The 56,928-nt window shown below is 70.3% G+C and carries 49 protein-coding genes, 1 tRNA gene and 1 riboswitch (2 of these 51 running past the window's edge); of the genes, 32 read left to right on the top strand and 18 right to left on the bottom strand.

Going from position 1 to position 56,928, the window contains the following annotated elements; genetic code table 11:
* Both nhaA and acs read right to left on the bottom strand, forming a co-directional pair.
* A protein-coding gene (gene nhaA, locus ACFYWJ_RS03845; RefSeq protein WP_355280905.1) for a Na+/H+ antiporter NhaA crosses the window boundary here: on the bottom strand, positions 1-170 show its start. Its footprint begins 1,096 nt before the window's first position; 170 of the gene's 1,266 nt are visible here — the first part of the coding sequence; the start codon lies at positions 168-170; its stop codon lies beyond the left edge, outside the window.
* 137 nt (positions 171-307) lie between these two features.
* Positions 308-2,266, bottom strand: a complete 1,959-nt coding sequence (acs, locus tag ACFYWJ_RS03840; protein ID WP_355280903.1) for an acetate--CoA ligase — start codon at positions 2,264-2,266, stop codon at positions 308-310.
* 359 nt (positions 2,267-2,625) lie between these two features.
* Here acs and ACFYWJ_RS03835 point away from each other — a divergent pair, with 359 nt between their 5' ends.
* From ACFYWJ_RS03835 to ACFYWJ_RS03810, 6 genes are all read left to right on the top strand, one after another.
* Entirely contained in the window at positions 2,626-4,254 is a 1,629-nt protein-coding gene (locus tag ACFYWJ_RS03835) for an ABC transporter substrate-binding protein (protein WP_355280902.1), read from the top strand.
* 60 nt (positions 4,255-4,314) lie between these two features.
* Positions 4,315-5,241 carry an ABC transporter permease gene (locus ACFYWJ_RS03830; RefSeq protein ID WP_355280901.1) on the top strand — a complete coding sequence of 309 codons (927 nt, stop codon included), beginning with the start codon at positions 4,315-4,317 and terminating at the stop codon, positions 5,239-5,241.
* Complete coding sequence (locus ACFYWJ_RS03825) at positions 5,234-6,163, top strand: ABC transporter permease (protein WP_355280900.1); 930 nt, start codon at positions 5,234-5,236, stop codon at positions 6,161-6,163. Before ACFYWJ_RS03830 ends, ACFYWJ_RS03825 begins: the two co-directional genes overlap by 8 nt.
* Complete coding sequence (locus tag ACFYWJ_RS03820) at positions 6,160-7,833, top strand: ABC transporter ATP-binding protein (protein ID WP_355280898.1); 1,674 nt, start codon at positions 6,160-6,162, stop codon at positions 7,831-7,833. Before ACFYWJ_RS03825 ends, ACFYWJ_RS03820 begins: the two co-directional genes overlap by 4 nt.
* A 104-nt stretch (positions 7,834-7,937) precedes the next feature.
* Entirely contained in the window at positions 7,938-8,102 is a 165-nt protein-coding gene (locus ACFYWJ_RS03815; RefSeq protein WP_355280897.1) for a hypothetical protein, read from the top strand.
* 11 nt (positions 8,103-8,113) lie between these two features.
* Entirely contained in the window at positions 8,114-8,860 is a 747-nt protein-coding gene (locus ACFYWJ_RS03810; RefSeq protein ID WP_355280896.1) for an oxidoreductase, read from the top strand.
* A gap of 424 nt (positions 8,861-9,284) precedes the next feature.
* Here ACFYWJ_RS03810 and ACFYWJ_RS03805 read toward each other — a convergent pair whose 3' ends face one another.
* Complete coding sequence (locus tag ACFYWJ_RS03805; RefSeq protein ID WP_355281017.1) at positions 9,285-10,079, bottom strand: HAD-IB family hydrolase; 795 nt, start codon at positions 10,077-10,079, stop codon at positions 9,285-9,287.
* Between the two features lie 414 nt (positions 10,080-10,493).
* On the opposite strand from ACFYWJ_RS03805, the gene ssd reads away from it, so the two are divergent.
* The 7 genes from ssd (at position 10,494) to ACFYWJ_RS03770 (ending at position 17,554) form a co-directional block, all read left to right on the top strand.
* Positions 10,494-11,594 (top strand): septum site-determining protein Ssd, encoded by a 1,101-nt coding sequence (gene ssd / locus ACFYWJ_RS03800; RefSeq protein WP_355280894.1) that lies wholly within the window; start codon positions 10,494-10,496, stop codon positions 11,592-11,594.
* Positions 11,591-12,772 (top strand): TadA family conjugal transfer-associated ATPase, encoded by a 1,182-nt coding sequence (locus ACFYWJ_RS03795; protein ID WP_355280892.1) that lies wholly within the window; start codon positions 11,591-11,593, stop codon positions 12,770-12,772. Before ssd ends, ACFYWJ_RS03795 begins: the two co-directional genes overlap by 4 nt.
* Before the next feature lie 1,512 nt (positions 12,773-14,284).
* The gene (locus tag ACFYWJ_RS03790) at positions 14,285-15,073 is read left to right on the top strand and encodes a type II secretion system F family protein (protein ID WP_355280891.1); all 789 of its coding nucleotides are present in this window, start codon (positions 14,285-14,287) and stop codon (positions 15,071-15,073) included.
* Between the two features lie 890 nt (positions 15,074-15,963).
* Positions 15,964-16,542, top strand: coding sequence for a type II secretion system F family protein (locus tag ACFYWJ_RS03785; protein WP_355281016.1), 579 nt, complete (start codon positions 15,964-15,966; stop codon positions 16,540-16,542).
* 72 nt (positions 16,543-16,614) lie between these two features.
* Entirely contained in the window at positions 16,615-16,824 is a 210-nt protein-coding gene (locus tag ACFYWJ_RS03780) for a DUF4244 domain-containing protein (protein ID WP_355280889.1), read from the top strand.
* Between the two features lie 41 nt (positions 16,825-16,865).
* Positions 16,866-17,180, top strand: a complete 315-nt coding sequence (locus tag ACFYWJ_RS03775) for a TadE family type IV pilus minor pilin (RefSeq protein WP_355280888.1) — start codon at positions 16,866-16,868, stop codon at positions 17,178-17,180.
* Positions 17,177-17,554, top strand: coding sequence for an Rv3654c family TadE-like protein (locus ACFYWJ_RS03770; RefSeq protein ID WP_355280887.1), 378 nt, complete (start codon positions 17,177-17,179; stop codon positions 17,552-17,554). Before ACFYWJ_RS03775 ends, ACFYWJ_RS03770 begins: the two co-directional genes overlap by 4 nt.
* Before the next feature lie 299 nt (positions 17,555-17,853).
* Here the strand turns inward: ACFYWJ_RS03770 and ACFYWJ_RS03765 are convergent, their stop codons facing one another.
* Positions 17,854-20,244, bottom strand: a complete 2,391-nt coding sequence (locus tag ACFYWJ_RS03765; RefSeq protein WP_355280885.1) for a DEAD/DEAH box helicase — start codon at positions 20,242-20,244, stop codon at positions 17,854-17,856.
* 434 nt (positions 20,245-20,678) lie between these two features.
* On the opposite strand from ACFYWJ_RS03765, the gene ACFYWJ_RS03760 reads away from it, so the two are divergent.
* The 4 genes from ACFYWJ_RS03760 to ACFYWJ_RS03745 all read left to right on the top strand — a co-directional run bounded on the left by ACFYWJ_RS03760 (position 20,679) and on the right by ACFYWJ_RS03745 (position 25,659).
* Positions 20,679-20,885: a cold-shock protein gene (locus ACFYWJ_RS03760; RefSeq protein ID WP_019044597.1), complete on the top strand. Its 207-nt coding sequence runs from the start codon at positions 20,679-20,681 to the stop codon at positions 20,883-20,885.
* Between the two features lie 312 nt (positions 20,886-21,197).
* Positions 21,198-24,083, top strand: coding sequence for a type I DNA topoisomerase (topA, locus tag ACFYWJ_RS03755; protein ID WP_355281015.1), 2,886 nt, complete (start codon positions 21,198-21,200; stop codon positions 24,081-24,083).
* Between the two features lie 243 nt (positions 24,084-24,326).
* Complete coding sequence (locus ACFYWJ_RS03750) at positions 24,327-25,526, top strand: DNA polymerase III subunit delta' (protein ID WP_355280883.1); 1,200 nt, start codon at positions 24,327-24,329, stop codon at positions 25,524-25,526.
* A 57-nt stretch (positions 25,527-25,583) separates the two neighbouring features.
* Positions 25,584-25,659, top strand: a tRNA-Thr gene (locus tag ACFYWJ_RS03745).
* A 48-nt stretch (positions 25,660-25,707) separates the two neighbouring features.
* Here ACFYWJ_RS03745 and ACFYWJ_RS03740 read toward each other — a convergent pair.
* Positions 25,708-27,072 carry a DUF1214 domain-containing protein gene (locus ACFYWJ_RS03740; RefSeq protein WP_355280881.1) on the bottom strand — a complete coding sequence of 455 codons (1,365 nt, stop codon included), beginning with the start codon at positions 27,070-27,072 and terminating at the stop codon, positions 25,708-25,710.
* Positions 27,073-27,299: 227 nt separating this feature from the next.
* On the opposite strand from ACFYWJ_RS03740, the gene ACFYWJ_RS03735 reads away from it, so the two are divergent.
* Positions 27,300-27,881: a helix-turn-helix domain-containing protein gene (locus ACFYWJ_RS03735; RefSeq protein WP_355280880.1), complete on the top strand. Its 582-nt coding sequence runs from the start codon at positions 27,300-27,302 to the stop codon at positions 27,879-27,881.
* 9 nt (positions 27,882-27,890) lie between these two features.
* Complete coding sequence (locus ACFYWJ_RS03730) at positions 27,891-29,255, top strand: prolyl oligopeptidase family serine peptidase (RefSeq protein ID WP_355280878.1); 1,365 nt, start codon at positions 27,891-27,893, stop codon at positions 29,253-29,255.
* 48 nt (positions 29,256-29,303) lie between these two features.
* Here the strand turns inward: ACFYWJ_RS03730 and ACFYWJ_RS03725 are convergent, their stop codons facing one another.
* The 5 genes from ACFYWJ_RS03725 to ACFYWJ_RS03705 form a co-directional block, all read right to left on the bottom strand.
* Positions 29,304-29,666, bottom strand: coding sequence for a DUF1036 domain-containing protein (locus tag ACFYWJ_RS03725; RefSeq protein ID WP_355280876.1), 363 nt, complete (start codon positions 29,664-29,666; stop codon positions 29,304-29,306).
* A 4-nt stretch (positions 29,667-29,670) separates the two neighbouring features.
* Complete coding sequence (locus ACFYWJ_RS03720; RefSeq protein WP_355280875.1) at positions 29,671-29,856, bottom strand: hypothetical protein; 186 nt, start codon at positions 29,854-29,856, stop codon at positions 29,671-29,673.
* 43 nt (positions 29,857-29,899) lie between these two features.
* Positions 29,900-30,160 (bottom strand): hypothetical protein, encoded by a 261-nt coding sequence (locus ACFYWJ_RS03715; RefSeq protein WP_355280873.1) that lies wholly within the window; start codon positions 30,158-30,160, stop codon positions 29,900-29,902.
* 28 nt (positions 30,161-30,188) lie between these two features.
* A complete protein-coding gene (locus ACFYWJ_RS03710; protein ID WP_355280872.1) occupies positions 30,189-31,094 on the bottom strand; it encodes a peptidase M12 in 906 nt (301 codons plus the stop codon).
* Between the two features lie 185 nt (positions 31,095-31,279).
* On the bottom strand, positions 31,280-32,332 hold the full coding sequence (locus ACFYWJ_RS03705) for an alpha/beta fold hydrolase (protein ID WP_355280871.1): 1,053 nt from the start codon (positions 32,330-32,332) through the stop codon (positions 31,280-31,282).
* Positions 32,333-32,540: 208 nt separating this feature from the next.
* Between ACFYWJ_RS03705 and ACFYWJ_RS03700 the strand changes: the two genes are divergently transcribed.
* Positions 32,541-33,002 carry a DUF2752 domain-containing protein gene (locus tag ACFYWJ_RS03700; protein ID WP_355280870.1) on the top strand — a complete coding sequence of 154 codons (462 nt, stop codon included), beginning with the start codon at positions 32,541-32,543 and terminating at the stop codon, positions 33,000-33,002.
* A gap of 38 nt (positions 33,003-33,040) precedes the next feature.
* Complete coding sequence (locus ACFYWJ_RS03695; RefSeq protein ID WP_355280869.1) at positions 33,041-33,226, top strand: hypothetical protein; 186 nt, start codon at positions 33,041-33,043, stop codon at positions 33,224-33,226.
* Here ACFYWJ_RS03695 and ACFYWJ_RS03690 read toward each other — a convergent pair.
* The 3 genes from ACFYWJ_RS03690 to ACFYWJ_RS03680 form a co-directional block, all read right to left on the bottom strand.
* A complete protein-coding gene (locus ACFYWJ_RS03690; RefSeq protein WP_355280868.1) occupies positions 33,211-34,566 on the bottom strand; it encodes a M1 family metallopeptidase in 1,356 nt (451 codons plus the stop codon). The two genes, ACFYWJ_RS03695 and ACFYWJ_RS03690, sit on opposite strands and share 16 nt — an antisense overlap.
* Positions 34,566-38,492 (bottom strand): Pls/PosA family non-ribosomal peptide synthetase, encoded by a 3,927-nt coding sequence (locus ACFYWJ_RS03685; protein ID WP_355281013.1) that lies wholly within the window; start codon positions 38,490-38,492, stop codon positions 34,566-34,568. The genes ACFYWJ_RS03690 and ACFYWJ_RS03685 overlap by 1 nt, the downstream gene beginning before the upstream one ends.
* A gap of 156 nt (positions 38,493-38,648) precedes the next feature.
* Positions 38,649-39,083, bottom strand: coding sequence for a MarR family transcriptional regulator (locus ACFYWJ_RS03680; protein ID WP_355280866.1), 435 nt, complete (start codon positions 39,081-39,083; stop codon positions 38,649-38,651).
* Positions 39,084-39,310: 227 nt separating this feature from the next.
* Positions 39,311-39,425: riboswitch (SAM riboswitch) on the top strand.
* 47 nt (positions 39,426-39,472) lie between these two features.
* On the opposite strand from ACFYWJ_RS03680, the gene ACFYWJ_RS03675 reads away from it, so the two are divergent.
* A complete protein-coding gene (locus tag ACFYWJ_RS03675; protein ID WP_355280864.1) occupies positions 39,473-40,789 on the top strand; it encodes an aminotransferase class V-fold PLP-dependent enzyme in 1,317 nt (438 codons plus the stop codon).
* A 58-nt stretch (positions 40,790-40,847) separates the two neighbouring features.
* On the opposite strand, the gene ACFYWJ_RS03670 is transcribed toward ACFYWJ_RS03675, so the two are convergent.
* Both ACFYWJ_RS03670 and ACFYWJ_RS03665 read right to left on the bottom strand, forming a co-directional pair.
* On the bottom strand, positions 40,848-41,315 hold the full coding sequence (locus tag ACFYWJ_RS03670) for a flavin reductase family protein (protein WP_378825706.1): 468 nt from the start codon (positions 41,313-41,315) through the stop codon (positions 40,848-40,850).
* Between the two features lie 163 nt (positions 41,316-41,478).
* Positions 41,479-41,955: a YbaK/EbsC family protein gene (locus ACFYWJ_RS03665; RefSeq protein WP_355280861.1), complete on the bottom strand. Its 477-nt coding sequence runs from the start codon at positions 41,953-41,955 to the stop codon at positions 41,479-41,481.
* 107 nt (positions 41,956-42,062) lie between these two features.
* Here ACFYWJ_RS03665 and ACFYWJ_RS03660 point away from each other — a divergent pair, with 107 nt between their 5' ends.
* The 5 genes from ACFYWJ_RS03660 (at position 42,063) to ACFYWJ_RS03640 (ending at position 47,143) form a co-directional block, all read left to right on the top strand.
* Complete coding sequence (locus ACFYWJ_RS03660) at positions 42,063-42,884, top strand: crotonase/enoyl-CoA hydratase family protein (protein ID WP_355280860.1); 822 nt, start codon at positions 42,063-42,065, stop codon at positions 42,882-42,884.
* Between the two features lie 90 nt (positions 42,885-42,974).
* Positions 42,975-43,472 (top strand): MarR family transcriptional regulator, encoded by a 498-nt coding sequence (locus tag ACFYWJ_RS03655; RefSeq protein ID WP_355280858.1) that lies wholly within the window; start codon positions 42,975-42,977, stop codon positions 43,470-43,472.
* Complete coding sequence (locus tag ACFYWJ_RS03650) at positions 43,469-45,238, top strand: DHA2 family efflux MFS transporter permease subunit (protein WP_355280857.1); 1,770 nt, start codon at positions 43,469-43,471, stop codon at positions 45,236-45,238. The genes ACFYWJ_RS03655 and ACFYWJ_RS03650 overlap by 4 nt, the downstream gene beginning before the upstream one ends.
* Positions 45,239-45,245: 7 nt before the next feature.
* Entirely contained in the window at positions 45,246-46,496 is a 1,251-nt protein-coding gene (locus ACFYWJ_RS03645) for a sensor domain-containing protein (RefSeq protein WP_355280855.1), read from the top strand.
* Positions 46,484-47,143, top strand: a complete 660-nt coding sequence (locus ACFYWJ_RS03640) for a response regulator transcription factor (RefSeq protein WP_355280854.1) — start codon at positions 46,484-46,486, stop codon at positions 47,141-47,143. The genes ACFYWJ_RS03645 and ACFYWJ_RS03640 overlap by 13 nt, the downstream gene beginning before the upstream one ends.
* A gap of 4 nt (positions 47,144-47,147) precedes the next feature.
* On the opposite strand, the gene ACFYWJ_RS03635 is transcribed toward ACFYWJ_RS03640, so the two are convergent.
* The gene (locus ACFYWJ_RS03635; protein ID WP_355280853.1) at positions 47,148-48,653 is read right to left on the bottom strand and encodes an alpha/beta hydrolase; all 1,506 of its coding nucleotides are present in this window, start codon (positions 48,651-48,653) and stop codon (positions 47,148-47,150) included.
* Positions 48,650-49,822, bottom strand: coding sequence for a serine hydrolase domain-containing protein (locus ACFYWJ_RS03630; RefSeq protein WP_355280851.1), 1,173 nt, complete (start codon positions 49,820-49,822; stop codon positions 48,650-48,652). Before ACFYWJ_RS03630 ends, ACFYWJ_RS03635 begins: the two co-directional genes overlap by 4 nt.
* 243 nt (positions 49,823-50,065) lie before the next feature.
* Between ACFYWJ_RS03630 and ACFYWJ_RS03625 the strand changes: the two genes are divergently transcribed.
* Both ACFYWJ_RS03625 and ACFYWJ_RS03620 read left to right on the top strand, forming a co-directional pair.
* Positions 50,066-50,293 carry a hypothetical protein gene (locus ACFYWJ_RS03625; protein WP_218720726.1) on the top strand — a complete coding sequence of 76 codons (228 nt, stop codon included), beginning with the start codon at positions 50,066-50,068 and terminating at the stop codon, positions 50,291-50,293.
* Positions 50,294-50,401: 108 nt separating this feature from the next.
* Entirely contained in the window at positions 50,402-53,371 is a 2,970-nt protein-coding gene (locus ACFYWJ_RS03620; protein WP_355280849.1) for a BTAD domain-containing putative transcriptional regulator, read from the top strand.
* 192 nt (positions 53,372-53,563) lie between these two features.
* On the opposite strand, the gene ACFYWJ_RS03615 is transcribed toward ACFYWJ_RS03620, so the two are convergent.
* On the bottom strand, positions 53,564-54,052 hold the full coding sequence (locus ACFYWJ_RS03615; RefSeq protein WP_355280848.1) for an inorganic diphosphatase: 489 nt from the start codon (positions 54,050-54,052) through the stop codon (positions 53,564-53,566).
* A gap of 205 nt (positions 54,053-54,257) precedes the next feature.
* Here ACFYWJ_RS03615 and dacB point away from each other — a divergent pair, with 205 nt between their 5' ends.
* The 3 genes from dacB to tilS all read left to right on the top strand — a co-directional run.
* Positions 54,258-55,784 (top strand): D-alanyl-D-alanine carboxypeptidase/D-alanyl-D-alanine-endopeptidase, encoded by a 1,527-nt coding sequence (gene dacB, locus ACFYWJ_RS03610; protein WP_355280846.1) that lies wholly within the window; start codon positions 54,258-54,260, stop codon positions 55,782-55,784.
* Between the two features lie 12 nt (positions 55,785-55,796).
* On the top strand, positions 55,797-56,861 hold the full coding sequence (locus ACFYWJ_RS03605) for a zinc-dependent metalloprotease (RefSeq protein WP_355280845.1): 1,065 nt from the start codon (positions 55,797-55,799) through the stop codon (positions 56,859-56,861).
* 61 nt (positions 56,862-56,922) lie between these two features.
* On the top strand, positions 56,923-56,928 hold the start of the coding sequence (gene tilS, locus ACFYWJ_RS03600; RefSeq protein ID WP_355280843.1) for a tRNA lysidine(34) synthetase TilS. Its footprint extends 1,014 nt past the window's final position; only the first 6 of its 1,020 coding nucleotides appear in the window; its start codon is at positions 56,923-56,925; its stop codon lies beyond the right edge, outside the window.

Genomic DNA, 56,928 nt, shown 5'->3' with positions numbered 1-56,928 from the left:
TGATAGCTCGCGCCCCAGGGCGAATTCACCCAGATCAGCGCGACGGCGGCGGCGATGAGCAGCAGCGCGCCACCGACGGTCTCGGTGCGGAGATAGCGGGTGAGCTCGGAGCGAACACGGGTGATCACAGGGGGCCTTCCGGCGGGGTCGACGGCGCTGCGGGCGCTCATCCACCCGGCGGTACCTGGAGATTCACGACCGCATGCCGACCAGTCTTCCCGGCACACCTGAACGCAATTCTAACGGACACGGCCGGTGACATCCGATGCCACCGGCCGTATCCTGCGCGTTCGCGGCGCGCCCCGCCTCAGTTGCCGCCGGCGCGAATCGCCTCGAAAACGCCCGGATCGACCAGGGTCGAGGTGTCGCCGAGTTCGCGGCCCTCGGCCACGTCACGCAGCAGTCGTCGCATGATCTTGCCGCTGCGGGTCTTGGGCAGCTCGGGCACGATGTGGATCTCGCGCGGCTTGGCGATCGGGCTGATCTCCTTGGCCACCTCGGCCTTCAGCTCGTCGACCAGGCCGTCGCCCGCCCGGCCCGCCGAGTCACCGGTGAGGATGACGAAGGCGACGATCCCCTGCCCGGTGGTCGCGTCGCTGGCGCCGACGACGGCGGCCTCGGCCACGGCCGGGTGCCCCACGAGCGCGGACTCGACCTCGGCGGTGGAGATGCGGTGGCCGGACACGTTCATCACGTCGTCGACCCGGCCGAGCACCCACAGGTCACCGTCGGAGTCGAGCTTGGCGCCGTCGCCCGCGAAGTACCAGCCCTGCTCGGCGTAGCGCTCCCAGTAGGTGGCCCGGTGCCGCTCCATGTCGCCCCAGATGCCGCGCAGCATCGACGGCCACGGCTTGTCCAGCACCAGGTAGCCGTTGGCCTCGGTCTCGCCGAGCTGGACCGGCTTGCCCTCCTCGTCGACCACCGTCGCCGAGATGCCGGGCAGCGCGCGCATGGCCGCGCCGGGCTTGGCCGCGGTGACGCCGGGCAGAGGGGAGATCATGATGGCGCCGGTTTCGGTTTGCCACCAGGTGTCGACGATGGGGGTTTTGTTCGCGCCGATGACGTCGCGGTACCAGCGCCAGGCTTCGGGGTTGATGGGTTCGCCGACGGAGCCGAGCAGGCGCAGGGTGGTCAGGTTGTGGGCGTCGGGGATCTCACGGCCCCACTTCATGAAGGTGCGGATCAGGGTGGGGGCGGTGTAGTAGATGGTGACGCCGTACTTCTCGATGATCTCGAAGTGGCGGTGCTCGGTGGGGGAGTTGGGGGTGCCTTCGTAGACGACCTGGGTGGCGCGGTTGGCCAGTGGTCCGTAGACGATGTAGCTGTGTCCGGTGACCCAGCCGATGTCGGCGGTGCACCAGTAGACGTCGGTGCCTGCTTTGTGGTCGAAGACGTTGTGGTGGGTGTAGGCGGCTTGGGTGAGGTAGCCGCCGGTGGTGTGCAGGATGCCCTTGGGTTTTCCGGTGGTGCCGGAGGTGTAGAGGATGAAGAGGGGGTGTTCGGCGGGGAAGGCCTGCGCCTCATGGGACGGCGAAGCGTTGCCGACGGTTTCGTGCCACCACAGGTCGCGCCCATCGGTCCACGGCACCTCGGTGCCGACCCGGCGCACGACGAGCACGTGCTCCACCGAGGACGGCACATCGCCCTTGGCCGCGAGCGCCTCGTCGACGGCCTCCTTGAGCGGGGCGGGCTTGCCGCGCCGCCACTGTCCGTCGGTGGTGATGATCAGCCGGGCCTCGGCGTCGTCGACGCGCTGCCGCAGGGCCGTCGGGGAGAAACCGGCGAACACCACCGAATGGGTGAGTCCCAGTCGCGCGCAGGCCAGCATCGACACGATCGCCTCGGGCACCATCGGCATGTAGATCGCCACGCGATCACCCGCCTCGAGGCCGAGCTCGGTCAGGTAGTTCGCGGCGCGGGAGACCTCTTCGAGCAGTTCGCGATAGGTGATGTCGCGTGAGTCGCCGGGTTCGCCTTCCCAGTGGATGGCGACCTGGTCGCCGTGTCCGTCGATGACGTGGCGGTCGACGCAGTTGTAGGCGACATTGAGCTCGCCGTCGGCGAACCAGCGCGCGACCGGGGCGTCGCTCCAGTCCAGTACCTGGGTGAAGGGCGTGTGCCAGTGCAGGCGGTGCGCCTGCTCGGCCCAGAAGCCGTCACGGTCGGTCTCGCCGCGCTCGTAGAGGTCGGCGCCCGCGTTGGCGGAGGCGGCGAACTCCGCGCTCGGGGGATACGAATCCTGGTGTCCTGCAGCGGTTTCGGTCATGTCGAATCAGCCTCACATGCCTGGTGCGGTCGGGTCGGTCGCGCGGGGCTCACCCCTGCTCCCTCGAGCGTAGTCAACCCGGTCGCGCTGTCGTCGGCGTTGTGTCGGCCAGGTTTCGGCATGGTCAATCGGGGCCGGTTCATCCGATGACTTCGCGGACAGACCGGCCGGTCGCGGGCTATCGTTTTAAATCAACCGTTCAGCTGATGGTTCCGAGAATTGTTCATTTTTTTCTGCCGAGCATGAGGGGCTCGGCATTTTTTCCTGCGTTTCCGTCGAGTAACCGTACTGATACATGTGAAGCGAAAAAGGCTCGGTTCACTGAAAAACCGGGCCGAAGTGGCTAACCTCCGAGCGTTATGCCACGGGAATCGAACCGGGAGAGAGCGTTGAGATTCATCAGAGCGACCGCGCTGATCGCAGCGGGCCTGGCGGCCACAAGCCTCGGCCTGACCGCGTGCTCGTCCGACGACAGTGCCGACGCGAGCATTGTCACCACCAACGCGGGGGAACCGCAGAATCCGTTGGTACCGACCAACACCAACGAGAACATGGGCGGTCGCGTCGTCGACCGTTTGTTCGCCGGGCTGAAGTACTACGACGCCACCGGTGAGGCGCACGACGAGATGGCGGAGAAGATCGAGACCGTCGATCGCAAGTCGTACCGGATCACCATCAAGCCGAACTGGAAGTTCACCGACGGCACCACGGTGACCGCCAAGTCCTTCGTCGACGCGTGGAACTACGGCGCGCTCGCCTCCAATGCCCAGCTGCAGAGTTACGTGTTCACCCCCATTGTCGGATTCGACGAGGTGAATGCCGAACAGCCCAAGGCGCAGACGATGTCGGGCCTGAAGGTGGTCGACGACCGCACTTTCACCGTCGAACTCAAATCCCCCTCGATCGATTTCGAGAGCGCGCTGGGCTACGCGCCGTTCTATCCGCTGCCCGACGCCGCCTTCAAAGACATGAAGGCCTTCGGCGAGAAGCCGATCGGCAACGGCCCCTACGCCTTCGGCTCGTGGGAGCACAACGTCAAGATCGACTTGACCCCCAACCCGGATTACCCCGGCGGCCGCCCGGCCAAGAACAAGGGCCTGCGGTTCGTCATGTACCAGTCCTTCGACACCGCCTACGCCGATCTGCAGGCGGGCAATCTCGACACCCTCGACACCATTCCCGACAGCGCGCTGACCTCCTACAAGAGCGACCTGGGCGACCGCGCGATCACCAAGCCGACCGCGCAGAACCAGCACATCGGCATCCAGACCAGCGTGCCGCACTTCGCCGGCGAGGAAGGCGTGCTGCGCCGCAAGGCGATCTCGATGGCGATCAACCGCCCGCAGATCATCGACAAGATCTTCAACGGATTGCGCATTCCCGCGCGCGATTTCACCGCATCGACGCTGCCTGGCTTCGACGGCAACCTGCCGGGCTCGGAAGTGTTCGACTACAACCCCGACCAGGCCAAGAAGCTGTGGGCGCAGGCCGACGCGATCTCGCCGTGGTCGGGCAAGTACACGATCACCTACAACTCCGACGGCGGTCACCAGGCCTGGATCGAGGCCGTGGCCAACAGTGTGAAGAACACCCTCGGGATCGACGCGGTGGCCAACCCGGTGCCCACGTTCAAGAACGTGCGTGACGCGGTGAACGCCAAGACCATCGGCACCGCCTTCCGCTACGGCTGGCAGGGCGACTACCCGACGATGATGCAGTTCCTGTCCTCGCAGTACTACAGCTACTCCGACACCAACAATGTCGATTACAACAACCCGGAGGTGGACCGCCTCTTCGACGCCGCCATGGCCGCGCCGACCCAGCAGGAGTCCTACAAGCTGATCGCCCAGGCACAGACGATCATGATCAAGGACATGGCCGACATCCCGGTGTTCGACTATGTCGCCGCCGCGGGCCGATCCGACCGGGTGACCAAGGCCGAGCTGGCCTGGAACGGTCTGTTCGACTTCGAGAACATCGAGAAATAACACTCGGAACTGGGCCGGGCCACGGTAAGTGGCTCGGCCCCAGTCGTTTTCGGAGGAAAGATGGCTTGGTACATACTTCGGCGCCTGCTCCAGATGATCCCGGTGTTCCTCGGCGCGACGCTGCTGATCTACGCGATGGTGTTCCTGATCCCCGGTGACCCGATCAAGGCGCTGGCCGGGGAGAAACCGCTGACCCCGGCGGCCGAGGCGGCACTGCGCGCCCGGTATCACCTCGATCAGCCGTTCATCGTGCAATACCTGCACTATCTGAAGGGGATTCTCACCCTCGATTTCGGCACCTCGTTCTCGGGCAGGCCGGTGCGCGAGGAACTCCAGCGCGCCTTCCCGATCACGATCAAACTCGCGTTTCTCGCGGTGCTCATCGAGGGCCTGTTCGGCATCGTGTTCGGCCTGATCGCGGGCCTGCGCAAGGGCAAGCTCTTCGATTCGACCATGCTGATCGCCAGCCTGGTGATCATCGCGGTGCCGGTGTTCGTCGTCGGCTATCTGGCGCAGTTCTTCCTCGGGGTGAAATGGGGGATCGCGCCGGTCACCGTCACCGGCAACGCGAGCCTGGGGGAATTGCTCGTCCCGGCGTTCGTGCTCGGGTCGTTGTCGTTCGCCTACGTGCTGCGGTTGACCCGTAACTCGGTGGCGGAGAACAAGACCGCCGACTACGTGCGCACCGCGACGGCGAAGGGGCTGGGCCGCAGGCGGGTGGTCACCGTGCACATCCTGCGGAATTCGATGATCCCCGTGGTCACCTTTCTCGGGGCCGATTTCGGCGCGCTGATGGCGGGCGCGATCGTCACCGAGGGCATCTTCAACATCCCCGGCGTCGGCGGCACCATGTACCAGGCGATCACCCGCGGCGAGCCACCGACGGTGGTGTCGTTCGTGACGGTGCTCGTCGTGGTGTTCCTGCTGACCAACCTGTTCATCGACCTGCTCTACGCCGCGCTGGACCCGAGGATCCGTTATGCATGAGAGCCAACAGCATTACGTGGCCCCCGCCGACGAGGTGGAGGTGCTGGCCACCGACCGGGTGGTCGACACGGGCACGCCGACCAGCATCTGGGGTGACGCGTGGCGGCGGTTGCGCCGCAATCCGGTGTTCCTGGTCGCGGTCGTGCTGATCGTGCTGGTTCTGCTGGTCGTGGTGTGGCCGTCGCTGTTCACCAGCCAGGACCCGAAGCTGTGCCTCGGCGAGTTCGGCATGGACGGCCCCCGCCCCGGTCACCCGTTCGGGTTCGACAAGCAGGGCTGCGACGTCTACGCGCGCACGATCTACGGCGCGCGGGCCTCGGTCAGTGTCGGGATCGGAGCGGCGATGCTGTTCCTGCTGGTCGGCGGGATCCTCGGCGCGCTGTCGGGGTTCTTCGGCGGCTTCCTCGACACCGTGGTCTCGCGGATCGCCGAGGTCTTCTACGCCATCCCGATGGTGCTGGCGGCGATCGTGCTGCTGCAGCTGCTGCGGCCGACCACGGTGCTGACGGTGATCCTGATCCTCGTCGCGTTCACCTGGCCGCAGGCGGCGCGCATCGCCCGCGGCGCGGTGATCGAGGCCAAGAACAGCGAGTACGTCACCGCGGCCAAGGCGCTGGGCGTGTCGCGGCTGGGGACCCTGATGCGGCACGTGCTGCCGAACGCGGCGGGTCCGCTGATCGTGGTCGCCACGCTGTGGCTCGGCGTCTTCATCGTCACCGAGGCCACCCTGTCGTTCCTCGGTGTCGGCCTGCCACCCGACATCGTCGCCTGGGGCGCCGATATCGCCCGCGCGAAGTACGAGATCCGTACCTCGCCGATCCTGTTCTACCCGGCCGCCGCGCTGGCCATCACGGTGCTGAGCTTCATCCTGCTCGGTGACGCGGTACGCGACGCGCTCGATCCGAAGGAGCGCACCCGATGAGCGAGGCCACCCCACTGCTCGAGATCCGCGATCTCGACGTGTGTTTCACCACCGACGGCAAGCAGGTACCCGCCGTTCGCGGCGTGAATCTCACCGTCTTCCCCGGCCAGACCGTCGCCATCGTCGGTGAGTCGGGCTCGGGCAAGTCGACGACCGCGCACGCGATCATCGATCTGCTGCCCGGCACCGGCAAGGTCACCAGCGGGCAGATCCTGTTCGACGGCACCGACCTCACCCAGGCGTCGGAGAAGGAGATCGTCGCGATCCGCGGCAACGGCATCGGCCTGGTCCCGCAGGACCCGATGTCGAACCTGAACCCGGTGTGGAAGATCGGCTTCCAGATCCGGGAGACGCTGGCGGCCAACGGCATCGCCACCGGCGACGCCGCCCGCAAGCGCGCGGTGGAACTGCTCGCCGAGGCGGGGATGTCGGACGCCGAGCGGCGGGTGAACCAGTATCCGCACGAGTTCTCCGGCGGTATGCGCCAGCGCGCGCTGATCGCGATCGGGCTGTCCTGCCGGCCCAAGCTGCTCATCGCCGACGAGCCGACCTCGGCGCTGGACGTCACCGTACAGCGGCAGATCCTCGGTCATCTCGAACAGCTGACCGCCGAGCTCGGCACCGCGGTCCTGCTGATCACCCACGACCTCGGCCTGGCCGCGGAACGGGCCGAGCACCTGGTGGTGATGTATCGCGGCCGGGTCGTGGAATCCGGTCCGGCGCTGCAGATCCTGCGTGATCCGCAGCACGCGTACACCAGGAAACTGGTCAACTCGGCGCCGTCGCTGGCCGCGCAGCGGATGTCGTCGTCGCGGCAGCGGGCCGCCGTGCGGGCACAGGCCGTCGAGGTGGCCGAGGCCGGGGACAATGTCGGCGACACCGTGCTCGAGGTGCGGAACCTGTCCAAGGCGTTCAAGATCCGTGGCAAGCGGCCGTGGCAGTCCACGGATTTCGTGGCGGTCGACGACGTGAGCTTCAGCGTCGACCGGGGGACGACCACCGCGATCGTCGGCGAATCCGGTTCCGGCAAGTCGACCATCGCGCAGATGGTGCTCGGCCTGCTCGAACCGACCGCAGGCAGCGTGTCCTTCGACGGCAAGGACGTCGCCACGCTGGATCCCAAGGGCGCGTTCGCCTTCCGGCGTCGCGTGCAGCCGATCTTCCAGAACCCCTACGGCTCGCTCGACCCGATGTACTCCATCTTCCGCACCATCGAGGAGCCGCTGCGGGTGCACAAGATCGGCACCCCGGCCGAGCGGGAGGCGGTGGTGCGCGATCTGCTCGACAAGGTGTCGCTGCCGTCGTCGGTGCTGCGCCGGTATCCGAACGAGCTCTCGGGTGGGCAGCGTCAGCGGGTGGCGATCGCGCGGGCGCTGGCGCTCTCGCCCGAGCTGGTGGTCTGCGACGAGGCGGTCTCGGCGCTCGACGTGCTGGTCCAGGCCCAGATCCTCACCCTGCTCAACGATCTGCAGGCCGAGCTCGGCCTGACCTACCTGTTCATCACGCACGACCTGGCCGTCGTCCGGCAGATCGCCGACCACGTCCTGGTCATGCGGGCGGGCAAGGTCGTCGAGTCCGCGACCACCGACGAGGTGTTCGCGGCGCCGGAACAGGACTACACGCGGGCGCTGCTCGACGCGATCCCGGGCCGGGAGCTGCTCGCCGGGTGAGGCCCGGCTCCGCCGCGCGAAACGCCTCGTCCTCGCAGCTCACCGGCGTACCGTGAGCCGGGTCCGAGGTGGTGCGTGGTGGATCGCAGGGGTAGGAGACGCCGATGGATCGCATTCAGGCCGAACGGCAGGCCGAGCTGGAAGCGCGCAGGCGCCGGGCGCTGACCCCGGCCGCCAAGCGGTTGGCCGAGGAGCTGTGGCCGGACCGCACCTGGCCGGGGGTGCGCGGTCTGCACGTGGTCGTCGGGGGCGCGGTGGTCGGACGGTAGCCTCGTATGCCGTGACTGATCCGCTGCAGCCCCTGGTCGACCTGCCCGGCGTGCGTGAAGCCGCCGACAAGGCCCGCGACGCGCTCGCCGCGGTGCATCGGCACAAGTCGAACCGGCGTGGCTGGGCCACGACCGCCGCCGAGGCGGCCGTGCGGGCCGCGCGGTCCTCGGCCGCCATCGAGGGCGCGAGCACCGACCTGCCCGCCGACGGCAAGGTCAGCGATCCGGTGCTGGCCGGCGCGCTGCGGGTCGGGCAGGCGCTCGACGGTGACGCGCTGACGAATCTGGTCGGCACCTGGCAGCGCGCGCCGCTGCAGGCGCTGGCCCGGCTGCACCTGCTCGCCGCCGCCGACCTGGTCGCCGATGAGCAGGAACTCGGCAGGCCGCGCTCGACTCCCGGCGTCGCCGAGCGGCTGGACCTGCTGGTGCAGACCGTCCAGGCGAGCAGGGCGCCCGCGCCCGTCCTCGCGGCGGTCGTGCACGGCGAGCTGTTGTCGCTGCGACCCTTCGGCAGCGCCGACGGTGTCGTCGCGCGGGCGGCGTCGCGCCTGGTCACGGTCTCGAGCGGGCTCGACCCGCGCAGCCTCGGCGTGCCGGAGGTGTTCTGGCTGCGGCGCCGCCAGGCCTACTTCGACGCGGCCGCCGGGTTCGGCATGGGCACCCCGGAGGGGGTCGGCGGCTGGGCGCTGTTCTGCGCGGGCGCGCTCGAAGACGGTGCCAGAGAGGCGAACTCGATCGCCGACGCCGCCGCGGGCTGAGACCCACCCCCGAACATCGAAACGGGCGGCGTGCCGATTACTCGGCCTCACCGCCCGCTAGCACGGACAACCCGGTTACCAAGCGTGCTCGGTGGGTTGTGTTCGGTGGCCTCGGCGATCATCCGAACCCCGCCGGTTCATCCCCGCAACCTGTGCGAGGCGTTCGCCGACGACTGCCCGAATTTCGCAGGCCCACAACTCTGCTGCCCTTGTCGCGGCGCGCTCCGCGTGGGTGCCTGGCGTCCGTGCTGGGAAGGGTGGGATGGGAGGCGAAACCTTCTCTTCCGGCTCCGTCTTGGCCTTCCGTCCTTCCGTGACTCCATTCTTACACTGTGATGGCACTCACAGCAAGCGTATCGATGGCATCACCGGATACGACTGTTTTCGGCGTGTCGCCGGGCGATTCGTGCTGGGGCGTCGCAGGTCAGCGACGTTTCCGCAGCAGTCGGTAACTGATCGCGCCGGCGATGATCGCGCTCACTCCGAGGGCCGCGGTGGCCGCCACGGTGGTGCTCGACGGCGCCTGGAAGCGCGACCACAGCGACACCGGATTGGAGAAGGTGAGCACCGGCCAGCCCCGGGCGACGGCCTCCTTGCGCAGCGCCCGGTCGGGGTTCACCGCCGTCGGGTGGCCGACCGCGCTCAGCATCGGCAGGTCGGTCACCGAATCGGAGTAGGCGTAGCACCGGGACAGGTCGTAACCCTCTGTCGCCGCCAGCTTTTCGATCGCGGCGACCTTGCCCTCGCCGTAGCAGTAGAACTCGATGTCGCCGGTGTACTTGCCGTCCTCGACGACCATCCTGGTCGCCTCGGTGTGCGAGGCGCCGAGCACCTCGGCTATCGGCGTGACGATCTCCTCGCCGGAGGCCGAGACGATCACCACGTCGTGTCCGCGGATCTTGTGATCGGCGATCAGATCGGCCGCCTCGGCGTAGATCAGTGGGTCGACCAGATCGTGAAGCGTTTCGGCCACAATCGATTTCACCTGCTCGACATCCCAGCCCGCGCACATGTTGGCGAGGTTTGCCCGCATTCGTTCCATCTGGTCGTGATCGGCACCGGAAAGCAGGAACAAAAAGTGCGCGTAGCTGCTCTCCAGCACGGCTCGGCGATTGAGCAAACCCTGTGCGTAGAACGGTTTGCTGAACACGAACGCGCTCGACTTCGCGATCACTGTTTTGTCGAGATCGAAGAAGGCGGCGACGCGTCCGCCCGGCACCGGCGCTCGGCCCGAAGGGGCGAGTCTTGTGTCCGGAAGCGGAGTCTGGTCGCGTTCGGCCGTCACGACAACAGAATAGGCACGCCGCGCGCGGCGCGCAGGAACCGCCCTTCCGGGGCCCGTCGAGAGTTTGCCCCGGGGACGCCGGAGGCTGCGAATCGCCGAAAGATGGTGGCGAACGCTACTTGCGCCTGCGCCGGGGGATAGGTGTAGTATTGCTGGCACCTGGACATGGTCCAGGCGCGTTCAGCCCGACCCCCCGGGGCTGAACCCGACGGCCCCAGCCTCCTCCCCCCCGGCTGGGGCCGTCCTCTATTTCCGGGTAGGTCGAATAAGTTCTCCACACCCCCGAGTTATCCACAATCGCGCTCTGACCGCTGTTGGGAAATTCCGCGCTCGGCCACGCTGAGCTGCATGAACCTCCTCGCCGCACCCTCCGCCACCGGACTCGCCCCCGCCCTGGTGCTCGTGCGCGATCCCCGGTTGCGCGCCGAAGTGCGCCGGGTCGCGGCGGCCGCCGAACGCGTCACCGACGAACGCGGCCTGCCCGTCGGGCGGCACGCGTGGTCGGGGGCGGGGCTGGTGATCCTCGACACCGCCGCCGCCACCGCGGCCGCCGCGGCGGGGTACCCGCGACGGCCGGGGATCGTCCTCGTCACCGAGGGCGAACCCGCGGTACCCGACTGGCAGGCCGCCACCGCGGTCGGCGCGGAGCGGGTCGTCGCGCTGCCCTCGGGCGCGGTCGCGCTGGTCGAGCAGTTCGCCGAGCACGCCGAGTCGAGAACCGGGGAAGGCGCGGTCGTCGCGGTCGCCGGGGCCGGCGGCGGCGCGGGTGCGTCGACGCTCGCGGCCGCCATCGCCCTGCGCGCCGCGGCGCGGAAGTTACGGCCGGACACGGTGCTGATCGACGGCGCTCCACTCGACGGCGGCATCGACCTGGTGCTGGGGATGGAGAACGTCGCGGGCTTGCGCTGGCCGGATCTGGTCATCGAGGACGGCCGGGTCTCCGCGGCCGCGCTGCACAGCGCGCTGCCTGCCGCGACCGCCGGGCTGGCGGTGCTGTCGTGCGGGCGGCACGGTGCCGGGCGGCCACCGACCGAGCTCACCCCGGCCGCCGTGCGCGCGGTGATCGAATCCGGCAGGGCAGCAGGGGATCTGGTCGTCTGCGATGTGTCCGGCGAGCGAGGCCCGGCGGCGGACACGATGGTCGATGCCGCCGATCTGGTGGTTCTCGTCGTCCCCGCACGGCTGCGCGCTGTCGCCGCCGCCGAAGTGGTGGCGGCCTACCTGGGCGCGCGAAATCCCAATCGGGGCTTGGTCGTTCGTGGGCCGGCGCCGGGTGGACTGCGTGGCGCCGAAGTCGCCGAGGTGCTCGGCCTGCCGCTGCTGGCCGCGGTGCGCGGGCAGGCGGGCCTTGCCGCGCGCTTGGAACGGGGTGGGCTCAGTGTGCGCAGGCGCGGTCCACTGCGCGACGCGGCCGATGCCGTGCTGTCGATGGTGGGTGCGGCGCGATGACCACCTTCGTCACCGTCGAGCTGCTCGAGCGGGTGCGCGAACGGCTCGCCGAGCACCCGGGTGTCCCCGACGCGGCGCAGCTGGCCGCCGCGATCCGTGCCGAGGCGGGCGGCGTGCTCGCCGACACCGACCTGCTGCGGGCGCTGCGCCTGCTGCAGACCGAGATGACCGGGGCGGGCCTGCTCGAGCCGCTGCTGCACGATCCCCGGGTCGCCGATGTGCTCGTCACCGGACCCGACTCGGTGTGGATCGACCGTGGTCACGGACTCGAGCGAACCGATGTCCAGTTCGCCGACGAGGCCGCGGTCCGCCGTCTCGCCCAGCGCCTCGCCCTCGCCGCGGGCCGCAGGCTCGACGACGCGCAACCCTGGGTCGACGGCAAGCTCACCGGCACCGAGGCGACCCTCGGCGACGCGTTCGGGGTCCGCCTGCACGCCGTGCTCGCACCCGTCGCGCACGACGGCACGTGCCTGTCCCTGCGCGTCCTGCGTCCCGCCACCCAGGGACTGCGCGCCCTGTCCGCCGCCGGCTCGGTGCCACCGGCCGCGCTCCAGCTGCTCACCGACATCGTTCGCGCCCGGCTGGCCTTCCTCGTCGTCGGCGGTACCGGCGCGGGCAAGACCACCCTCCTCTCCGCACTCCTGGCCGCGGTCGATCCGGCCGAGCGGATCATCTGCGTCGAGGACGCCGCCGAGCTGGCACCCGTCCATCCTCACGTGGTGCGGTTGGTCGCCCGCACCGCCAATGTCGAGGGCGTCGGCGCGGTGACGGTGCGCGACCTGGTCCGCCAGTCGCTGCGCATGCGCCCCGACCGCATCGTCGTCGGTGAGGTGCGCGGCGCCGAGGTCGTCGACCTGCTCACCGCCCTCAACACCGGCCACGACGGCGGCGCGGGCACCGTCCACGCCAACTCGCCGCAGGAAGTCCCCGCCCGCCTGGAAGCGCTCGCCGCCCTAGGCGGCATGGACCGCGCGGCCCTGCACAGCCAGCTCGCCGCCGCCGTCCAGGTCATCCTGCACGTTCACCGCCGCGCCGACGGCACCCGCGGCCTCCGCGAAATCGGTGTCCTCGAACGAGCAGGCACCGGCATCCGCATCACCCCCGCCTGGCGCTCCGACGACGCCCCCACCCCCGCCGCCGCCGAACTCGCCCGCCTGATCGAGGGGAGACTCGGATGAGAACCACGGGCGCAGGGGCCTGGCCGGTCCGCCGCAACGGCGGTTCTTCGCACGCAAGTGGCTCGGGATCGGCTCGCAGTCAGCGGGAGTGTGCGTCCGATGGTGCGCGGGCCGACGGTCGGCCGGTTCGTGAGAAGGGTCCGTTCCCGCAGGTCGGCGCTGATTCGGGCCGGGATCGTGGTGGTGCGTTGATGCCGAGTACCGGTGTCGGCATGTGGCCGGTCCGCATCGATGCGGGGTCTTCGTGGGAAGTGGACCGAAGCTCGGTGACCAGCGACCAGGGTGATGAGTCTGCTGCCGTGCGGTCCGGGATTCGGCCGGTCTGCGAGAACGACGCGCGTCTGAATATCGATGAACCTCCTGCTCAGGACTGTGATCCTGAGCAGGAGGGCGGCGGGCCCGAGACGTCGAATGGGAGTGCCTGCTTGTGGACGATCTGCGACAACACTGCGATCGCGCATGTCAACGATCGGGTTGCGCTGCGTACCAGCGCGATTGGTGAACCCGCTGGCACGAGCACCGACGGTCGGTCGGATCGCGAGGGGGACGTATCGCCGATGACCGGTGGTGCGTCGCACGGTTCGGGTGCCGGGGCGAGCCTGGTCTCGACGCGAACCCGAAGGGGCAGCGGGACTGCCTGTACGGGCGCCGGCGTGTGGCCGGTCCGCGAGATCGACGCATTCCCGCAGGTCGGAGGTCATCACTTCCGGGATCGGGATCGGGATCGGGATCGCGGCGGTGCCTGGTCTCGCCGTGAGCCTGGATTGTCGGCTACGACTACGGGCGTGTGGCCGATTCGTACCGATACCGCCTTCGCGGTGGATGGCAAGCGAAGTCGGGTGCGGGCCAGGAAGGGGCGGGCTAGTGGCGCAGGCGGTACACATCGGTCGAGGCGATCGGTTCACCTGAGCGGTGCGGTGACGCTTGGGGTGCGGACGTTGAGAGTGTCTCTGCAGGAATTGTTTTCGAGTCGCGGGCGACAGGGCGGCGGGGAATCCGCTGTCGGGGTACCCGTCGATGATGCGTGCGCGCCGCCGGCGGTGCCGAGCGTAGAACCGTGTGCCACGCCGTTGGCTCGGGCAATGCGATCAGACCCAGGTGATACGCCGCGGCGGTATCGCACCGCGGCGCACACGTTCCCCGTCGCTGCGGACTCGCGCTCTCGCAACCGCGGGCGCCGCTGCGTCGGCCTCCGAGCCCTTCGTGGCGCAGGGGCGAGGTCGCCGATCGAAGCTGGACCGGATCCCTTAGGGGAGTTGGCTTTCGATGTCGCGTTCGCGGTGGCGGAAGCGGTGCGGTCCGGCGGGCCTGCGCCGGGGAGGCTCCCGGCGCGGACAACCCCACTCGCTCCGCCCCCGACCGGGATGCTTGCCGGTTCGGCTGGTTCGGCCGAGCTGCTGTCGACGACCGGACCCCTGCCCGTGGCGTTGCGCGATTCACCGCCCTCGTCGGCGGGAGAGGTGACTTCGGTACCGGACGAGGAATCGACGACAGAACGGCACGGAGGTGGCGATGGCGGTCGGACTGCTCTGTTGCGCGGTGGCGGTGCTGCTGCTTCCCGCCGCGGGCGATCGACGGCGTTTTCAACGATTGTTCGGTGCGGGCGGGACGCGCGCGATACGACGGATACCGGTGGCGTTGGGTGCGGGAATCGGCCTGGGGTGCACGGCATTCGCGCTGGGGATCGGGACGGGGCTGGCGGTGCTCATGGTGGGCGTCACCGTCGCGGTGCGGAATCGGCGCGGTCATGGTGAGCGTGTGCGCCGGACGGAGTGCGGTCATCTCCTGGCCGGTCTCGAGGCGGTCGTCGGTGAACTGCGGGTCGGCGCGCATCCGAGCGCTGCCGCCGAAGCCGCGGCCGCGGAGTCCCGCGGGGAAGCGGCCCGGGTGCTCGCGATCAGCGCGGGCCGCAGCAGGCTCGGCGGTTCCGGGGCCGACGGCTGGCTGCACCCGGAGTCGCCGGTCGCCGAGGAACTGTCGCGGGTCGCCACCGCCTGGCGGGTCGCCGAAGAACACGGCCTCGCCCTGGCGGAACTGCTGTCCGCCGCCAGGACCGACCTGCTCGGCCGCATCCGCTTCCGCGACCGCACCGAAGCCGCCCTCGCCGGCGCCCGCGCCTCCGCCACGGTCCTCGCCGGCCTACCCCTGGTCGGCATCGGCCTCGGCCAGCTCATGGGCGCCGCACCACTGTCGGTGCTCTTCGGTTCCGCCGCAGGCGAACTGCTCCTGCCACTAGGCGCAGGCCTGGCCTGCTGTGGATTGCTGTGGACAGATGCCATCACCCGCCGAGGAACAGCGTGATGCCCCTGGCCCGGGCTCCCGGTCAGACGTATCGACGCAGGCCCCACTTCGCGAGAGGTCGCGATGTCAGGAGGAGGACAGGCGACGATCAGCAACCACGGTGACCTGGTCCCGGCTCCCAGCCTCCGGCGCTATCGCTGACGCCGCGCCCTGGTGTGCGAGCCGGGTGCGCGTGAGCGAGGTGCGTGAGCCGGGTACTCGCGTAGGCCAAGTGCGCGTGAGTGAGGTGCGTGGGCCAGGTGCGCGTGAGCGAGGCGGGTAGGCCGGGTGCGCGTGAGTGAGATGCGTGGGCCGGGTGCGTGCGTGGGCCGGGTGCGCTTGAGCCGGGTGCTTGCGTAGGCCAAGTGCGTGTGAGCGAGGTGCGTGGGCCAGGTGCGCGTGAGCGAGGCGCGCGTGGGCCGGGTGCGTGGGCCGGGTGCGTGCGTAGGTCGGGTGCGCGTGAGCGAGGCGGGTAGGCCGGGTGCGCGTGAGTGAGGCGCGTGGGCCGGGTGCGTGCGTGGGCCGGGTGCGTGGGCTGGGTGCGCGTGGGCTGGGTGCGCGTGAGCGGGGTGCGTGGGCTGGGTGCGCGTGAGCGGGGTGCGTGGGCTGGGTGCGCGTGAGCGAGGTGCTTGGGCGGAAGACCGGCGATCACCAGGTGACCAGGCGATCCGGGACTACAGCGGGCGTCTTCTAGCTCCGGCGCGCGGGACTTGCCCGCACCGACCACTGGTGTGCCGCAGGCGTGTTGAGCGCCGCGTCCGCGCTTTCGACCGTCTCCGCCCTCGCGTAATGCGTTGACGGAAAGAGGGTTCGGAGTGCTCGGCCCTGGGTTGGTTCGGAACATCGAGGGGAGGACTGCTGTGCACTACTTGGAAGGGCCGCCACCGCCTGCCGCGCTGCTGGTGGCCGCGATGGCGGTGGCCTTGCTGCCGGCGCGGGTGGCGGTCAGTCGGCGGGTGCGGGCGCTCGGGTCTGCACCGGCGGAGGTGCCGGAGGTGGGTCGGGGGAAGGCGAAAGTGGATCCGCTGGGGTCGGCGTCGGCATTCGATCTGCTGGCGGCGTGTCTGCGGGCGGGATTGCCGATGGCCGCGGCCGCGCGGGCCAGTGCGGGGACGGCGCCGCCGGTGTTGCGGGCCGCGCTGCTCCGAGCGGCCGATCTGCTGGCGCTCGGTGCGGATGCGGCGACGGCCTGGGAGCGAGCTGCGGCGGACGCGGCCGGGTCGGCCGGTGCGGACGAGGTGGAATCACTCGCGAGGTTGGCGCGGCGCTCCGCGCGCTCCGGTTCCTCGCTGGCGGCTGCCGTCGGTGAACTGGCGGACCAGCGGCGTGAGGCGGTGGAGGACGCCGCGGTCGCGCGGGCGGAGCGGGCGGGCGTGCTGATCGGTGGGCCGCTCGGGCTGTGCTTCCTGCCCGCCTTCGTCTGCCTCGGCATCGTTCCCGTCGTGATCGGCCTGGCGGACCGGGTCCTCGGCGATGGCGGCCTGCTGTGACCGGCCTCGCCGAGGCCGGCGAAACGTCACCACGCGGATCGGCCGGGTGGTGTGGAAGGAGAGGGGATCACGATGACGTTCGTACGCGCCGTATATATAGGAGCGCGGGCACGGATCATGCGCCTGCTGATCGACGACGACGGCATGTCCACCGCGGAGTACGCGATCGGCACCATCGCGGCGGCCGCGTTCGGTGCGGTGCTCTACGGGGTGGTGACGGGGGACAGCATCGTCAACGCGTTGACCCAGATCATCGACAAGGCGCTCAACACGAGTGTGTAAATCGTTGCGGCACAGGTAGTCTCAGTGATGACGCGGGTGCGGTGACGGTCGAGGCCGCCATCGCCCTCGCCGCGCTGGTGTCGGCGGTGGTGCTGTGCGTCGGAGCTCTGCTGGCCGCGTCGACCCAGGTGCGTTGTGTCGACGCGGCCCGCGAGGCGGCGAGATTGACTGCCCGTGGCGACGCGACGAACGCTGTCGCGGCGGCTCGGACGGTCGCACCGCCCGGGGCGACGGTCGAGATCCGCCATGAGGGCGACCGTGTGGTGGCGGTCGTCGGCGCGGGCACCACACTCCTTCCCGGTCTGCGATTGCGCGCGGAGGCGGTCGCGGTCACCGAGCCGGGAGCCGGTCGATGACCGGGGCGCGAGCGCGGTGGCTCGCCGGGGATGCCGGCGGGGCGACGGTGTTCGCGTGCGTGGCGCTCGCCGGGCTGATCGCGCTGACCCTGGTGATCGGTCAGGTCGGTGTGGTGGTGGTCGCCCGGCATCGGGCGCAGGCGGCGGCCGACCTCGGTGCGCTGGGTGCGGCGAGTGTGCTGGCCGAGGGCGCCGAGGCGGCGTGTGCCGAGGCCGCTGAGGTCGGCCGACGGATGGGTGCGCGGGTGGCGCGGTGTGTGGTCGAGCAGTGGGATGTGGTGGTCGTGGTGGAAGCGAATGCGACATTCGGAGTGTTCGGCGTGCACGTGATCGCGGCCGCCGCGCGGGCGGGTCCGGTGGATGAGAGTGTGTGACACGGAAGTGTTATCACTGGTCGGTGGTTGTTCCGCACCGAACTAATCCGTAATTCCGTCGAGGGCTATTCCCGGAATTCCATGCACATTCTTTTATGAGGAGAGAACTAAACGAAAATAATGATGTGGCCTACTCGCGGGCGCCCGTCGGCAATGCGTCAGTTAACAGAAGAGTCGTCCTTTTTATTCGGAGGCGACCGACCCGGGGTGGCGTCGCCGCTGGTCAACGGAAAAATGGTCGAGCGACCAGCATTCTCGCAGTGGGGTGTAGCGCCGGTCACGCCGCCGGCGTGTCGGTATTACGAATCCGCTGTCGTGCCGGGGTGTGCCCGCAACTCGCCCAGCACGGCCACCAGGAGCCGTTCCGCCGCGTCCTTGTCCAGCGGGTTGTTCCCGTTGCCGCACTTGGGTGACTGCACGCACGACGGGCACCCGTCCTGGCAGCCGCAGCTGCGGATGACGCTGAGCGTGGCGGCCAACCAGGCGTCCAGCTGGGCGAATCCTCGCTCGGCGAAGCCCGCGCCGCCGGGTTGCCCGTCGTAGACGAACACGGTCGGTGCGCCGGTGTCGGGATGCTCGGCGATCGAGACCCCGCCGATGTCCCAGCGGTCGCAGCCGGCAACCAGCGGCAGCATGCCGATCGCGGCGTGCTCGGCGGCGTGGAGCGCCCCGGGGAGCTCGTCGTCGGTGATTCCGGCGGCGGCGAGCAGCGTGGGCGTGACGGTATAGAGGACGGCCTTGGTGTGCAGGGTCTGGGCGGGAAGATCGAGCTCGACCTGGTCGAGCACCTCGCCGGTGACCAGCGTGCGGAGGTAGCCGACGACCTGATGGGTGACCGCGACCTGCGCGGATGCGGTGGTGACGGCACCGAACACGCGCTCTTCGGCCATCGCTTCGATGGTGATCGAGGTGACCTGCCGTGCGCTGGTGGTGAAGCCGGGGTCCACCTCGTTGACGAAGGCGACGCCGCCGTCGAGGTCGAGTTCGTCGACCAGGTAGGTCTCGCCCTGGTGCAGGTGGACGGCGCCGTTGTGCAGCGTGGCGGGCGCCCGGCCCGCGTCGGCGGTGCCGAGCAGACGCCCGGATTCGGCGTCGACGATGGCCACCGGCGTGCCGAGGCCACCGCGCACATCCACCGCGTCGTGTGGATGGGTGTGTGCGGTGACGTGCCACCGGCCCGGTGCGCCGCGGGGGCCGGGGCGATGCCGGATCAAGCCCTCGCCGGCCAGGTCGGCGAGCACGGCGTCGGCCCTGAGCTCGGTCACCTCGGCGTCGGTGAGCGGCAGTTCCATGGCCGCGCACAGCAGTTGGGGTCCGAGGACGTAGGGGTTGTACGGGTCGGTGATGGTGGCCTCGATCGGCCGGGCGAGCAGGGCGTCCGGATGGTGGACGAGGTAGGTGTCGAGCGGATCGTCGGTGGCGACCAGCACGACGAGCGAGCCCTGCAGTCGCCTGCCCGCGCGCCCCGCCTGCTGCCAGAACGAGGCGACGGTGCCGGGAAAACCCGCGATGACCACGGCGTCCAGACCGGCAATATCGACACCGAGCTCGAGCGCGTTGGTGCTGGCCGCGCCGAGCAGCGTGCCCTCCGAGAGCGATCGTTCCAGCTCCCTGCGATCCTCGGCCAGATAGCCAGCGCGATAGGCCGCGACCCGTTCCTGCAGTTCAGGAGCTCGTTCGGCGAGGACACGCCGGGCGTCGAGCGCGATCAGCTCGGCGCCCCGGCGCGAGCGGACGAAGGTGAGCGTCCTCGCGCCCTCGGCCACCAGGCTCGCCATGATCTTGGCGGCCTCGCCGGTCGCGGTCCGGCGCACGGGTGCGCCGTTCTCGCCGGTCACGGCTGTGCTCAACGGCGGCTCCCAGAGCGCGACGGTTCTGGCACCGTGCGGCGAGGCGTCCTCGGTGATGGCGGTGACCGGCGCCCCGATCAGCCTGCTCGCCGACGCGCCGGGGTCGGCGCTGGTGGCCGAGCACAGGATGAACACCGGGTCGGCACCGTAGAACGCGGCGAGCCGGCGCAGCCTGCGCAGCACCAGGGCGACGTGCGAACCGAACACGCCCCGGTAGGAGTGGCATTCGTCGACCACCACATAGCGAAGATTGCGCAGCACGCGCGCCCAGCGCTGATGCGAACGCAGCAGCCCGACGTGCAGCATGTCGGGATTGGTGAAGATCCACCGGGCATTGGCCCGGACCCACTGCCTGATCTCGGCGGGTGTGTCGCCGTCGTAGCTCGCCGGATGGGCCTCACGCAGGGGATTGTCGTGGATCAGCGCACCGACCGCGCGCAGCTGATCGGCGCCGAGCGCCTTGGTGGGGGACAGGTACAGCGCGGTCGCGCGCGGGTCGTCGTGCAGCGCGGTGAGTACCGGCAGGAGATAGCCGAGAGATTTCCCGGAGGCGGTCCCGGTGCTGACGACGACGTGCTTTCCGGCCGCCGCCAGCTCGGCGGTCCGGGTCTGGTGGTCCCACGGGCGCTCGATCCCGGCCGCGTCCAACGCTGTGACCAGCGCGGATGGCACCCAGTCCGGCCAATCGGTGGTGCGCGCGGGCCGGGCGGGCAGCTCGGCGACATGGGTCAGCGGGTTGCCGCCGGACGCCGCCTCGACCAGGACACGATTCAGCAACGATCGCCCGTAGCTCTCGCCGATAGCTGTCGGCTGGACCTCGGTCCGCTCTGCCGGATTCATCCCATAGCCCTCTCGCGCCACGCCGGAAGTGTGAAACGTGTGTGTGCGGCGAGCGCTACCTGCGATTTCGTAACCCAATAGCGACCTGGGTCACAGCAGGTTTGCTGGAAGCTCACCCGGTTATCGTGAAGCAAACAGACTGGAAGTACGGATTCACCCAATCTCTCCCTCACCTGCGCATTCGCAAGATCAAGAATTTTGCAAATTGTCGGTAACTCGACTGTTGAATTGCTCGTGGACATGGTTCACTGGGTCTCGGTCGCAAGCTTCTGTGTTCGAGGGACGGATCGAAAGTCCAAACCATCAGCAGGATCGATGTTGCGAACGCCGTGCTCAGGCTTTCCTTGCAGGGGGACCAACAGTACAGCGGTCGGAACGGACCCGGTGGACGAACCCAGTTGTCCGCCGTTCCGGTAAGAAAGAGAAGGAACAGAATGGCACAGGGAACTGTGAAGTGGTTCAACGCGGAGAAGGGGTTCGGCTTCATCGCGCCCGAGGACGGCTCCGCTGACGTCTTCGTCCACTACTCGGAGATCCAGGGCACGGGCTTCCGTACCCTCGAGGAGAACCAGAAGGTCGAGTTCGAGGTCGGCCAGGGCACCAAGGGCCCGCAGGCCACCGGCGTTCGCGCGCTCTCCTGAGCTGCGAATCGAATCAACGCCCGTCCCCCACCTCCTGTGCGGAGGTGGGGGACGAGCCATTTCAGGGGTAAGGTCGCCCAGAAGTTCTCCAGGCCGAGGAGGCCGGAAACCCGCGGCGCCAGCCGCCGTGGACGCAGCTACCCAAGTGCGCAAGGTATAAACGTCACTGGTGGCGATGTCCGAACGTCGCGCCGTCTGCCCCAGCCGCGCACCGAGCGGACCTCCCGACGCGCGGATATAGAAGGAAGGTGTTCGCCGGTGGCAACACGAGACCGCAGTTCAGCCGACCAGGGGCGTCCCCTGCGTCGTCTCGTGATCGTCGAGTCCCCGACGAAGGCCCGCAAGATCGCGCCTTACCTGGGTCGCAACTACACGGTCGAGGCTTCGGTGGGCCACATCCGTGACTTGCCGCGCGGCGCGGCCGACGTGCCCGCCAAATACAAGGGGCAGTCCTGGGCGCGCCTCGGCGTCGACGTCGATCACGACTTCGAGCCGATCTATGTCGTCAGCCCGGACAAGAAGGCCAAGGTCTCCGAGCTCAAGAGCCTGCTGGCCGACGCCGACGAGCTCTACCTCGCCACCGACCCCGACCGCGAGGGCGAGGCGATCGCCTGGCACCTGCTCGAGACGCTCAAGCCGAAGGTCCCGGTCCGCCGGATGGTCTTCCACGAGATCACCGAGCCGGCCATCCTCGCGGCCGCCGCCGATACCCGCGAACTCGACAACGACCTGGTCGACGCGCAGGAAACCCGCCGCATCCTGGACCGCCTCTACGGCTACGAAGTCAGTCCGGTGCTGTGGAAGAAGGTCATGCCGCGCCTGTCAGCGGGTCGCGTGCAGTCCGTCGCCACCCGCGTCATCGTGCAGCGTGAGCGGGAGCGCATGGCGTTCCGCTCCGCCGAGTACTGGGATATCGCCGCCAAGCTCGACGCGGGCGTCGACGAGAACTCCGATTCGACCAATCCGCGGACCTTCGGCGCGCGGCTGGTCCAGGTCGAGGGCGACCGGGTCGCCTCCGGTCGCGACTTCGGCTCCGATGGTCAGCTCAAGTCGGCCTCCGGCGTGGTCGTGCTGGACGAGGCGTACGCGCGTCGGCTGGCCGAGGCGCTCGACGGGGCCGACCTGGTGGTCTCCTCCGCCGAGGCCAAGCCGTACTCGCGCAAGCCGTACCCGCCGTTCATGACCTCGACGCTGCAGCAGGAAGCGGGGCGCAAGCTGCGCTTCACCTCCGAGCGCACGATGCGGGTGGCGCAGCGGCTGTACGAGAACGGCTACATCACCTACATGCGAACCGACTCGACCACGCTGTCGGAGTCGGCCATCGCCGCCGCGCGGTCGCAGGCCACCCAGCTCTACGGCGCGGAATACGTCTCGCCGACGCCGCGCCAGTACACCCGCAAGGTCAAGAACGCGCAGGAAGCGCACGAGGCGATCCGCCCGTCCGGCGACACGTTCATGACCCCGGGCCAGCTGGCCGCCAAGGTCGACCAGGACGAGTTCCGGCTCTACGAGCTGATCTGGCAGCGCACCGTCGCCTCACAGATGGCCGACGCGCGCGGCACCACGCTGACCCTGCGCATCACCGGCACCGCCCGGACCGGCGAGGAGTGCGTGTTCTCCTCCTCGGGTCGCACGATCACCTTCCCCGGCTTCCTCAAGGCCTACGTCGAGAGTGTGGACGAGGAAGCGGGCGGCCAGTCCGACGACGCCGAATCCCGTTTGCCCGCACTGGAAGAGGGCCAGGGCGTCACCGCCGTCGAGCTCACCCCGGACGGCCACAGCACCAATCCGCCCGCGCGCTACACCGAAGCGTCGCTGATCAAGACGCTCGAAGAGCTCGGCATCGGCCGCCCGTCGACGTACTCCTCGATCATCAAGACGATCCTCGATCGCGGCTATGTCTACAAGCGCGGCAGCGCGCTGGTGCCGTCGTGGGTGGCGTTCGCGGTGGTCGGCCTGCTGGAGGCGTACTTCGGACGACTGGTCGACTTCGACTTCACCGCCGCGATGGAGGACGACCTCGACGCGATCGCCGGTGGCCGCGAACAGCGCGGAAACTGGTTGTCCAGCTTCTACTTCGGTGGCGATCACGGCGCCGAGGGATCGGTGGCGCGCTCGGGCGGCCTGAAGAAGATGGTCGGCGAGCAACTCGACGACATCGACGCCCGCGAAGTGAACTCGATCAAGATGTTCGTCGACGAGGAGGGCCGCGATGTCGTGGTCCGCGTCGGCCGGTTCGGTCCGTACCTGGAGCGGATGGTCGTCAATCCCGATGACCCGGACGGCGATCCGGTGTCGCAGCGGGCGAACCTGCCCGACGATCTGCCGCCGGACGAGCTGACGCCCGAGGTCGCCGAGAAGCTGTTCTCGACGCCGCAGGAGGGCCGTTCGCTCGGCGTCGACCCGGTGTCGGGGCACGAGATCGTCGCCAAGGAGGGCCGTTTCGGCCCGTACGTCACCGAGATCCTGCCCGAGCCGCCCGCGCCGGACCCGGCCGCGACGCCGGCGAAGAAGACCACCAAGAAGGCGGCCGAGGTCAAGCCGCGCACCGGCTCGCTGTTCAAGTCGATGGATCTGGCGACGATCACCCTCGACGACGCGCTCAAGCTGCTCTCGCTGCCCCGCGTGGTCGGCAACGACCCGGCCTCGGGCGAGGAGATCACCGCGCAGAACGGCCGGTACGGGCCCTACCTGAAGAAGGGCACCGATTCGCGGTCGCTGGCGACCGAGGACCAGCTGTTCTCCGTCACCCTCGACGAGGCGCTGAAGCTCTACGCCGAGCCGAAGCGGCGCGGTCGGCAGGCGGCGAGCGCTGCCCCGCTGCGCGAACTGGGCAACGACTCGGCGACGAACAAGCCGATGGTGATCAAGGACGGCCGGTTCGGCCCGTACGTCACCGACGGCGAGACCAATGCCAGCCTGCGCAAGGGCGACGAGGTCGAGTCGATCACCGACGAGCGCGCGTCCGAGCTGCTCGCCGATCGCCGGGCCCGCGGTCCGGTGAAGAAGGCGGCCAAGAAGACGACCGCGAAGAAGGCGGCCAAGAAGGCGCCTGCCAAGAAGACGGCGGCCAAGTCGACCGCGACGAAGACGGCGACGAAGACGGTCGCCAAGAAGACCGCGGCGAAGAAGACCGCGGCCAAGAAGGCTCCGGCGAAGAAGGCGGCGGCGAAAACCGCTGGTACCGAAGCGGACTGACACCGAGCGGTGCGGGGCGGCACTCAGCCGGCGGAGGCTGGTCGATTCGCTGCCGCCCGGTGCGCGTCGGTCGTACAGCCGCTTGCCCTCTGTACGGCAGTGATGGATTGCGGCGCCAGAGGCTCACGACTGGGTGACGATGCGGCGGCGCCGCCGGCAGTCCTGGTGCCGAATCCGCGTGTCCGGCTGCGGGCGGTCCGGCCGTTCGGATCGGTGTCGGACCGCGCGGCTAGGGTGTAGCGCGTGGCAGGAGTCTTCGATCGACTGGTCGGCCAGGACGTGGTCGAGGCCGAGCTGACGGCTGCCGCGACGGCGGCCCGCGCGGGCGTCGTGACCGGGGCGATGACGCATTCGTGGCTGTTCACGGGTCCGCCCGGGTCCGGTCGGTCGGTCGCGGCGCTGTGCTTCGCCGCCGCGCTGCAATGCACCGACCCCGACGCCGTCGGATGCGGTCGGTGCCACGCGTGCACGACGACGATGGCGGGCACGCACGGTGACGTGCGGCGCGTCGTCCCCGAGGGGCTGAGCATCAGCACCAAGGAGATGCGCGAGATCGTGCAGGTCGCGTCCCGGCGGCCGAGCACCGGACGCTGGCAGGTCGTGGTGGTCGAGGACGCGGATCGCCTCACCGAGGCGGCGGGCAATGTGCTGCTGAAGGTCGTCGAGGAGCCGCCGGACCGGACCGTGTTCCTGCTCTGCGCGCCGTCGGTCGATCCCGAGGACATCTCCGTCACCCTGCGCTCGCGGTGCAGGCACGTGCACCTGGTGACGCCGTCGGTCCCCGCCATCGCCCAGGTCCTGCGCGAGCGGGATCAGCTCGACGGCAAGACCGCCGACTGGGCGGCCGCGGTGAGCGGTGGGCACGTCGGCCGGGCGCGTCGGCTCGCCACCGACGAGGACGCGCGCAAGCGACGTCAGCGGGCACTGGCCCTGGTCGGCGCGACCGAGCGGCCGGGCGCGGCCTACGCCGCCGCCGACGAGCTGGTAAAATCGGCCGACGACGAAGCCAAACAGATGAGCGCCGAACGCGACGACCGCGAACGCGACGAACTCGCCACCGCCCTCGGCGCGGGCGGCACCGGCAAGGGCGCGGCCTCGGCGACCCGCGGCTCGGCGGGCGTGCTCAAGGAACTCGAGCGCCGTCAGAAGTCCCGCGCCACCCGCACCGGCCGCGACGCCCTCGACCGCGCCCTCATCGACGTCGCCGGGATGTACCGCGATGCCCTCGCCATGCGCTTCGCCGGCCGCGGTGTCCCCATCACCCTCACCCACCCCGACATGGCCGACGAGATCACCGACCTCGCCACCAACGTCCGCCCCGAGGGCCTGCTCCGCAGCATCGACGCCGTCCTGGCCTGCCGGGAAGCCCTCGACCTCAACGTGAAACCCCGTTTCGCCGTCGCCGCCATGGTCGCCACCCTGATCGCCGCCCGCTCCACCTGACCACCCGTTTTCGCGTTCCGGCCGTTCCCGCGATAGACTCGCGTCGCCTAACGGCACGCCGCCTTAGCTCAGTCGGTAGAGCGCTTCACTCGTAATGAAAAGGTCGGGGGTTCGATTCCCCCAGGCGGCTCCACAGTCACAGGCCCTTTCCTGGAATTCCGGGAAAGGGCCTGTGGTGTTTCTAGTCGCGGGTGACGGCGGGTGGGTGCCAGGTGCCGTCGAGGATGGTGTCGTCGGGCCAGTAGGCGCGCAGGTAGACGGTGAATTCGTCGTCGGGGGCGGGGAGCCAGTTGGCGGTGTGGGTCGGGTCGGTGGGGGGTTTGCTGCCGACCGTGAGGGTGAGGGAACCGTCCTCGCCGTAGGACAGGTCCTGGTTCTTGGTGCCGAGGGAGTAGCGGTCGAGGTCGTTGGGGTGGAAGAAGTGGTGCTTGTTGTAGACGGTCAGTGACCAGAAGCCGCGGACCGGGGGGACCTGGCCCGCGGCGAAGTGCACGGTGTAGGTGTTCGCGCCGTGCAGACGGTCACCGTCGGCGTCGAGATCCTGGTAGTAGTAGGCGGTTTCGTTGGGGGTGTTGACGAAGATGTTGGACTTGCCGATCGCGGTGCGCGAGAGGTAGTCGGTGCCGAAGGCGGCGCCGTTGCGCTGGGTGGTCCAGTGGTCGGCGACCGGCAGGCCGATATTGCGGAACTGGAACAGCTCGCCGACCACCTCGTCGGCGGCGAGCGCGGACTGGGTGAGGGCGTCGGCGACGGCGGGATCGCGGTCGGCGGCGTCAACGATCGAGCGCAGCCACGTGTACAGGGCCTCCTCGCCCGGCAGCGGCGGAACCTCGTCGAGTACCTGCGGGAGGATGGTGAAGAAGGTCGCCGGATCGACCCACTGGGTCTCGGCCTCGCCGCTCGTGCTGCCTCCGCCGCCGAAGGACGGCACGGTCGACCAGTCGGTCACCTTGGTGACGCCGTCGAAATCGGACAGCGGATACATGCTGATCCGATTCACCAGTGGCGCGATGGCCTCGCGGTCCTCGGGGGTGTCGTCGAGGAAGACGCGCGGAATGGCGACGCCGAGCCGGGTGTCGTGGCGGAAGACACCGGTGATGCCCGCGGGCACCGCACCGTCCCAGGTGGTGTGGGCGAGGAGGTAGAAGCCCGGCTCGGTCCCGTACATCTTGCCGAGCTCCACGAAGGAATCGGTGCGCTGATCGACGATCTGATAGACCCAGAACCGATCGCCGAACTCCGGAATCTGGATCACCGACGGTCCGCGTTCGGCGTCGACGAGGCCGAAGCCGTAGACCACATCCTGGTTCGGGCAGGCGACGACGCGTTCCTCCGGCCGGATGTAGTCGTGCAGCATCCCGAGTGTTCCGGGCGGACCGGCGGGCACGATGCCCGCCAGCAGGCCGGGGCCGGGCAGCTTCGCCATCAGCGTCAGCCGGTTGTGGATGTTGACCAGCGGCCAGCCCCACAGATACGCGGTCCGTCCCACTGTGGCGGCATAGGCCGGGGTGACCTGCTGACTCCCGAAGTTCCGCGGAGCTGACATCCGAACCCCACCTTTCGTGTCGGCTTGCTGGGCGATGCTCCGACGGTAGGTGCGCGGCGGTGGGTGCCGAATCATCCGAAACGGATGAGTTACGCCGGTGGCGGGGCTGTTCGGTGGCCGTAGCGGGCGGAGTCGAGCGCTGCCTCGATGGTGCCACGCGATGCGGGGGTGCGATAGGTGCACACTACTCTTTGCACAAGAATTTGTGCAAAGAGTAGTGTGCAACTATGACCGACGAGGTACCGCCGAGGGAGATCACCGATCCCGCCGCGCTGCGCGCGCTCGCCCATCCGCTCCGGCAGCGCATTCTGCGCGCCCTCGCCGAGAAGGGCCCGGCGACCGCGACGGCGCTGGGGGCGCAGCTGGGCCAGAACACCGGCGCGACCAGCTATCACCTGCGTCAGCTGGCCGAGCACGGGTTCATCGAGGAGGCGCCCGAGCTGGCGAAGGGGAAGGAACGGTGGTGGCGGTCGCCGCCGAAGGATCTGCGGTATCGGCTGGACAGGGACCAGTCGCCGGAAATGCGCGAGCTGCTGGAAGGGCTGGTCGCGCAGCACATTTCCGAGGACGTCGAGCTCTTCCAGCGGTTCCGGGCCGAGCGCGCCGAGCTGGGGGAGTGGGCCGACACGATGCCGTTCTCGCGCGGCGCGATCTACGCGACCCGCGAGGAACTCGACGCCTTCTGCGAGGAGTACCTCGCGCTGCTCAAACGCTTCCAAGCCACCCATGCCGAAGACCGGCCGGGCGCGCGCCGGGTACTGACCCGGTTCATCGCGTTCCCGGCCCCGGGGATGAACGACAGCCAGTAGGGATCCACCGTGCTCATTCGTATCGCACTGTTCGCCACCATGATCGCGGCGCTGGTGGCGGCCGCGCCGACGGCCACCGCGGACGACCGCGTCACCACCGACATCACCGTCACCCGCTCCGACGGCACCACCACGACCGGCACCATCCACGCACCGGCGGGTGCCACCGGCAGGCCGGGCGTCGTGCTCGTGCACGGCTCCGGGACCAGCCCCAGTCCCCAATACGCCCAGGTCGCCGATGCTTTCGCGCGTGCGGGCATCGTCGCGTTGCAGTACGCGAAGCGGGCCGAGGACTACACCCCCGCCCACCGGGACTACTCCCTGCTCGCCGACGACGCGCTGTCCGGCATCGCCGCGCTGCGGAGCCGGCCCGAGGTGGACCCGTCGCGGGTCGGCCTCTGGGGGCTCTCGGAAGGCGGCTGGGTGGCGCCGCTGGCCGCCTCGCGCTCGGCCGATGTCGCCTTCCTGATCACCATCGGCGCCAACTCCGGCGCGCCCGCCGCCCAGCAGACCTGGGCCAACGAGACCAGATTCGCGGCGGCGGGCGTGCGCGGATCGATGATCGATGTGCTGGGGCGCAACGGAATCCGCCAGCTCGCCGGCGCGGGTCAGTTCGCCCAGGCCGACTACGATCCGGTGCCGGTGCTGGAACGGATTCCGCAGCCGGTGCTCGCGATCTGGGGCGACCAGGACCGGCTGACCCCGCCCGGTGACAGTCTGCGCGACTTCCGCGCGGCCTTCGATCGGGTCGGCAAGACGAACTACACGCTGCGCACGCTGCCGAATGCCCAGCACGCGGGCTTCACGACGACCGACGGATTCGACAAGGGCACCGAACTCGCGCCCGGCTACGCCGAGCTCATGGGCGACTGGGTGAACGGGCTGCCCGGCTCGGCGAATGCGCAGGTGGATCAGCCTGCGGTGCAGGGACATTCGGTGACACCGCTGACACCGCTGGCCTGGTGGGAGGCCACCCCGGTCCAGCTGATCCTGCTGCTCGGGACCGTTCTCGCGCTCGGCGGCTACGCGGTGAGCGGGTTCAAGCGGGATTGGCGCCTGTCCCATGCCCGGCCCGCGCGAATCCTGTCGGCGGCGGCCGGGATCGGCATCGTCGGCACGATCGCCCTGTTCCTGTTCGTCGCCTCCACCAAGTCGACTTCGTTCGGCCCGTTGCTGTTCGGCCGCACGCTGCCCTGGGTGGCGCTGCAACTGAGCGCGCTGTGCGCGGTGGTCGCGCTCGGCGTCGTCGTCGCGCGGCGCGGGCGGCTGCTCGACGGTGTCGGCACGGGCGGGCGGGTCCGCTGGGCGCTGCTGGTCTGCGGCGGTACCGGATTCACGCTGTGGGCGCTGTACTGGGGACTGCTGCTGCCCTGAGCAACGCGAAAGGTCCCGACCTGCTGGTCGGGACCTTCCGGATCGGGGTCAGGGGTTCAGGTTCACGGTGTGCGTGTTGTGCAGATTCGAGCCGACGAACACACGTCGCATGTTCACGATGTCCCACGTGGATGTTCCGATCAGGAGACAGGAGTCGAACCGGTCGAAGGGATTGACGTAGACCCGAGGGCCGTTCGCGTCACCCCACCACGCACCGTTGCCCGCCCTGGCGTAGTAGTACGCCGCATCGTATTTCGTCCAGATCGCGGTCTTCGACTCTCCCGGATTCAGATTCCACCAGCCATGTGTCGCCCAGCCGCCGTACTGGCCGGGGCAGGAATCCGGGTCGACCTGCATGACCGCGACGGACACCACCAGGTGATAGTTGTTGTGGAAGGCCAACCAAGGCATCGGACTACCCTTCCTGCTCGAGCGGCGGGGCCGGCAGACTCGCGGCCTCGTGGAACGGCGCGGCCACACTCGCGCCCGCCGGTGGCTCCGGGCTGGCGGCCCGATGATCTTCCGAGGTGTGCGCGGCCGTCTCGCGGACGGCCGGCGCCTGCGCGGGGGCGACCTGCCCCGTTTGTGGTTCGGCGGTCATGGATTTCACCTTTCTTCTGCTTCGGCCACGGCGAGGCCGCTGGTCAGCCCCGCCGCACGGTCACCGATAACTCCTGTGGGGTGGCCCCGTGGAAGGGGTCGCCGGTCATCAGCCGCACGGTCGCGTCGCCGGGCGTCAGCGCGGCGAGTACCACCACGTCCGGCGGACCTTCGGGTGCGAGCACCCGTCCGTCCGGGAGCGGGGCGGCGTCCCGGTAGACGCCGAGCACCTCGACCGTCGCGCCCGAGGTCACCCGGGCGCCCGCGGCGGGCAGCAGCACGATGTCGCCGGGCTCGAGCGCCAACCGCGCTCCGATCGGATCCGCGCGCAGATCAACCAGCCGTGGCATGTGCTTGCGCGAGTGCGGATTCCACGCTGACGTCCTCGTCCTCGTCCCAGTCCGCCGTCTCGCTGAAGAAGGGCCACAGCGTCGGGTAGATGGAACGCGCGAAGCCGCGGTCGGCGGCGTTGATGTCCAGGCCGCCGCGAATCGGCTGACCGTCGGTGGTGATCTTGCCGGGCAGCTGGTAGCACATGATCGAGTCCTGATCGGCGTTCGGCGTCGCCATGATCGAGCGTTCGTCCAGCGGGGTCAGGACATTCGACCGCGTCTGCTGCTCGCTCCACCCGTAGGTGTCACGGAAGTGGGCGATCGTCTTGGCGACGTCGAGCCGCTCGATCAGCGCGCGGCGCAGATGCTCGTGCGGGAAGCCGAGGGTGTGCCCCGTCTCGTGGCGCACGACCCGCTTGTACTCGGCTTCCGAGGTGGCCATCGTGAAGCCCTGCAGGTTCATCGTCGGGCGGCTCTGCGGGATCAGCAGGACATCGGTGCCGAGATAGGACCAATAGCCTTGGCCGGCACGGGAAATGCGCACCTGGCCGGTGCCGTTGGTCAGGACGAAGGTGACGCCGATGCCCCAGGCGTTCATGTGGCCGAGGATGCGCTGCTTCAGGTCGGCGGGGGTCGCTTCCAGGAAGCTGACGGTCAGGGTGCGGCGCTGCATGCCCCAGTACTTCGAGGTCAGCACCGCCAGTTCGGCCACCTGCGGCAGGCCGCCCTCCGTCGCCGCGCTCTGGGTGAGCGGCGCGTTCACCGGATTGAGCAGCGTGGCGACCTCGGCGGCGCGCGCCAGCAGGCGGGTCGGCAGCGCGGGAATCACGCAGCCTGGGTCCTCGACGGGCGCGAATTCCTCGTGGTGGCCGTCGCCGTGGAGTTCGTGGTCGGGTGGGGTACGCATCGGATCCTCCTCATCGAATCAACCGTGGGGTTGTGACTGTGGCACGGCGAATCGATGCGGGTCCCGCGTAGTCGACTACTCGATCAGGGGCGCGAAAAAGGCCCCCGACCTGGTGGTCGAGGGCCTTTCGTTCGTGTTCCTCCCGAGTCGGGCCTCGTTGACCGACTCGGGAGAACCGACTCGGGTCAGCGGGCGGCGACGTTGCGGCGGGTGGCCCGAGAGTTGGTGGCGGAACGCAGGATCTGGTGCAGGATGGCGTCGAAGGCGGCGGTGTCCTCGACATTGCTGAGGTGCCCGTGCGGGAGCACGTGGAAGTCGGCCAGGTGGCCCGTGCGGCGCAGGATGTCGACGATCGAGCGGGACATGCGCTGCGGGAGCAGCCGGTCCTGGGCGCCGGCCAGCACCGTGGTCGGGACGTTCAGGTTGGCGGTGCCCGCCGACAGATCCATGTCGGCCATCGCGGCGGCGTGGCGGCCGCGCGCGAGCGGACGGCAGGAGCGGATGATGCCGACCGCGAAGTCGACTTCGTCGGCGGTGGCGTCTGGAGTGAGGATGCGGTAGCGGAACAGCTGCTCGGTGAACCAGCCACCCGGGATCGGCAGCGGCGCGAACAACAGCGACTCGCTGACCGGCTGCGGCATGCGCACGGGCGCGCCCATGATCGTGACCGGGTACTCGGCGACGGTGAGCTGCTTGTTCAGCACCGGCAGCAGGTCGGTTTCCCAGCGGATGTCGCCATTGGCGGTGTTGGCCAGCAGGACGGCGGCGGCGCGCTCGGACACCTGCTCGGGGTGGTGCTTGGCCCACGCCTGGATGGTGAGGCCACCCATGCTGTGCCCGGCCAGGACGGCCCGCTCGCCCGGACGCAGCGTCGCGTCCAGGACGGCGGCGAGGTCGTCGGCCAGGGTGTGCTCGCTGGGGGCGGCGGTGCCGAGGGTGGACTCGCCGTGGCCGCGCTGGTCGTAGCTGACCACGCGGTACTCACCGGCGAAGGCGGTGATCTGCGGGTTCCAGTATTCGATGCTGCACGCCCAGCCGTGGATGAGAACCAGGGTGGGGGCGGTGTCGGGGCCGTAGACGTGGACCCGGAGGTCGGCGCCGTCCGCGGTGGTCACCGGGACGACCCGGTGCGCGACGGAGGGGGTGTTGAGTTTCGCTGTCGCGAAGCTCCGGGTACGCAGTCCGGCACGGAACTGTGCGGTGAGTACGCCTACCGTCATCATCGACTTTGCAAGCATGTCGGCACTCCTTTGTGTCGTAGGCCACCGTACAGTGCGAGCTGGGGTGCTAGCTAGTGTTAGCGGGTCACAGTGTCCCATTTGTTGTGAACTGGGTCACCAGCCGCGCCGACACTGTGAAATCGCCCGAAATCGCCGGAAAATTACAGCGTGCCGTCGCGATCCGGGCATGCTGGCGGCCCCGACCGGGCGCGGCTACCGTAGGAGCGTGGACAGCACGCCCGTCATGGCCGATTTCTCCGGCGCCCCGCACCGGGAACCGGCACGCCCGGCCTGGCAGCGCTTCGCCCCGCCGCTGATCGCCGCCGGACTCGGGGTCGGCACGCTCGCGTTGCTGCACTTCCGCGATCCGCACGTCGAGGGTTCCTACGGGCTGTGCCCCGTGTACGCGTTGCTCGGGGTGTACTGCCCCGGCTGCGGCGGGATGCGGGCGATGCACAACCTGACCGACGGCCGGATCATCGATTCGCTGCACAGCAATGTGCTGGTGCTGCCGCTGGTCGTCGCGTTCGCGGTGTTCGTCGTCGACTGGCTGCTGCGCGCCCGGCGCGGACAACGCTGGCGGGTGCCCGGGCTGAGCCCGGTGCTGGTGTGGTCGTTCTTCGGATTGCTGGCCGTCTATACCGTTGTGCGCAACACGCCGTGGGGAACGTGGCTCACGCCCGTTTGATACTGGTGCCCGCGCGGATCGGCGGGCAGTCTGGAGGCATGCGCGATTCACTGAAGGATCGAGTCCGGCGGAAGTTGCAGCGTCAGCTCGCCGAGGACGGCCCCGACCCCGAACGCGACGACTCCCGTAGCATCTCGGTGGCCGACGATCTCGAGGCGCTCGAGATGGTGCCGTCCGACGATCCCCTCGTCGAGGAACTCGCCCAGCGCTACCTGGTCTTCTGATGCGCCTGGCCGCCCAGCGGCGGTAGCTGCGGCAGCGGCTTGGTGCCGAGCCAGACCGCGAACAGCGGACGCAGCGGCGCCACACTGTAATGACCTGCCAGGTCCACGAATTCCTCGGTGGTGACCGAGGCGTGGCGATAGCGCGCGGTCCACTCCCGGATGAGTTCGAAGAACAGGTGGTCGCGCAGTTCCAGCCGCAGCGCGTGCAGGGTGAGCGCGCCGCGCTTGTAGACCCGGTCGTCGAACATGTCCTTGGGGCCGGGATCGCCGACGATGATGTCCTGCGGCTGCCGGGCCAGGTTCGCCCGCGCCGCCCTGGCCAGCTGATCCGCGGTCGGTCCGCCGGCGGCCTCCGACCAGATCCACTCGGCGTAGCAGGCGAAGCCCTCGTGCAGCCAGATGTCGCGCCACTGCTTCAGGGTCAGGCTGTTGCCGAACCACTGGTGCGCCAGTTCGTGCGCGACCAGCCGCTCCGAACCACGCTTGCCGTCGCAGTGATTGGCGCCGAACACCGAGATGCCCTGTGCCTCGATCGGGATGTCGAGCTCGTCGTCGGTGACGACCACGGTGTAGTTCTCGAACGGGTACGGCCCGAACTTCTCGGTGAACAGCGCCATCATCTCGGGCTGCCGGGCGAAGTCGTGGTCGAAGGTCGCGCGCAGCCGCTGCGGGATGACGGCCTGCATCGGCACCGGCTCGCCGGGCGCGCCGATCCGGTGCTTGCGGTAGTTGCCGATCTGGATGGTCGCCAGGTAGCTGGCCATCGGCTCGGGCGCCTCGTACACCCAGGTGGTCTGGCTGGCCTTGGCCTGCTTGCGGACCAGGGTGCCGTTGGCCAGGGCGTAGAACGGGCTGTCGGTGGTGATCGAGATCCGGTACGACGCTTTGGAACTCGGATGGTCGTCGCACGGGAACCAGGAGGCGGCGCCGTTGGGCTGGCTGGCCACCAGCGCGCCCTCGGTGAGCTCCTCCCAGCCGACCTCGCCCCACGGCCCGCGCACCGGCCGCGGCGTGCCCGCGTAGTGGACGGTGATCTCCAGGACGCCGCCCGCGGGGATCTTCTGCTGCGGGGTGACCGCCAGCTTGCCCTGCTGATGGCTGAACTTCGCGGCCTTGGCCCCGTTGACCAGCACCTTCGACACCGTCAGCGCCTGCGACAGATCGAGGGTGAACCACCCACGCACGGTGGTGGTGACCGCGATGATCACCGCGCGCCCGGCCAGCCGGTTGCTGGCGGGCCGGTAGCCCAGCTCCAGCTCGTACCTGGACACGCGGTACCCACGATTGCCGTTCTGTGGCAGGTAGGCGTCGATCGGTTCCTCGTAGAACTTGCTCCGCATCAGGCGGCTCCGCGCTGCCTCGACTCCGGCGTCGAGGCGGTCCCGGACCACGGCGAGATGGGGTTGCCCCACCAGCGGGTCGACGGCGGGACCACGTCGCCGCGCATCACCAGCGAGGCCGGACCGATGGTGGCGCCCGCGCCGATGTAGGCGGCGGGCAGGGCGACGCAGTGCGGGCCGAGGGTGGCGCCCGCGTCCAGTGTCACCGTGTCCATGGACATGATGCGGTCGTGGAACAGATGGGTCTGCACCACGCAGCCGCGTTCCACGGTCGCGCCGTCACCGAGTGTCACGAGGTCTGCCTCCGGAAGCCAATAGGACTCGCACCATACCCCGCGGCCGATCTTGGCACCGAGTCCGCGAAGCCACAGATTCATCACGGGAGTACCCGTGGCGGCGCGGGCGAACCAGGGCGCGGCGACGGTCTCGACGAAGGCGTCGGAGACCTCGTTGCGCCACACGAACGAACTCCACAGCGGATGCTCGACGGCCCGAATCCGCCCGACCAGCAACCACTTCGCGGCCACCGCGATGGCACCGGCCAGCGCGCCCGCCGCCATCAGGACCAGGCCGGACAGCAGGGCGGCGACCAGGTAGTCGGAGTGCTGGGCGATCAGGGCGAGCACGAACAGCACGCCGAGGCCGATGGCGAAGGTCACCATCACCGGGATCAACCGGCAGGTCTCGACGAACGCCCGCGCCACCTTCAGGCGCAGCGGCGGATCGAATGTGCGTGAGGTGTCGCTGGATTCGGCCGCCCGGCGCAGCCGCACCGGCGGGCTGCCCAGCCAGGACGAGCCCGCCTTGGCCTTGCTCGGCGCGGCCGAGAGCACCGCGACCAGCCCGTTCTTGGGCACCCGGCGACCGACCGCGGTCATGCCGGAGTTGCCGAGGAATGCGCGCTTGCCGACCTTGGCCTCGCCGATCCGCAGCCAGCCGCCGCCGAGTTCGTAGCTGGCGATCATGGTGTCGTCGGCCAGGAAGGCGCCGTCGGCGACCACGGTGAACTTGGGCAGCAGCAGCACGGTCGAGGCTTCGACGTTCTTGCCGATCCGCGCGCCGAGCAGGCGCAGCCACAGCGGGGTCAGCAGGCTGGCGTAGAGCGGGAACAGGAAGGTGCGGGCCGAGTCGAGCAGGCGTTCGGTGGCCCAGACCTGCCAGCCGGTCCGGCTGCGCACCGGGTGGTAGCCCTCGCGCAGGCCGATGCCGAGCAGGCGCACGGCGATCACGGTGGCCGCGGCGTACACGGCCAGGCTGAGCAGGGTCGCCACCGGCAGGATGGCGAAGCCGCGCAGCGCGGCGGCGCCGATGGTGGTCTCCTCGCGGACCCACCAGGCGATGAACGTGCCGCCGACGGCCAGCCCGAGGACCGGCATCGCGGCCAGCGCCATCGACGACAGGCCGAAGACCACCAGCCAGTGCCGGGCCCGCTCGGGGGCGTGGTCGGGCCAGCGGCGCGGGGCCTTGCCCGCCTTCGTCGCGGGCGAGCCCGCCCATTCCTGTTCGGCCTTGACCTTGCCGGACACCGCGGAACCGGGCGCGATCTCGGCCTTCTTGCCGATCTTGGTGCCGGGCAGCAGGATCGAGCGCGCGCCGATCACCGCGCCGTCGCCGATGGTGATGCCGCCGATGTGCACGAGGTCGCCGTCGACCCAGTAGCCGGACAGGTCCACCTCGGGTTCGACGCTGGCGCCGTCACCGAGTTCGAGCATGCCGGTGACCGGCGGCAGCGTGTGCAGGTCGACGCCCTTGCCGATCTTCGCGCCGAGTGCCCGCGCGAACGGCACCATCAGCGGTGCGCCGGACAGGCTTTCGGCACCACTGGCCTCCGACAGGCGCACGGCCGCCCACAGCCGCAGGTGCACCAAGGAGCCGCGCGGATAGGTGCCGGGGCGCAGCCCGGCCAGCAGCACGCGCGCGCCGGCGACGCACAGCGTCATCCGGCCCAGCGGCGAGATGAACAGCACGAACGCCAGCGCGATCCACCACCAGGACAGCCGCGGCAGCCACGGCAGCGAGCCGGACCAGCCCGCGATCGCCGACACCACCGCCAGCCAGGTGACCCACTGCAATCCGGTGAGGGTGGTCAGCGGGATGGTGGCCAGCACCTGGGTGAGCTGCGCGCGCAACGGCGTCGGCGCGACGACCCGCTCGTCGACCGCCGCGACCGGCGCGCTGCCGTCGAGCAGTTCCACCAGCGAGCCGAGCCGGGGATGGTCGTACAGATCGGCGACGGTGACGTGCGGATACCGCTCGCGCAGCGCGCCGACCAGCTGGGCCGCCGACAGCGAGCCGCCGCCCAGATCGAAGAAGTCGGCGTCGAGGTCGGTGGCCTCGGCGCCGAGGATGGCGTCCCAGAGCCCGGCCACCCAGGCCGCCGTGCCGCCGAGACCGGATTCGGCCTGGTCCTCGGCGCTCGGCAGCGGCCAGGGCAGCGCGTTGCGGTCGACCTTGCCCGAGGTGCGGGTCGGCAGGTCGGGGACGACCGCGAGCCGCGGCACCAGCGGGGCCGGAAGCTGTTCGGCCAGAATCTCCCTGGCCTTCTTGACGTCGAAGTCGGGGCCCGCGCCGGTGAGGTAGCCGACGAGGATCTTGTTGCCCGCCTTGGTGGTCCGGATGGCGGCGGCCGCGCCGCTGACGCCGGGCAGATGTTGCAGCGCGTTGTCGATCTCGCCGAGCTCGATGCGCCGGCCGCCGATCTTGATCTGGTCGTCGGCCCGGCCGAGGAAGATCAGGCCCTGGTGGTCGTTGCGGACCAGATCGCCACTGCGGTAGGCGCGTTCCCAGCCCAGCGAGGGCAGCGGGGCGTACTTCTCGGCGTCCTTGGCCGGGTCCAGGTAGCGGGCCAGGCCGACGCCACCGATGACGAGCTCGCCGGTCTCGCCCTCGGCCACCGGGTTGCCCTGCGGGTCGACGACGGTCAGGTCCCAGCCGTCCAGCGGCAGGCCGATGCGGATCGGCATGCCGCCGTCGAGCAGCGCGGCGCAGGCGACGACGGTGGCCTCGGTGGGCCCGTAGGTGTTCCACACCTCCCGCTCGGCGCCACCGGCGAGACGTTCGGCCAGTTCCGGTGGGACGGCCTCGCCGCCGAAGATCAGCAGGCGCACCGAGTCGAGCGCCTCGGCCGGCCAGGTGGCGGCCAGCGTCGGCACCGTGGAGACGATGCTGATCTCGCGGCGCATCAGCCACGGGCCGAGGTCGGCGCCGGTGCGGACCAGGTCACGCGGGGCGGGGACCAGGCAGGCACCGTTGCGCCAGGCCAGCCACATCTCCTCACAGGAGGCGTCGAAGGCCACCGACAGTCCGGCCAGCACCCGGTCGCCGGGGCCGATCGGGGCACGCTGCAGGAACAGCCCGGCCTCGGCGTCGACGAAGGCGGCGGCATTGCGGTGGGTGACCGCGACACCCTTCGGCGTGCCGGTGGAACCGGAGGTGAAGATGATCCAGGCGTCGTCGGCGGGGGTCGGCAGGGTGTTCCAGTCCGAGGCGGGCGTGCGGCCGGCGGCCGCGGTGGCCGACTCGATGCCGTCGCCGGTGGCCAGCGCGCTCACCCGGGCCTCGCCGAAGACCAGCCGGGCCCGTTCCTCCGGGTCGTCGGCGTCGACGGGGACGTAGGCGGCGCCGCAGTAGAGGACGGCCAGGATCGTGACGTACAGCGCGGCGCTGCCCGAGGGCATCCGCACGCCGACCCGATCGCCGGGGCGGACGCCCGCCGCGGTCAGCTCGGTCATCCTGGCCTCGATCGCGGCGATCAGCTCCATGTAGCTGAGGACGACGGTGCCGTCGTCGATGGCCGGTGCGTCGGGGTGGGCCAGGGCGGTGCTGGTCAGGATGTCTACCAGGGTGCGCGGCGGCGCGGCCAGGTCGGCGCGCAGGAGTGGATCACGCAACCGGCTCGCCGGGTCCTCAGTGCGTGGCTCGAGCATGGCGCTCAGTCCACCTCTCATCGGTCGACCCCCATCGGTGGTGTTTGTTGTTTCACGGGCGGGTTACCGGAGGGCAAACAGGATGGTCACCAGATGCCAACGGTACTCGGAGAAGGTGTGGCCGGACGGCAGCGCGAGGCGTGCCGTCGGCGCCGATCACGACGGTGCGTCCGGTGACTCGCCGAGCGCGGTCAGTGTCAGCCGGTGCAGCGTGCGCTGTTCCTCGGGGTCGAGCCGCTCGAGCACGCGCGCGGTGGCCTCGGCGATCAGCCGGTCGGTGCGCTTGCACTGCTTGCGCCCGGCCTCGGTGATCCGCAGCCGGTATTTGCGGCGATCCGTGCCGTCGCGGGTGCGTTCGACCAGGCCGGCGCGTTCCAGCGCGTCGACCAGCCGGACGACTTCGCTGCGGTCGATGCCGAGGGCGTCGCCGACCTTCTTCTGCGTCAGGTCGGCGTTCTCCTCGATGAAGGTGAGCACCCAGTGATCGCGCAGCGGGACATCGATCTCGGCGTGCAGTGCCTTGGTGAGCCGTCCGAGCGCGTACACCGGGTAGCGCGGCAGGCCGCGGACGGAGTTCGAGTTCGTGGACATGACGGCCACCCTAACAGATAGTGGGGGAACTCAATCATTTGGGTGATCCACAATGGGGTACGGAGATGGTTGCGTGGTGAACACGTATGGGCAATCCGTGGGCAATCGGCGGGTGTCGGTGTGGGCGTTGGGGTTCCGTGCCGCGACGTCGGCGATCCGCGTCGGGCTCGGGCGCGCCGATCGGGGGTGGTTGACAGGGCGCGGGATCGTCTGCCACTCTCGGAACAGGTCACGAGTACCAGCGACAAGCCCCGGCTAGCTGGTCGGCAACCCTCCTCCGCGGTGGGGTGCTCCGGGTGACGACCAGGCCGCCGTCCGCAGTGGGCGCGGCAAGCGCGGACTCGCAACACCCTTTCGGGAACGAGTCCCTGAGCCGACGGGATTTCGTCATGACCGCAGTTATCGACCCCACCTGTGCCCTGGCCACCGTGTCCGGTGCGGACCTGCGGGTTCCGCTCGTGCAGGGCGGGACCGAGGCGTACGCCAACTTCGACTACGCGGCGAGCGCGCCGGCGTTGCAGCAGGTCACCGACCGGATTTCGCAGCTGCTGCCGTACTACGCCAGCGTGCACCGCGGTGCCGGGTACGCCTCGCGGATCTCCACCGAGTGCTACGAGGCCTCGCGCGGCGCGGTCGCCCGGTTCCTCGATGCCGCCGACGACCAGGTCGTCGTGTTCACCCGCAACACCACCGATTCGCTGAACCTGCTGGCCGGCTGCGTGCCGGGGGAGACCGTGGTGCTCGATATCGAGCACCACGCGAACTTCCTGCCGTGGACCGCGCACGGGCGCCGGGTGGTGCGGGCCGCCGACACCGTCGAGGAGACCATTCGCCGGGTCGTCGCCGAATTGTGCAGCAAGCCCGCCGCTCTGCTCGCGGTGACCGGGGCCTCCAACGTCACCGGTGAGGTGCTGCCGCTGGAGCGGCTCGCGACCATCGCCCACCAGTGCGGCGCCCGGATTCTCGTCGACGCCGCGCAGCTGGCGCCGCATCGCCGGATCTCCCTGCGCGAGACCGGGATCGACTATCTCGCCTTCTCCGGGCACAAGCTGTACGCGCCGTTCGGCGCCGGGGTGCTGGTCGGCAGGCGGGACTGGCTCGATGCCGGTGAGCCACACCTGGCCGGTGGTGGCGCGGTGCGCAATGTCGGTGTGGCGCAGGTCGACTGGGCGGCGGCGCCGCAGCGGCACGAGGCCGGGTCGCCGAATGTGCTGGGGGCGGCCGCCATCGCCGCCGCCTGTGACGCGCTCGCCGCGATCGACGCGGACGACCTCGTCGCGCACGAGCGGTTCCTGGCCGACCGGCTGCGGGACGGACTGTCCGCGATCCCCGGTGTCGACCTGGTGCGGATCTGGTCCGACAGCCCCGACGCCGTCGGCATCGTCTGTTTCACCGTCGCCGGTCGCGCCCCCGGCGAGGTCGCCGCCTACCTCTCCGCCGAACACGCCATCGGCGTCCGCGACGGCCGCTTCTGCGCCCACCCCCTCCTCGCCGCCCTCGGCCTCGACGCCGCCCTGCGCGCCAGCATCGGCCTCGGCACCACCGCCGCCGACGTGGACCGCCTGATCGCCGCCATCACCACCCTCGTCACCGCAGGCCCCACCTGGACCTACGCCACCACCGACGGCCTCTGGAACCCAACCCCCGAAACCCGCCCCCTCACCACCGACACCCTCACCGGCGCCGCCCCCTGCCTGATCGGCTGAGTTCACGTCGCATGCCCGGTCCCCCTGGATAGCGGGGCCGGGCTCGTCTTTTCGCCGGTCAGGTGTCGAGGGCGGTGGGGCGGTGGTATTTGCCGTTGTAGTAGAGGAGGGGGGCGGCGGTGGGGGATTCGTGGGTTTGGTCGTGGACTCGGGTGACCAGGCCTACGGCGAGGGTGTGGTCGCCGATGTCGATGAGCTGGTGGAGGGTGGTGCGGAGCCAGAGGGGGGTGCCGTGCAGGACGGGTTCGCCGGTGTCGAGGGTGGTCCACAGGGAGCGGTCGGTGAAGCGGTCGGCGGCGGTGCGGGAGAAGCGGTGGGCCAGGTGGTGCTGGTGTTCGCCGAGGAAGTGGATGACGACCGAGTCGGCGGCGCGCAGGGCCTCGATGCTCGACGAGGTGTGGGCGATGTTGAACGACACCAGGGGCGGTTCGAGGGACAGCGAGGCGAAGGAGGTGGCGGTGAAGCCGACCGGGCCGTGCTCGGCGCCGATCGTCACCACGGTGACACCGGCCGGATAGTGCCGCATCGACTCCCGGTACTGCTCGGCCGTGATTCCACTCAGATCGTCGGGAACCACCAGCTCGGACGGAGTACGTCGCACTTCACTCACCCGCCCCAAACTACGCCCGTGCCGCGACCGCGCCCAGGGTCCGGTCGGCCCGATGGGCGCACATCACACCGGCTCCGGCTCAGTCGACCTCGATCGGCAGCCCGGCGGTGATCCGGACGAGTTCGCGGAAGTTGGTGCGGAACACCGTGTTCGGATGCCCGCCCGCGGCCCACACCTCGGTGTGCTCGGCCAGCGCGGTGTCGACCCAGGTGGGCAGGTTGGTGGGGTGGCCGACGGGGGCGGTGCCATCGATCGGCTGACCGGTGATGCGCTCGACCAGGGCGGTGGGTGCGGGCGTGAGGGTGCCCTCCAGGCGTTTGCCGGTGCGCGTCAGGTCGACCTGGTGGTGGTCGGCGACCAGCAGCAGGACGGGATCGTCGTCGAGCAGGAAGACCTGGGAGGTGGTGATCGCGGTGGGATGGGCGCCCATCGCGCGGGCGGCATCGGCGGCGGTGGCAGCGGGCGTTTCCGGCGAAACGATGACGCCGTGATGCCCGCGGGCGATGAGCGTATCGGCGACGCGGCATGCGACCGCCGGAAGAGACGACCTGCGCATGAAATCCAGAGTAGGACGATTGCGGGAAATATGCCGGGGGAGTGGATTTTTGGGGTCGACCCCAGGGCCTGCGCGCATCCCTGGCGCCGCGCCAATAGACTCGGCACATGACTGATTGGCAGGCCTTCACCGTCGAGATCGCCGACCACGTTGCCCAGGTCACACTGACCGGGCCGGGTAAGGGCAACGCGATGGGACCCGACTTCTGGCGCGAGCTGCCGGAGATCTTCCGCGAGCTCGACGCCGACCCGCAGGTGCGGGCCGTGGTGCTCACCGGCGCGGGCAAGCACTTCTCCTTCGGGCTCGACCTGGCGGCGATGGGCGGCATGCTCGCGCCCGTGCTGGCCGACGACGCGAAGGCGGCGCCGCGCACCGAGTTCCTCAAGGTGGTCCGCGGGATGCAGGACTCGGTGACCGCGGTCGCCGAGTGCACCAAGCCGGTGATCGCGGCCGTGTCCGGCTGGTGCATCGGTGGTGGCCTGGACCTGATCGCGGCCGCCGACATCCGGCTGGCCAGTGAGGACGCCAAGTTCAGCCTGCGCGAGGCCAAGGTCGCGATCGTCGCCGACATCGGCTCGCTGCAGCGCCTGCCCGGCATCATCGGCGAGGGCAACCTGCGCGAGCTGGCCTACACGGCCAAGGACATCGACGCCGCGCGCGCCGAGCGGATCGGCCTGGTCAACGAGGTGTTCGCCGATCAGGAGGCCGTGGTCGCGGCCGCGCACGCGATGGCGCGCGAGATCGCCGAGAACCCGCCGCTGGTGGTGCAGGGCATCAAGGACGTGCTCGAGCACCGGACCGCGCCCGCGGTGGCCGACGGCCTGCGCTACGTGTCGACCTGGAACGCGGCGTTCCTGCCGTCGAAGGACCTCACCGAGGCCATCACGGCGGTCTTCCAGAAGCGCGCGCCGGAGTTCAAGGGCGAGTAAAGGTAGGTCAAACGGTTGCCCCGGTGACCGTTCTGTCTACATACTTGCATCACACAACTAATTGATTGATGCAAGTAAAGGTGAAGAGCATTGGTTGAGAACGAGCCCTCGATCGACGCGATCGCGGTCCAGCTCGTCCGGCTGCACCGGCTGCGGGACCGCACGCTGGCCCAGATCAAGGACCGCTCCGGCATCGACCCGGCGGGCTTCGTGGTGCTGTTCCGGCTGGTCTGCGACGGGCCGATGCGCTCGGGCGCGCTCGCCGAGGCGGTGCACTCGGACGCGTCGACGGTGAGCAGGCAGGTCGCCCAGCTGGTCGAACGCGGGCTGGTGCGCCGGGTCGCCGATCCCGACGACGGCCGCGCCACCGTGCTGGAGGTGACCGACCAGGGCCGGGAGGTCGCCGAACGCATCCGGACCCGCCGCCGCGAGTCCGTCGCCATCGTCACCGAGGACTGGTCGGGTGCGGACCGCGCGACCTTCGCCGCGCTGCTGACGCGCTTCGTCGACGACTACGACGCGGCCCGCCCGACCCTGCTGACCCGCTCGACCGCACTGAGCACTACCGCGATGGAGAACGATTCGTGACGACGACCGCGGCCCCGGTGGAATCACCCGCCGGCTTCACCCACCGCCAGATCCTGACCATCCTGTCCGGCCTCATGCTCGGCATGCTGCTGGCCTCGCTCGATCAGACGATCGTGTCGACCTCGATCCGCACCATCGCCGACGACCTGCACGGCTACTCGCTGCAGGCCTGGGCGACGACGGCCTACCTGATCACCGCGACGATCAGCACCCCGCTCTACGGCAAGCTCTCGGACATGTTCGGCCGCAAGCCGTTCTTCCTCACCGCGATCGGGCTGTTCGTCATCGGCTCCCTGCTGTGCACGTTCGCCACGTCGATGTACCAGCTGGCGGCCTTCCGCGCGTTCCAGGGTCTGGGCGCCGGTGGGCTGATGTCGCTGGCGCTGGCCATCATGGGCGACATCATCAGCCCCCGGGAACGGGCCCGCTACCAGGGCTATTTCCTCGCCGTGTTCGGCATCTCGAGCGTGCTCGGGCCGGTGCTCGGCGGTCTGCTGGCCGGGCAGGACACCATCCTCGGCATCACCGGCTGGCGCTGGGTGTTCCTGGTGAACGTGCCGCTGGGCCTGCTCGCGCTGGTCGTGGTGACCCGGGTGCTGCAGCTGCCGCGTAAGCCGCACGCCACCCACCGCATCGACTTCGCCGGCGCGCTGGTGCTCGCGATCGGTCTGGTGCCGCTGCTGATCGTGGCGGAGCAGGGGCGTGAATGGGGTTGGGGCAGTACCGCGTCGGTGATCTGCTATCTGATCGGCGCGGTGGGCGTCATCGGGTTCGTCGCGGTGCAGAAGTACATGGGTGACGCGGCGCTGATCCCGCTGCGCATCTTCTCGAACACCACTTTCGCGCTCGGCGTGGTGATCTCGTTCGTCGTCGGCGCCGCCATGTTCGGTGGGATGCTGCTGCTGCCGCAGTACCTGCAGGTCGTGCGGGGCGCCGGGCCGACCGAGGCGGGTCTGCAGATGCTGCCGATGGTGCTCGGCCTGATGCTCGGCTCGATCCTGTCGGGCAGGCTGATCTCGAAGACCGGCCGGTACCGGGCCTTCCCGGTGATCGGCGCGATCACGCTGACCATCGGCCTGTTCCTGCTGCACCTGCTCGACGCCGACAGCCCGCTGTGGCTGGCGATGATCTTCATGGCGCTGACCGGCTTCGGTCTCGGCAATCTGCTCCAGCCGATGACGCTGGCGCTGCAGAACGCGTTGCCGCCCGAGGACATGGGCGTGTCCACCGCGTCGGCCACGTTCTTCCGGCAGATCGGCGGCACCCTCGGCGCCGCGGTCTTCCTGTCGATCCTGTTCTCGCTGCTCACCCCGAACATCACCGAGCAGATGCAGCAGGCGGCCACCGATCCCACCTACCAGCAGGCCGTGGTCACGGGTGCGCAGAGCGCCAACCCGGCCGACGCCGCGCTGGCCGAGGGGCTGCTGGCGCACGACACCTCGGCGGCGGGCCAGGTGCTCGAGGACAGCTCGATCATCCAGCAGCTGAACCCGGTGCTGGCCAAGCCGTTCCAGGTGGGCTTCGCCGACTCGATGTCGACGGTGTTCCTGGTGGCGACCGCGGTCGCGGCGCTCGCGCTGCTGCTGGTGCTGTTCTGGAAGGAGGCCCCGCTGCGGATGCAGGGCGGCATCCAGGCGGCCGGTGACACCAAGGCCGCCGATGCGGCAGGCGCGCTCGCCGACACCGCGGCCCAGACGACCGAGTCCGGTGCCGATCGCAGCGACGACGCGGGCGGCCGCGTCCGCGCCGGGGCGCCCCCGGCATGATCGAGGGATGAATCGAACCGGCGGCGGCGGAGCGGGACGGCGGATACGCCGCCTGCCCGCCGCTGTCGGCTATCTGCTGGTCGGCGGGCTGACCGGGGTCGCGGCGCTGTTCGCGGTGGTCGCGCTGGCGATTGTCGCCGCGGCGAGCCTGATCGGGCTCGGGATCCCGGCGCTGCCGGAGGCGGTGAAATTGATCCGCCCGTTGCTCACGCTGGAACGGCGCAGGGCGGGGAAACGACTCGGCACCCCGATCGTCCCGGCCTATCGGCCACTGACCGGCGAGCTGCGCGATCAGCTCGCGACCCTGGCCGCCGACCCGGCGAACCGCCGCGACCTCGCCTGGTTGCTGCTGCACGCCGTGCTCGGGCTGCCGCTGGCCGCGCTGGCGGTGGCCCTGCCGCTGAGCGCGGTGCAGCACCTGGTGATCCCGGTGCTGTGGTGGTCGGGGATCGACGGGTTGCAGGGCAGCAACGGGCTGGTCGTGGATTCCTGGCCGACGGCGGCCCTGTGCGTGCTGATCGGTCTCGTGTTCGGCGCGCTGGCCCTGCGCTCGCCCGAGGCGGCGACGGTACAGGCGAAGCTGGCCCGCCACCTGCTGGCCCCGGACGAGCACGCGCTGCTGGCCGACCGCGTCGCCGAGCTCACCGCGACCAGGGCCGCCGCCCTCGACGCGCACGGCGCCGAACTGCGCCGCATCGAACGCGACCTGCACGACGGCGCCCAGGCCAGGATCGCCGCGGTGATCATGCAGCTCGGCCTGGCCGAGCAACTGCGCGACCGCGACCCCGACGCCGCCGCCCGGATGGTGCGCACCGCCCAGGACACCGCGTCGGCGGCGCTGGCCGAACTGCGCGACGTGGTCCGCAGCGTCTACCCGCCGGTGCTCTCCGATCGGGGCCTGGCCAGTGCCGTCTCCGCGCTCGCCGCGCGCAGCCCGATCCCGTGCGTGGTGGAGCTGAACGGGATCACGCGCAGGCCGATGGCGGTGGAGGCGGCGGCCTACTTCGTCATCGCCGAGGCCGTCACCAATGCCACCAAGCACTCCGGGGCCGGGAATCTGTCGATCGAACTGAGCGGACCGCCCGCCCTGCTGACCGTGGCGATCCGCGACGACGGCGTCGGCGGCGCGACGGTCACCGAGGGCGGTGGCCTGGCGGGCATCCGCCGCAGGGCCGAGGCCCTCGACGGCCGGATGACGCTCGACAGCCCCGCCGGTGGGCCTACCCTGGTGCGCGTGGAGTTGCCGTGCGGGTCGTGATCGCCGAGGACGACGCCCTCCTGCGGGAAGGCCTGGTCCTGCTGCTGAAGACCGCCGGGATCGAGGTGGTCGCCGCCGTCGAGGACGCCGAGGACTTCCTCGCGGTGGTCACCGCCGACCGCCCGGACGCGGTGGTGGTCGACGTGCGGCTCCCGCCGACCTTCACCGACGACGGCCTGCGCGCCGCCGTGCGGGCCAGGACCGTGCACCCCGGCCTGCCGGTGCTCGTGCTCTCGGCCTATGTCGAGGACAGCTACGCCGCCGAACTGCTCGGCGACGGCGCCGGCGGGGTGGGCTATCTGCTCAAGGAGCGGGTCGGCAAGGTGGACCGATTCCTCGATTCGCTGCACCGGGTCGCCGCGGGCGGCACCGCGATGGACCCGGAGGTGATCGCGCAGCTGCTGGTGCGCCGCCGCGCGGACGACCCGTTGTCGACGCTTACGGCCAGGGAACGCGAAGTGCTCGCGCTGATGGCGGAGGGTCAGGACAACTCCGCCATCGCCGCCGGCCTCGTCGTCACCGAAGGCGCTGTGCTCAAACACATTCGCAGCATCTTCGCCAAGCTCGGCCTGGCCGCCGACGAGTCCGGTCACCGCCGGGTGCTCGCGGTGCTCACCTATCTCAACGCCCGGCCGGGACGGCCCTGAGCGGTCACCGCACCGCGCCGGACCCGGTCTCGTCGCGGCAGGTCAGGTCGGTGGCGGGCAGGGTCCCGTCGAGCAGGTAGGTGTTGACGGCGGCGCTGACACAGTCGTTCGGATAGTTGCCGTAGATCCAGTGGATCGGCACGTCCGGCAGGGTCACCAGCCGCGAGCCGCGCAGCGCCCGGTGCATACCGAGCGCGCCGGGGTAGGTGGTGCGGGTATCGCCGGTGGACTGCACGATCAGGCTCGGCACCGCGTTGTCGACCACCGTCTTCGGCTCGGCGGGCGGCGCCCAGAACGCGCACGGCGTGATGTTGTTCGTGAACGCCCCGAACAGTGGCTGATCGGCGCGGCTCGCTTCGATATTGCGCCAGTACCAGGCGGGATCGCGCGGTGTCGCCGCGTCGCCGCACAGCACGGCGGTGGCGGTGGACAGATCGCGCGGCTCGGCTTTCAGCATGAAGGCCAGGGTGGCGGCCAGCTGCGGGTCCGGCGTGACGGTCGCACCCTCGGCGGCGTCGGCGAGCTGACGCAGCTGCCCGGCCAGCATCGGATACTTGCGCGGATCGTCCAGCCCGGCGAACAGGATGTTCGGCAGACTGTGCTGGTCGACGGTGACATCGCCGATCCGGATCGGCTGCTCCTTCGCCCGGCGCACCATCGCCTGGACGAACTCGCGCACCGCGAATCGGTCGGTGCCGAAACGGTATTCGTCGGCGTGCGCGGCGGCCCAGGCTGCCCACAGATCGAAGGCGGCCTCGTTGGCCGGGCCCATGTCGCGCAGCAGATCGGTCGCGCCGTAGCGGGCGGGGTCGACGGCGCTGTCCAGCACGAAGCGGTCGGCGCGATCGCCGAAGAGCTGGGTGTACACCGCGCCCAGATAGGTGCCGTAGGAGGTGCCGTAGTAGCTGATCCGGTCCTCGCCGAGGACCGCGCGGATGAGATCCATGTCGCGGGCGGTATTGCGGGTGGTGATGTGGCGCAGGCGGGCGCCGTCGGTCGTCGCGCACCGGGCGGCCAGCTCGGCCTGGCGTGCGGTGCTCGCGGCGAAGTCGACCGCGTCGAGTCCGGCCGACTGGGTCCAGAACCCCTCGTGCCAGCGGCAATTCACCGGCGTGGAGCGCCCGATGCCGCGCGGGTCGAGGCCGATCAGGTCGTAGCGGGCGGCGACCTCGGGGGTCATGCCGCCGCGGATGTCGACGACGAAGTCGAGGCCGGGGCCACCGGGACCACCGGGGTTGGACAGCATCACGCCGCGCCGCTGTGCCGGATCGGTGGCGGGCAGCCGGGAGATGGCGACGGTCATGGTCTCGCCGCGCGGCGCCGAATAGTCCACCGGCACGGTGACATCGGCGCACTGCGCGCCCGCCGGGTCGAGGCGGGCATCGTCGCAGGATCGCCAGGACAGCGCCTGGTGGCGGAAGTCGTCGAGCGGGTCGGCCGACGCCGGTGCGGCGGTGAGCAATCCGAGTGTGGCGGTGGCGGCGAGCGCGGCGGTGATCAGGCGCTTCACGACGCGCACACGATCGTGTCGAAGGCCTGATCGACCAGTTTCGCCTGCTCCTCGCTGCGGGGCAGCTCGTTCACCACGAGGGTGACGGCGACGCCCTCGGCGGTGACGCCGGTGTGGGTGCCGAAACCGGGGATGCTGCCGCCGTGCCCGGTCACCTGGTCGCCGCAGGAGGCGGTGCGCTGGATCAGGCCCAAACCGTAACCGGCCGTCGGCATCCGGTCGAAGGGCACGGTGCGGCGCATCTCGGCGAACTGGGCGGCGGGCAGCAGCTTGCCGTCGAGCAGGGCGGTGAAGAAGCGATTGAGGTCGGCGCCGGTCGCGATCATGTCGCCCGCGGTGTCGGCCCACGAGGGATCGAGCTCGGTGAAATCGACTCGGGTGCCGTCGATCTCCTGATAGCCGCGCGAGTGCGGGGCGCGCAGCCCGGAGTCGCCGGCGGCGGGCACGTAGGTGTCGTGCAAGCCGAGCGGTTCGAGGATTCTGGTGGCGATCTCGGCGGCCGTCGGGTGGCCGGTGACCCGCTCGATCAGCATGCCGAGCAGCACGTAGTTGGTATTGGTGTACACCGCGCGGGCGCCCGGCTCGTACTGCGGCGGCATCGACATCGCGATGCGCACCAGCTCGGCGGGGGTGAAGTGCTGTCGCCGCGCCGCCTCCGTGGCGATATCGAGCTGCGGGGAGCCGGGATCGGTGGGCTTGCTCGGATCGCCGCTGGCCAGATACTCGGGCAGACCGCTGGTGTGCTGGAGCAACTGCCGCACGGTGACGCGAGTGCCGTCGTTGCCGTTGCCGTGCACCACGCCGGGCAGGTACCGCTCGACGGGCGCGTCCAGCTCGACCCTGCCCTCGGCGACGAGTTGCAGCAGCACGGTCGCCACGAAACTCTTGGTATTGCTGCCGATCCGGACGAACGCGCCGTCGGGAATCGGTGCGCCGGAGGCGAGATCGCCGACGCCCGCGGTGACGGTCCGCTCGCCCGCGGGCGTGGTGATCACGGCCTGGGCGCCGGGGAAGCCCGCCCGCACCAGCGTTTCGAGAGCCTCGCGCACCTCGGGTCCCGGCGTGGTCTGCGGCGCGGTCTCGCTACCGCACGCGGGTACGGCGAGCAGCGCGACGGCGCAGGCTCCCGCGGCGACGAGGCGACGGGACCTGCTGCGAAATAGGGTCATGAGCTGCGCTTTCCTCCTGCTGGAACGTGCTGTGCGGTGACTGTTCCGAGCGTAGGAAGACGCGCGCGTCGCGCCCATGCCGCGCGCGCCCGAATCGAAGGTGGTGCCAGCACTACCGACCCAGGGGTGGGGAAGGTGAAACGCCCATGGTGGTGCTGGATGTCCCCCTAGGGGTGGCTGTTTCGGCGCTCGCGCGCCCATACCGTTCATCTCGTCGAAAACGAACACAGAGGAGCGAACGACATGCGCATCAAAACCACCATCGCCGCCGGACTGCTGGCTGCCGCGACCGTCGCCGGGGTGTCGACGGTCGCGGCGGGCAACGCCGCCGCGGGCCCGTACGGCACCTACTACGGCACCTACGCCACGCTGGCCGCCTGTCGCGCCGACGGCGAGTCGTCCTACACCGGCGGCTACTACTGGGAGTGCACCGAGAACTGGGACGGCTGGGACCTCTACATCTGGTACTGAGTTACCCGCACGTCCGACCCAGGGGCATCCGGCGACGCCGGGTGCCCCTTCTCGGTGTTCGGCTAGATTGTCGGTCTGAGTTCCCCCAGTGAGAGAGATTGGCCGCGCATGCTGACGTTCGCCGTGCTCGGTGAGATCCGTGCCTGGCGCGACGCGGTCGAGCTCGACCTCGGCTCCCGGCAGCAGCGGGCACTCCTGGCCGCCCTGCTGCTGCGCACCGGCCGCTCGGCCACCGTCGACGAACTGATCGACGACGTCTGGGGCGAGAACCCCACCGCCAGTGCCGTCGGCGCGCTGCGCAATCACATCCTGCATCTGCGCCGGATCCTCGAACCCGACCGGGCGGCCGGGGAGCCGCCGCGGGTGCTGGTCGCGCTCGGCGGTGGTTACGCGCTGCGGGTGCCCGCGGGCTGCGTGGACATCGAACAGGTCGACGACCTGATGGACTCGCCGCACACCGACCCCGCGGCGGCGGGCGACACCGTCGACGCCGCGCTGCGCTTGTGGACCGGCACCCCGCTGGCCGGGCTACCTGGCCCGTTCGCCGAGCGGCAGCGCGCCCATCTCGCCGACCGCAGGCTCGTGCTGCTGGAACAGCGCGCCGAACTCGACCTGCGCCGCGGTCGCTACGCCGAGGCCGTCGCCGACCTCACCCCGCTGTGCGCCGAGCATCCCCTGCGGGAGCGGCCGCGCGCGCTGCTGATGACCGCGCTCTACCACTCCGGCCGCCAGGCCGAGGCGCTGCGCGTCTACGCCGACACCCGTCGGGAACTCGTCGACCAGCTCGGTATCGAACCCGGCCGCGAGCTCGCCGACCTGCACCGGCGCATCCTGGCCGGTGAGCTGAGCGCGCCGCGCGAGCCGGTCGCGCCCGCCCGGCCGCAGGCGCCGCAGCGGGTCGCGCAGCTGCCCGCCGACGTCGTCGACTTCACCGGCCGCGCCGAGGTGGTCGACCGGCTCGCCGCCCGGCTCACCGCGACCGGGACCGGGGTGCCGGTCTGCGCGATCGGCGGCATGGGTGGGATCGGCAAGAGCGCGCTGGCCGTGCACGTGGCGCACCAGGTGCGCGAGCGGTTCCCCGACGGGCAGCTGCACGTCGACCTGCGCGGTTTCGCCGCGGACCGCGACGGCGGGGCCACCGCCGCCGACACGCTCGGCGACTTCCTGCGCGTCCTCGGCGTGCCGGAGGGTGAGCTGGCCGCGGGCGCCGCCGAACGTTCGGCGCAGTTCCGCAGCAGGCTGGCCGGGAAGCGGGTGCTCGTCGTCCTCGACAATGCCCGTTCCGTCGACCAGGTCGCGCCGCTGATTCCCGGGACACCCGGGTCGGCGGTGCTGGTCACCAGTCGCTCGGCACTGCCCGAGCTGCCGGGCACCACCGCGGTGCGGCTGGACGTGCTCACCGACGCCGAGGCGCACAGCCTGCTCGCCGGCATCGCGGGCGCCGACCGGATCGCGGCCGAACCCGAGGCTGTCGCCGCGGTGCTCGGCGCGTGCGGTGGCCTGCCGCTCGCGGTCCGCATCGTCGGGGCCCGGCTGGCCGCGCGTCCGGCGTGGACGGTGCGGATCGTGGCCGAGCGGCTGCGCGACACCGCCCAGCGGCTCAGCGTCCTGCGCACCGGCGAACTCGCCGTCGAGCTGGCCTTCCGGATCAGCTACGACCAGCTCGACACCGGGCACGCGCGCGCGTTCCGGATGCTCGCGGTGCCCGAGGTCGGCGAGATCTGCGTCGAGGGCGCCGCCGCCATCCTCGAGCTCGACATCGCCGCGGCCGAGCAGGTGTGCGAAGACCTCGTCGACCTGAACCTGCTCGAGACCACCGCGCCGGGCCGCTACACCTATCACGACCTGCTGCGCCTGTTCGCCAGGGAACTGCCGGTCACCGGCGCCGCCGACCCACCGCTGACCGCGCTGCGCAGGCTGCTCGACTTCTACCTCGCCACCGTGAAACACGCTGTCGCGATCTGCAATCCGGGGACCCGGCTGCCCGAGCACCTGCGCCCGACCGCGGCGCCCGGCGTGCGGTTCGCCGACGAGCACGCGGCCCAGGCGTGGCTGGCGGGCCAGCGGCACAACCTGGTCTCGCTGTATCGCCAGTGCGCGCAGGCGGGCGGCCCGATGCTGGCCCCCGCCGCCGATATCGCCTGGGCCACCGCCGAACTCATCGACGGCGGCGCGAACTGCATCGAGGTGGCGCGGGCGCTGGAGGAACTGCTCGACGCCGCGCTGTGCGCGGGGGACCGCTCGGTGGAGTGCCGGGTGCGGGTGGCGCTGGGCGCGCTGTTCGCCTACTCGCTCGGCGCGCTGCGTCAGGGCCGCGACCATCAGCGCATCGCGCTGTCGCTGGATCGCGGCACCATCAGCGACGCCAGGCTCACCGCGTTCGCCGCGCAGCTGCTGTCGTCCTCGACACGGCGCGGGACCGAAACGGCCGCGCCGCTGGCCCATTCGGCGCGCGCGATCCGGCTGGCCCGCCGGGTCGGTGACCGCGCGATCGAATGCGCGTGCCTGGTCCACGAGGTGAAGACCTACTCCGACGCGGGCGATTTCCCGGCCGCGCGCGAGCGCGCGATCACCGCGCGGGCGCTTGCCGCAGAGCTGGGCAACCGGTCGCTCGAGGTGATGGCGACGCACGAACTCGGGGTCACCCTGGTCTATCAGGGCGAGACGGCCGAGGGCGTGCGGCTGTGCGAGGAGGCGGTCGCGCTCGGCCGGGCGGGCGGGATCGAACTGCGGCTGGGCTGGGCGCTGTCGCGGCTGGCGCACGTGCTGTTGATGGCGGGCCGGGCCGCGGACGCCGAACCCGTCGTCGACGAGGCGATCCAGGTGCTGACCCGCGCGATCGGGCCGCTGACCAGGGCCAGGGTGCTCGTGCTCCAGGGCCTGATCAAGCAGGCCACCGGGAAGCCGGGGGAGGCCGAGGAGTCCTTCGTGGCCGCGGCGGAGGCGTTCGAGTCGATGCAGGACCCGCAGCTGACCCACGAGCGGCTCGACGCCGAGCTGGAGGCGCCGGTGCTTGCGCTGCTGCACGACCACCTCGCCGCGCTGCGCGCTCGTCGCGGCATCATCGCCGCGTCATAGCGGCATCATCGCCGGGCACGAAAAATCCTGGGACGCTGGCGAACACAACTGTTCACGCGATAGATTGCCCTATGTACCCGGTTGTCGCGCCAGCGCGCCGCGTCGTCGCCGGGGGGTCGGCGGTTCGGACCGGGACAACGAGAACGGGATGTCCGAACTGCTCCGGACATCCCGTTCTTCGTGCACGTCAGCTCAGTGGCCGGCTTCCTTCAGGCGGGTGAAGGACTCGTCGATGACCTTCTCGGCCTCGGCGCGGCCCAGCCACTCCGAACCCTGGACGAACTTGCCCGGCTCCAGGTCCTTGTAGCGCTCGAAGAAGTGCTTGATCGCCGACAGCTCGAACTCCGAGACGTCGGCCAGTTCCTGGATGTGGTCCCAGCGCGGGTCGCCCGCGGGCACGCACAGCACCTTGTCGTCGCCGCCTGCCTCGTCGGTCATGCGGTACACGCCGATCGGACGGGCTTCCACGATCACACCGGGGAAGACCGACTCGGGCAGCAGCACCAGCGCGTCCAGCGGATCGCCGTCCTCGCCGAGGGTGTTCTCGATGAAGCCGTAGTCGGCCGGGTAGCCCATGGAGGTGTACAGGTACCGGTCGAGCTTGACCCGGCCGCTCTCGTGATCGACCTCGTACTTGTTCCGAGAGCCCTTGGGGATCTCGATGGTGACGTCGAACTCCACGCCATCTCCTTGCTCGTTCGAGTGCTTCTCTGCCGAATCGCCAGATCGTTCTGGGGAACCGTTGCGCAACGAGGATAGTGTGGTGTGCTGGTACACCGGTGCGGCAGGCGGCTCAGCGCGCAGTCGAGGCGTGTCGGGCGGAACAGTCGAGGATCGGTGAGGCGTTGATGTCGAGGTTCGAGATCCCGGTCGGCCGGGTGGCTTGATGGATCAGCGCGGAACGGGTCATCCGCCCTACGGCACGGGTCATCCGCCCTATGGCAACGAAGCGCCGACCGTAGCGCTCGATCGCAACGCCGAGCAGCCGGGACCGAAGAGTGGGCGATCGTCGCTGTGGATCTGGCTGTCCGCGGTGGTCGTCGCGCTGCTGGTGATCGCGGGTGGGTTCGCGGCGATCGCGAAACCGTGGACCCCGGAGTTCCGGCACGGCGGGCTCACCGTGGCCCCGCCACCGGCCACCGAGCAGCCGATCGCCGAGGTCACCCCGGCCCGGTCGGACGCGCCCGCGCCGACGCCCGCCGGGATCTCCGCCGCGCTCGCGCCGGTCGTCGGCAGCCCCGATCTGGGTAGTTTCGCCGGTCAGGTGAGCGATCCGACCAGCGGTGCGGTGCTGTGGAGCCAGGACCCGGCCAAGGCGATGATCCCCTCCTCGACCGCGAAGGTCATGCTCGTCGCGGCCGCGCTGCTCACGCTGCCCGACGATCAGCGGGTGGCGACCAGGGTCCTCGCCGGCGCGCCGGGCGAGCTGGTGCTCGTCGGCGGCGGCGACCCGACGCTGACCACCAGGGCCGACGGCGGCTACTACACCGACGGCGCCCGGATCGCCGATCTGGCCGCGCGGATCAAGGCGACGGGCAGGCAGGTCACCGCGATCGTGGTCGACACCTCCGCCTATCGCGGGCCGACGATGGCCTCGGGCTGGGACCCGGTCGACATTCCGGAGGGCTCGATCACCCCGATCGAACCGATCATGCTCGACGGCGGCCGCTTCGATCCGTCGGCCGACTACTCGCCGCGCACCTCGACGCCCGCGCTGGACGCCGGGCGCGCGCTGGCCGCCGAACTCGGCGTCGACCCGGCCGCCGTGCGGGTCGGCCCGGCCGCGCAGAACGGTGCCGAGATCGCGAAGGTGGAATCGGCGCCGCTGCGAGTCCGGTTGCACGACATGATGATCCACTCCGACAACGTGCTCGCCGAGACGATCGGGCGGGAACTGGCGGTCGCGACCGGGCACGAGGCGTCCTTCGCCGGTGCCGTCGCCGCCACCACCGGGGCACTGACCAGCGCCGGATTCGATGTCGCCGGACTGCATCTGGCCGACAACAGCGGGCTGTCCGTCGACGACCGGGTGCCGCCGCGGCTGCTCGACTCCATCATCGCCACCGCCGCCGAGCCCACCGGTGACGCGGCAGTGGCACCGGCCGGAACCCAGGCCAGGCCCGAGAACGACCCGCGCGCAGCGGCTCTCGCGCCGCTGCTGGACGACCTGCCGGTCGCGGGCGGCACCGGGACGCTGGCGCCGCGCTTCGTCACCCAGAACCGCCAGGGCGCGGGCTGGGTGCGAGCCAAGACCGGAACTCTGAGTGTCGCCAGCGCGTTGGTCGGATATGTGCTCGACCGGGACGGCCGGGTACTGACCTTCGCGCTGATGTCCAACGATCGGTTGCCGGAGGTCAGCAGGCCCGCCCTCGACGCGGTGGCGGGCACCCTGCGCAACTGCGGATGCTCCTGAGAGCGGGTGGCGATGACCGACGACAAGACCGGGCGCACGACCTCCGGGTTCAGCGGCGCGGTGGACTGGCGGCTGGCCGCCCGCACCGGCGCCGTGCTCGCGCCCGCCGGGCCGCGGACCTCACGGCAGACCGCCGAACAGGTCGTCGCCGAGCTGGCCACCGCGTCGGTGCGGGCCGAAGGGCCGGTGCGTGAGGTCAGCGGACTGCTCGACGACCGGCCGGTGCCCGAGGCCAGGATCGTCGACCGGCCCGGCTGGATCGGCGCCGCCGCCGAGTCGATGGCCGTGCTCACCGGCACCGAGGCCGTCTCGACGACCGGCAAGCTCGTCGGCAAGCCCGCCGGCTTGCAGGCTGGGACCATGCTGGCGTTCCTGTCGACCGCGATCCTGGGTCAGTACGACCCGTTCACCGGCGAGGACGGCACGCTGCTGCTGGTCGCGCCCAATATCCTCAGCGTGGAGCGGGCGCTCGGGGTCGACCCGTCCGACTTCCGGCTCTGGGTCTGCCTGCACGAGGTGACCCACCGGGTGCAGTTCTCCTCGGCCCCGTGGCTGGCCGACTACATGCGCGCCAATGTCGACATCCTCAGCGAGGTCGGCGAGGAGCCGATGAGCGAGATGCTGAGCCGGTTGCTCGCCGAGGTGCGCTCGCGCCGCGACGGCGACACCGCCGACGACCCGAACAGCCGCGGCGTCGTCGGCCTGCTGCGCGCCGCCCAGGCACCGCCGCAGCGCGAGGCGCTGGACCGGCTGCTCATGCTCGGCACGCTGCTGGAAGGCCACGCCGACCACGTCATGGACGCCGTCGGACCGGCCGTCGTCCCGACGGTCGCCGATATCCGGCGTGCCTTCGACCAGCGCAGGAAGAAGCCGACCAACCCGGTGCAGCGGTTGCTGCGCGCGCTGCTCGGCGTGGACGCGAAGGTCGCGCAGTACGTGCGCGGCAAGAAGTTCGTGGACGCCGTAGTCGAACGGGTGGGCGTCGCGGAGTTCAACACGGTGTGGACGAACGCGGAGACCCTGCCCCGCCTCGACGAGGTGGATGATCCGGGCCGCTGGATCACCCGCGTGCTGTGACTGTTCCGCCTCTCGGGGATGCGCGTGCCGCTGAGGTTTCGTCGGCGGCCGGCGGTGCTCGATGACG

Origin of the sequence: Nocardia sp. NPDC003269, assembly GCF_042888005.1 — a bacterium.
Lineage (GTDB): Bacteria > Actinomycetota > Actinomycetes > Mycobacteriales > Mycobacteriaceae > Nocardia.
This window is presented reverse-complemented; position numbering and strand designations above follow the sequence as displayed.

What these genes read in the sequence shown, in the direction of transcription:
- acs (WP_355280903.1), bottom strand. Translation starts at nt 2,266, where the DNA reads ATGACCGAAACCGCTGCAGGACACCAGGATTCGTATCCCCCGAGCGCG.
- ACFYWJ_RS03835 (WP_355280902.1), top strand. Translation starts at nt 2,626, where the DNA reads ATGCCACGGGAATCGAACCGGGAGAGAGCGTTGAGATTCATCAGAGCG.
- ACFYWJ_RS03830 (WP_355280901.1), top strand. Translation starts at nt 4,315, where the DNA reads ATGGCTTGGTACATACTTCGGCGCCTGCTCCAGATGATCCCGGTGTTC.
- ACFYWJ_RS03825 (WP_355280900.1), top strand. Translation starts at nt 5,234, where the DNA reads ATGCATGAGAGCCAACAGCATTACGTGGCCCCCGCCGACGAGGTGGAG.
- ACFYWJ_RS03820 (WP_355280898.1), top strand. Translation starts at nt 6,160, where the DNA reads ATGAGCGAGGCCACCCCACTGCTCGAGATCCGCGATCTCGACGTGTGT.
- ACFYWJ_RS03815 (WP_355280897.1), top strand. Translation starts at nt 7,938, where the DNA reads ATGGATCGCATTCAGGCCGAACGGCAGGCCGAGCTGGAAGCGCGCAGG.
- ssd (WP_355280894.1), top strand. Translation starts at nt 10,494, where the DNA reads ATGAACCTCCTCGCCGCACCCTCCGCCACCGGACTCGCCCCCGCCCTG.
- ACFYWJ_RS03795 (WP_355280892.1), top strand. Translation starts at nt 11,591, where the DNA reads ATGACCACCTTCGTCACCGTCGAGCTGCTCGAGCGGGTGCGCGAACGG.
- ACFYWJ_RS03790 (WP_355280891.1), top strand. Translation starts at nt 14,285, where the DNA reads ATGGCGGTCGGACTGCTCTGTTGCGCGGTGGCGGTGCTGCTGCTTCCC.
- ACFYWJ_RS03785 (WP_355281016.1), top strand. Translation starts at nt 15,964, where the DNA reads ATGGCGGTGGCCTTGCTGCCGGCGCGGGTGGCGGTCAGTCGGCGGGTG.
- ACFYWJ_RS03780 (WP_355280889.1), top strand. Translation starts at nt 16,615, where the DNA reads ATGACGTTCGTACGCGCCGTATATATAGGAGCGCGGGCACGGATCATG.
- ACFYWJ_RS03770 (WP_355280887.1), top strand. Translation starts at nt 17,177, where the DNA reads ATGACCGGGGCGCGAGCGCGGTGGCTCGCCGGGGATGCCGGCGGGGCG.
- ACFYWJ_RS03765 (WP_355280885.1), bottom strand. Translation starts at nt 20,244, where the DNA reads ATGAATCCGGCAGAGCGGACCGAGGTCCAGCCGACAGCTATCGGCGAG.
- ACFYWJ_RS03760 (WP_019044597.1), top strand. Translation starts at nt 20,679, where the DNA reads ATGGCACAGGGAACTGTGAAGTGGTTCAACGCGGAGAAGGGGTTCGGC.
- ACFYWJ_RS03740 (WP_355280881.1), bottom strand. Translation starts at nt 27,072, where the DNA reads ATGTCAGCTCCGCGGAACTTCGGGAGTCAGCAGGTCACCCCGGCCTAT.
- ACFYWJ_RS03735 (WP_355280880.1), top strand. Translation starts at nt 27,300, where the DNA reads ATGACCGACGAGGTACCGCCGAGGGAGATCACCGATCCCGCCGCGCTG.
- ACFYWJ_RS03725 (WP_355280876.1), bottom strand. Translation starts at nt 29,666, where the DNA reads ATGCCTTGGTTGGCCTTCCACAACAACTATCACCTGGTGGTGTCCGTC.
- ACFYWJ_RS03720 (WP_355280875.1), bottom strand. Translation starts at nt 29,856, where the DNA reads ATGACCGCCGAACCACAAACGGGGCAGGTCGCCCCCGCGCAGGCGCCG.
- ACFYWJ_RS03710 (WP_355280872.1), bottom strand. Translation starts at nt 31,094, where the DNA reads ATGCGTACCCCACCCGACCACGAACTCCACGGCGACGGCCACCACGAG.
- ACFYWJ_RS03705 (WP_355280871.1), bottom strand. Translation starts at nt 32,332, where the DNA reads ATGCTTGCAAAGTCGATGATGACGGTAGGCGTACTCACCGCACAGTTC.
- ACFYWJ_RS03695 (WP_355280869.1), top strand. Translation starts at nt 33,041, where the DNA reads ATGCGCGATTCACTGAAGGATCGAGTCCGGCGGAAGTTGCAGCGTCAG.
- ACFYWJ_RS03690 (WP_355280868.1), bottom strand. Translation starts at nt 34,566, where the DNA reads ATGCGGAGCAAGTTCTACGAGGAACCGATCGACGCCTACCTGCCACAG.
- ACFYWJ_RS03685 (WP_355281013.1), bottom strand. Translation starts at nt 38,492, where the DNA reads ATGCTCGAGCCACGCACTGAGGACCCGGCGAGCCGGTTGCGTGATCCA.
- ACFYWJ_RS03680 (WP_355280866.1), bottom strand. Translation starts at nt 39,083, where the DNA reads ATGTCCACGAACTCGAACTCCGTCCGCGGCCTGCCGCGCTACCCGGTG.
- ACFYWJ_RS03675 (WP_355280864.1), top strand. Translation starts at nt 39,473, where the DNA reads ATGACCGCAGTTATCGACCCCACCTGTGCCCTGGCCACCGTGTCCGGT.
- ACFYWJ_RS03670 (WP_378825706.1), bottom strand. Translation starts at nt 41,315, where the DNA reads ATGCGGCACTATCCGGCCGGTGTCACCGTGGTGACGATCGGCGCCGAG.
- ACFYWJ_RS03665 (WP_355280861.1), bottom strand. Translation starts at nt 41,955, where the DNA reads ATGCGCAGGTCGTCTCTTCCGGCGGTCGCATGCCGCGTCGCCGATACG.
- ACFYWJ_RS03660 (WP_355280860.1), top strand. Translation starts at nt 42,063, where the DNA reads ATGACTGATTGGCAGGCCTTCACCGTCGAGATCGCCGACCACGTTGCC.
- ACFYWJ_RS03645 (WP_355280855.1), top strand. Translation starts at nt 45,246, where the DNA reads ATGAATCGAACCGGCGGCGGCGGAGCGGGACGGCGGATACGCCGCCTG.
- ACFYWJ_RS03630 (WP_355280851.1), bottom strand. Translation starts at nt 49,822, where the DNA reads ATGACCCTATTTCGCAGCAGGTCCCGTCGCCTCGTCGCCGCGGGAGCC.
- ACFYWJ_RS03625 (WP_218720726.1), top strand. Translation starts at nt 50,066, where the DNA reads ATGCGCATCAAAACCACCATCGCCGCCGGACTGCTGGCTGCCGCGACC.
- ACFYWJ_RS03620 (WP_355280849.1), top strand. Translation starts at nt 50,402, where the DNA reads ATGCTGACGTTCGCCGTGCTCGGTGAGATCCGTGCCTGGCGCGACGCG.
- dacB (WP_355280846.1), top strand. Translation starts at nt 54,258, where the DNA reads ATGGATCAGCGCGGAACGGGTCATCCGCCCTACGGCACGGGTCATCCG.
- ACFYWJ_RS03605 (WP_355280845.1), top strand. Translation starts at nt 55,797, where the DNA reads ATGACCGACGACAAGACCGGGCGCACGACCTCCGGGTTCAGCGGCGCG.